Annotated in this window: 53 protein-coding genes (1 of these 53 running past the window's edge); 49 read left to right on the top strand and 4 right to left on the bottom strand. The window is 62.6% G+C overall.

Translation table 11 applies throughout. The features are described from left to right. The 13 genes from aroB to recN form a co-directional block, all read left to right on the top strand. Nucleotides 1–451 carry the 3' portion of a 3-dehydroquinate synthase gene (aroB, locus tag KGZ40_08990; protein ID MBS3957641.1) on the top strand. 668 nt of this gene lie to the left of the window's left edge, so only the last 451 of its 1119 coding nucleotides appear in the window; its start codon lies off the left edge, out of view; its stop codon occupies nucleotides 449–451. Further along, complete coding sequence (gene aroQ / locus KGZ40_08985) at nucleotides 448–888, top strand: type II 3-dehydroquinate dehydratase (protein ID MBS3957640.1); 441 nt, start codon at nucleotides 448–450, stop codon at nucleotides 886–888. The genes aroB and aroQ overlap by 4 nt, the downstream gene beginning before the upstream one ends. Then, nucleotides 885–1976: an aminopeptidase P family protein gene (locus KGZ40_08980; protein MBS3957639.1), complete on the top strand. Its 1092-nt coding sequence runs from the start codon at nucleotides 885–887 to the stop codon at nucleotides 1974–1976. The genes aroQ and KGZ40_08980 overlap by 4 nt, the downstream gene beginning before the upstream one ends. A gap of 59 nt (nucleotides 1977–2035) precedes the next feature. Next, a complete protein-coding gene (gene efp / locus KGZ40_08975; GenBank protein MBS3957638.1) occupies nucleotides 2036–2563 on the top strand; it encodes an elongation factor P in 528 nt (175 codons plus the stop codon). A gap of 88 nt (nucleotides 2564–2651) precedes the next feature. Then, complete coding sequence (gene accB / locus KGZ40_08970) at nucleotides 2652–4511, top strand: acetyl-CoA carboxylase biotin carboxyl carrier protein (GenBank protein MBS3957637.1); 1860 nt, start codon at nucleotides 2652–2654, stop codon at nucleotides 4509–4511. Nucleotides 4512–4516: 5 nt separating this feature from the next. Next, nucleotides 4517–5896 (top strand): acetyl-CoA carboxylase biotin carboxylase subunit, encoded by a 1380-nt coding sequence (accC, locus tag KGZ40_08965; GenBank protein ID MBS3957636.1) that lies wholly within the window; start codon nucleotides 4517–4519, stop codon nucleotides 5894–5896. After that, nucleotides 5893–6234 (top strand): Asp23/Gls24 family envelope stress response protein, encoded by a 342-nt coding sequence (locus tag KGZ40_08960; GenBank protein ID MBS3957635.1) that lies wholly within the window; start codon nucleotides 5893–5895, stop codon nucleotides 6232–6234. The genes accC and KGZ40_08960 overlap by 4 nt, the downstream gene beginning before the upstream one ends. 32 nt (nucleotides 6235–6266) lie before the next feature. Beyond that, a complete protein-coding gene (nusB, locus tag KGZ40_08955; GenBank protein MBS3957634.1) occupies nucleotides 6267–6704 on the top strand; it encodes a transcription antitermination factor NusB in 438 nt (145 codons plus the stop codon). Next, a complete protein-coding gene (gene xseB / locus KGZ40_08950; protein ID MBS3957633.1) occupies nucleotides 6697–6900 on the top strand; it encodes an exodeoxyribonuclease VII small subunit in 204 nt (67 codons plus the stop codon). The genes nusB and xseB overlap by 8 nt, the downstream gene beginning before the upstream one ends. Continuing rightward, nucleotides 6827–8881, top strand: a complete 2055-nt coding sequence (dxs, locus tag KGZ40_08945; protein ID MBS3957632.1) for a 1-deoxy-D-xylulose-5-phosphate synthase — start codon at nucleotides 6827–6829, stop codon at nucleotides 8879–8881. Before xseB ends, dxs begins: the two co-directional genes overlap by 74 nt. Then, entirely contained in the window at nucleotides 8847–9641 is a 795-nt protein-coding gene (locus KGZ40_08940; protein MBS3957631.1) for a TlyA family RNA methyltransferase, read from the top strand. Before dxs ends, KGZ40_08940 begins: the two co-directional genes overlap by 35 nt. A gap of 3 nt (nucleotides 9642–9644) precedes the next feature. Then, nucleotides 9645–10496 (top strand): NAD(+)/NADH kinase, encoded by an 852-nt coding sequence (locus KGZ40_08935; GenBank protein MBS3957630.1) that lies wholly within the window; start codon nucleotides 9645–9647, stop codon nucleotides 10494–10496. A 17-nt stretch (nucleotides 10497–10513) separates the two neighbouring features. Then, nucleotides 10514–12133 carry a DNA repair protein RecN gene (gene recN, locus KGZ40_08930; protein ID MBS3957629.1) on the top strand — a complete coding sequence of 540 codons (1620 nt, stop codon included), beginning with the start codon at nucleotides 10514–10516 and terminating at the stop codon, nucleotides 12131–12133. Nucleotides 12134–12139: 6 nt separating this feature from the next. Here recN and murJ read toward each other — a convergent pair whose 3' ends face one another. Then, nucleotides 12140–13693 (bottom strand): murein biosynthesis integral membrane protein MurJ, encoded by a 1554-nt coding sequence (gene murJ / locus KGZ40_08925; GenBank protein ID MBS3957628.1) that lies wholly within the window; start codon nucleotides 13691–13693, stop codon nucleotides 12140–12142. A gap of 267 nt (nucleotides 13694–13960) precedes the next feature. Between murJ and KGZ40_08920 the strand changes: the two genes are divergently transcribed. The 8 genes from KGZ40_08920 (at nucleotide 13961) to KGZ40_08885 (ending at nucleotide 23829) form a co-directional block, all read left to right on the top strand. Beyond that, entirely contained in the window at nucleotides 13961–15574 is a 1614-nt protein-coding gene (locus tag KGZ40_08920) for a CTP synthase (GenBank protein MBS3957627.1), read from the top strand. 2 nt (nucleotides 15575–15576) lie between these two features. Beyond that, on the top strand, nucleotides 15577–16698 hold the full coding sequence (locus KGZ40_08915; protein ID MBS3957626.1) for a M20/M25/M40 family metallo-hydrolase: 1122 nt from the start codon (nucleotides 15577–15579) through the stop codon (nucleotides 16696–16698). A gap of 128 nt (nucleotides 16699–16826) precedes the next feature. Further along, entirely contained in the window at nucleotides 16827–17954 is a 1128-nt protein-coding gene (gene ald, locus KGZ40_08910; GenBank protein ID MBS3957625.1) for an alanine dehydrogenase, read from the top strand. A gap of 27 nt (nucleotides 17955–17981) precedes the next feature. Beyond that, complete coding sequence (gene xerD, locus KGZ40_08905; GenBank protein MBS3957624.1) at nucleotides 17982–18902, top strand: site-specific tyrosine recombinase XerD; 921 nt, start codon at nucleotides 17982–17984, stop codon at nucleotides 18900–18902. Between the two features lie 142 nt (nucleotides 18903–19044). Continuing rightward, on the top strand, nucleotides 19045–20127 hold the full coding sequence (locus tag KGZ40_08900; protein ID MBS3957623.1) for a BMP family ABC transporter substrate-binding protein: 1083 nt from the start codon (nucleotides 19045–19047) through the stop codon (nucleotides 20125–20127). Nucleotides 20128–20236: 109 nt separating this feature from the next. Next, nucleotides 20237–21793 (top strand): ABC transporter ATP-binding protein, encoded by a 1557-nt coding sequence (locus KGZ40_08895; protein MBS3957622.1) that lies wholly within the window; start codon nucleotides 20237–20239, stop codon nucleotides 21791–21793. After that, complete coding sequence (locus KGZ40_08890; protein MBS3957621.1) at nucleotides 21786–22886, top strand: ABC transporter permease; 1101 nt, start codon at nucleotides 21786–21788, stop codon at nucleotides 22884–22886. Before KGZ40_08895 ends, KGZ40_08890 begins: the two co-directional genes overlap by 8 nt. Continuing rightward, on the top strand, nucleotides 22876–23829 hold the full coding sequence (locus KGZ40_08885) for an ABC transporter permease (GenBank protein ID MBS3957620.1): 954 nt from the start codon (nucleotides 22876–22878) through the stop codon (nucleotides 23827–23829). The genes KGZ40_08890 and KGZ40_08885 overlap by 11 nt, the downstream gene beginning before the upstream one ends. Nucleotides 23830–23979: 150 nt before the next feature. Here KGZ40_08885 and KGZ40_08880 read toward each other — a convergent pair whose 3' ends face one another. Then, nucleotides 23980–24243 carry a hypothetical protein gene (locus KGZ40_08880; protein ID MBS3957619.1) on the bottom strand — a complete coding sequence of 88 codons (264 nt, stop codon included), beginning with the start codon at nucleotides 24241–24243 and terminating at the stop codon, nucleotides 23980–23982. Beyond that, nucleotides 24240–25289 (bottom strand): DUF4349 domain-containing protein, encoded by a 1050-nt coding sequence (locus tag KGZ40_08875; GenBank protein ID MBS3957618.1) that lies wholly within the window; start codon nucleotides 25287–25289, stop codon nucleotides 24240–24242. The genes KGZ40_08880 and KGZ40_08875 overlap by 4 nt, the downstream gene beginning before the upstream one ends. Nucleotides 25290–25893: 604 nt before the next feature. Between KGZ40_08875 and mraZ the strand changes: the two genes are divergently transcribed. The 14 genes from mraZ to ftsZ all read left to right on the top strand — a co-directional run bounded on the left by mraZ (nucleotide 25894) and on the right by ftsZ (nucleotide 41782). Next, nucleotides 25894–26328: a division/cell wall cluster transcriptional repressor MraZ gene (gene mraZ / locus KGZ40_08870; GenBank protein ID MBS3957617.1), complete on the top strand. Its 435-nt coding sequence runs from the start codon at nucleotides 25894–25896 to the stop codon at nucleotides 26326–26328. A gap of 10 nt (nucleotides 26329–26338) precedes the next feature. Next, entirely contained in the window at nucleotides 26339–27283 is a 945-nt protein-coding gene (gene rsmH / locus KGZ40_08865) for a 16S rRNA (cytosine(1402)-N(4))-methyltransferase RsmH (protein ID MBS3957616.1), read from the top strand. A 202-nt stretch (nucleotides 27284–27485) separates the two neighbouring features. After that, nucleotides 27486–27884, top strand: coding sequence for a hypothetical protein (locus KGZ40_08860; protein ID MBS3957615.1), 399 nt, complete (start codon nucleotides 27486–27488; stop codon nucleotides 27882–27884). A gap of 31 nt (nucleotides 27885–27915) precedes the next feature. Continuing rightward, complete coding sequence (locus KGZ40_08855; protein MBS3957614.1) at nucleotides 27916–29655, top strand: penicillin-binding protein 2; 1740 nt, start codon at nucleotides 27916–27918, stop codon at nucleotides 29653–29655. Beyond that, the gene (locus KGZ40_08850) at nucleotides 29645–31162 is read left to right on the top strand and encodes a UDP-N-acetylmuramoyl-L-alanyl-D-glutamate--2,6-diaminopimelate ligase (protein ID MBS3957613.1); all 1518 of its coding nucleotides are present in this window, start codon (nucleotides 29645–29647) and stop codon (nucleotides 31160–31162) included. The genes KGZ40_08855 and KGZ40_08850 overlap by 11 nt, the downstream gene beginning before the upstream one ends. Then, nucleotides 31156–32568: a UDP-N-acetylmuramoyl-tripeptide--D-alanyl-D-alanine ligase gene (locus tag KGZ40_08845; protein MBS3957612.1), complete on the top strand. Its 1413-nt coding sequence runs from the start codon at nucleotides 31156–31158 to the stop codon at nucleotides 32566–32568. The genes KGZ40_08850 and KGZ40_08845 overlap by 7 nt, the downstream gene beginning before the upstream one ends. 31 nt (nucleotides 32569–32599) lie before the next feature. Beyond that, complete coding sequence (mraY, locus tag KGZ40_08840; GenBank protein MBS3957611.1) at nucleotides 32600–33604, top strand: phospho-N-acetylmuramoyl-pentapeptide-transferase; 1005 nt, start codon at nucleotides 32600–32602, stop codon at nucleotides 33602–33604. A 1-nt stretch (nucleotide 33605) separates the two neighbouring features. Continuing rightward, on the top strand, nucleotides 33606–34994 hold the full coding sequence (murD, locus tag KGZ40_08835) for a UDP-N-acetylmuramoyl-L-alanine--D-glutamate ligase (GenBank protein ID MBS3957610.1): 1389 nt from the start codon (nucleotides 33606–33608) through the stop codon (nucleotides 34992–34994). A 1-nt stretch (nucleotide 34995) separates the two neighbouring features. Continuing rightward, nucleotides 34996–36234, top strand: a complete 1239-nt coding sequence (gene ftsW / locus KGZ40_08830) for a putative lipid II flippase FtsW (protein ID MBS3957609.1) — start codon at nucleotides 34996–34998, stop codon at nucleotides 36232–36234. Continuing rightward, on the top strand, nucleotides 36146–37267 hold the full coding sequence (gene murG, locus KGZ40_08825) for an undecaprenyldiphospho-muramoylpentapeptide beta-N-acetylglucosaminyltransferase (GenBank protein ID MBS3957608.1): 1122 nt from the start codon (nucleotides 36146–36148) through the stop codon (nucleotides 37265–37267). Before ftsW ends, murG begins: the two co-directional genes overlap by 89 nt. 1 nt (nucleotide 37268) lies before the next feature. Beyond that, nucleotides 37269–38654, top strand: coding sequence for a UDP-N-acetylmuramate--L-alanine ligase (locus KGZ40_08820; protein MBS3957607.1), 1386 nt, complete (start codon nucleotides 37269–37271; stop codon nucleotides 38652–38654). After that, a complete protein-coding gene (gene murB, locus KGZ40_08815; protein ID MBS3957606.1) occupies nucleotides 38651–39568 on the top strand; it encodes a UDP-N-acetylmuramate dehydrogenase in 918 nt (305 codons plus the stop codon). Before KGZ40_08820 ends, murB begins: the two co-directional genes overlap by 4 nt. 166 nt (nucleotides 39569–39734) lie before the next feature. Continuing rightward, entirely contained in the window at nucleotides 39735–40466 is a 732-nt protein-coding gene (locus KGZ40_08810) for an FtsQ-type POTRA domain-containing protein (GenBank protein MBS3957605.1), read from the top strand. A 239-nt stretch (nucleotides 40467–40705) separates the two neighbouring features. Beyond that, nucleotides 40706–41782 carry a cell division protein FtsZ gene (gene ftsZ, locus KGZ40_08805; protein MBS3957604.1) on the top strand — a complete coding sequence of 359 codons (1077 nt, stop codon included), beginning with the start codon at nucleotides 40706–40708 and terminating at the stop codon, nucleotides 41780–41782. Nucleotides 41783–41927: 145 nt separating this feature from the next. Here the strand turns inward: ftsZ and KGZ40_08800 are convergent, their stop codons facing one another. Further along, on the bottom strand, nucleotides 41928–42431 hold the full coding sequence (locus KGZ40_08800) for a hypothetical protein (GenBank protein ID MBS3957603.1): 504 nt from the start codon (nucleotides 42429–42431) through the stop codon (nucleotides 41928–41930). Nucleotides 42432–42573: 142 nt separating this feature from the next. Between KGZ40_08800 and KGZ40_08795 the strand changes: the two genes are divergently transcribed. The 14 genes from KGZ40_08795 to KGZ40_08730 all read left to right on the top strand — a co-directional run. After that, nucleotides 42574–43416, top strand: a complete 843-nt coding sequence (locus KGZ40_08795) for a laccase domain-containing protein (protein ID MBS3957602.1) — start codon at nucleotides 42574–42576, stop codon at nucleotides 43414–43416. 169 nt (nucleotides 43417–43585) lie between these two features. Continuing rightward, nucleotides 43586–44254, top strand: coding sequence for a phosphate signaling complex protein PhoU (phoU, locus tag KGZ40_08790; protein ID MBS3957601.1), 669 nt, complete (start codon nucleotides 43586–43588; stop codon nucleotides 44252–44254). Nucleotides 44255–44257: 3 nt separating this feature from the next. Then, complete coding sequence (locus tag KGZ40_08785) at nucleotides 44258–44935, top strand: YggS family pyridoxal phosphate-dependent enzyme (GenBank protein MBS3957600.1); 678 nt, start codon at nucleotides 44258–44260, stop codon at nucleotides 44933–44935. Between the two features lie 64 nt (nucleotides 44936–44999). After that, the gene (locus tag KGZ40_08780) at nucleotides 45000–45551 is read left to right on the top strand and encodes a cell division protein SepF (GenBank protein MBS3957599.1); all 552 of its coding nucleotides are present in this window, start codon (nucleotides 45000–45002) and stop codon (nucleotides 45549–45551) included. A gap of 59 nt (nucleotides 45552–45610) precedes the next feature. Further along, nucleotides 45611–46378 (top strand): pyrroline-5-carboxylate reductase, encoded by a 768-nt coding sequence (gene proC / locus KGZ40_08775; protein MBS3957598.1) that lies wholly within the window; start codon nucleotides 45611–45613, stop codon nucleotides 46376–46378. Then, nucleotides 46375–46647, top strand: a complete 273-nt coding sequence (locus KGZ40_08770) for a YggT family protein (GenBank protein MBS3957597.1) — start codon at nucleotides 46375–46377, stop codon at nucleotides 46645–46647. Before proC ends, KGZ40_08770 begins: the two co-directional genes overlap by 4 nt. Nucleotides 46648–46662: 15 nt before the next feature. Then, nucleotides 46663–47481 carry a DivIVA domain-containing protein gene (locus tag KGZ40_08765; GenBank protein ID MBS3957596.1) on the top strand — a complete coding sequence of 273 codons (819 nt, stop codon included), beginning with the start codon at nucleotides 46663–46665 and terminating at the stop codon, nucleotides 47479–47481. A gap of 52 nt (nucleotides 47482–47533) precedes the next feature. Further along, a complete protein-coding gene (ileS, locus tag KGZ40_08760) occupies nucleotides 47534–50323 on the top strand; it encodes an isoleucine--tRNA ligase (protein MBS3957595.1) in 2790 nt (929 codons plus the stop codon). Between the two features lie 160 nt (nucleotides 50324–50483). Further along, a complete protein-coding gene (locus KGZ40_08755; GenBank protein MBS3957594.1) occupies nucleotides 50484–50849 on the top strand; it encodes a TraR/DksA C4-type zinc finger protein in 366 nt (121 codons plus the stop codon). Beyond that, nucleotides 50822–51406: a signal peptidase II gene (gene lspA / locus KGZ40_08750; GenBank protein MBS3957593.1), complete on the top strand. Its 585-nt coding sequence runs from the start codon at nucleotides 50822–50824 to the stop codon at nucleotides 51404–51406. The genes KGZ40_08755 and lspA overlap by 28 nt, the downstream gene beginning before the upstream one ends. Continuing rightward, the gene (locus KGZ40_08745; protein MBS3957592.1) at nucleotides 51403–52425 is read left to right on the top strand and encodes an RluA family pseudouridine synthase; all 1023 of its coding nucleotides are present in this window, start codon (nucleotides 51403–51405) and stop codon (nucleotides 52423–52425) included. The genes lspA and KGZ40_08745 overlap by 4 nt, the downstream gene beginning before the upstream one ends. A gap of 45 nt (nucleotides 52426–52470) precedes the next feature. Beyond that, on the top strand, nucleotides 52471–54765 hold the full coding sequence (locus KGZ40_08740; GenBank protein ID MBS3957591.1) for a PAS domain S-box protein: 2295 nt from the start codon (nucleotides 52471–52473) through the stop codon (nucleotides 54763–54765). A gap of 87 nt (nucleotides 54766–54852) precedes the next feature. Continuing rightward, nucleotides 54853–55218 carry a response regulator gene (locus KGZ40_08735; GenBank protein ID MBS3957590.1) on the top strand — a complete coding sequence of 122 codons (366 nt, stop codon included), beginning with the start codon at nucleotides 54853–54855 and terminating at the stop codon, nucleotides 55216–55218. Nucleotides 55219–55268: 50 nt separating this feature from the next. Continuing rightward, a partial coding sequence (locus KGZ40_08730) for a PAS domain S-box protein (protein MBS3957589.1) occupies nucleotides 55269–57671 on the top strand: 2403 nt, incomplete at its 3' end.

The following is a 57671-nucleotide window of genomic DNA, read 5'->3' as shown; positions in this document are numbered from 1 at the left end:
GAGAGGTGCCCTCGCGCTCAAAGTAGCGGTTGTCGAGGCCGATGAGCGGGAGTCGGGTGAGCGCGAGAGTCTGAACTATGGGCACACGCTCGGGCACGCGATTGAGCGGGTGGCGGGTTACGGGGCGGTACCTCACGGCGCGGCTGTGGCGGAGGGCATGCGGTTTGCCGCTTATCTCGCCGAGGAGGCCGTCGGCGCGTCTTTCGAGACGGGCGCGCTTCAGGAGCGACTTCTCGGCGCGCTCGGCATCAAGCGTCCGCACTACCCGCGTGACGCGGTCGCGCTGGTCGATGCGATGCGCTCCGACAAGAAGGCGCGTGGTGGCAGTGTCCGCTACGTGTTCGTGCCCGAACCGGGAGGCCATGTCGTCATCCCGGTTGATGAGACACTTCTTGTGCGTACGCTTACCCGGTGGTTGGAGAATCCCGAAGAAAGGGGCGCAGATCGGTGAAGATACTTGTCTTGAACGGTCCTAACCTCAACATGCTCGGCACGCGGGAGACTGATGTGTACGGAAGTGCGACGCTTGATGATATCGAGACACTTGTGGTCTCCCGCGCGTCAGCCGCCGACGTGGACGTGACGTTCTTCCAGTCGAACCACGAGGGTGAGCTCATCGACGAGATACACAACTCGGTCGGCGAGGTTGACGTGATCGTGATCAACCCGGGCGCGCTAACGCACTACTCGTACGCGCTGCGTGACGCGATCGCGTCGGTTGCCGTGCCAGTGATCGAGGTGCACCTGAGCAACGTCGCCGCGCGCGAAGAATTTCGCGCCCGCAGTGTCATCACCTCCGTGTGCACGGGTCAGATCTCCGGTTTTGGACCGATCTCATACGTGCTCGGCATCGAAGCGGCGATCTCTCTTGCGGAGGGCGGCCGGTGACGGTTGGAGCAAGAGTCGTGGCGTTGCGCGAGCGGCTTGTCCAGGTACCTCTCGATGCGATGTTCGTCACCACCGTCGCTAACGTTCGCTACGCCACCGGCTTTGCCGACGTGTTCGATGACGAGGCGGCGGTTGCGGCGCTGGTCACGCACGACGAGGCCGTGCTCTTCACCGACAGCCGCTACGTGGAGGCGGTCCGTAGCGCCGCCGATGGGACACCGTGGGAGGTCGTACTCGCTACGGGCCCGCTTTTCGAGCCGGCGCTCGAGCGGATTGCGGCGTCTGGCACGAAGGCCCTTGCGCTGGAGTCTGGGCTCCCATACCGGCGTTATCGCATGATCGCCGAGCGTTTCGAAGGTCGCCTCGAAGTGCTTGACGATGTGATCGAGCAGCTCCGCGAGGTCAAAGATGCTGAAGAGACGGCCCGGATTGAGGCGGCGTGCGCGCTCGGCGATCGTGCGTTCGACTACGTACTCGGTGTGTTGGCGCCTGGGCTTCGCGAGATCGATGTCGCGCTCGAACTGGAGGTCTTCATGCGCCGCAACGGTTCTGAGGGCCTCGCCTTCCCGAGTATCGTCGCATCTGGTCCGCACTCCTCGATGCCGCACGCTGGCGTTACGCACCGCGTGCTCGAGCAGGGAGACGTGCTCACGATGGACTTTGGAGCGCGAATCGGCGGGTACTGTTCTGACATGACGCGAACGGTGGTTCTCGGCACGGCAACCGAGGAGGTTCGTCGCGTCCACGCTGCGGTTCTCGAGGCACAACGCACTGGCGTCGCGGGTGTTGCGGCGGGCAAGACAGGGATCGAGATCGACGCGGCCGCTCGCGATGCCTTAGCGCGCGTTGGTCTGGCGGAACACTTTGGCCACGGACTTGGTCATGGGGTGGGACTCGCCGTCCATGAGCTGCCGAGCGTGTCCCAGCGAGGTGAGCGCGTTGTCAAGGCGGGAAGCGTCATCACTATTGAACCGGGCGTCTACTTGCAGGGACGCTTCGGTGTTAGAATCGAGGACTGTATCGTTGTGGAAGACGGGGGGTGCCGGGTGCTCACACGCTCACCCGCGGAGCTCATAGAGCTCAACTAGGCACCCTGGGCAGGAAGGTAACTCACGTGGCAGTTTCAACCAACAACCTCAAGAACGGCATGTGCGTCATGCACGATGGCAAGATGTGGATCATCGTCGAGTTCCAGCACGTCAAGCCGGGCAAAGGCGGGGCGTTTGTGCGCACCAAGCTCAAGGAACTCAAGACAGGCCGTGTCGTGGATGTGACCTTCCGTGCTGGCGAGAAGCTCGAAGACGTCCGCGTGGAAACAAAGCGCATGCAGTATCTGTACAACGATGGCGCCGCGTTCCACTTCATGGACCAAGACACCTACGAGCAGGTGGAGCTCGGCGGCGATTTTGTTGGCGCTGGCGCACAGTGGCTCAAGGAGAACGATGAGGTGCAGATTGTGACCGCCGGTGGCGAGATGATCGGCGTCGAGCCGCCGATGTTCGTAGAGCTTCAGGTCACCGGGACCGATCCAGGCTTCAAGGGAGATACCGTTCAAGGGGGCACCAAGCCCGCTACTCTCGAGACAGGCGCGGTCGTGCAGGTCCCGATGTTTGTTGAGCCCGGCGACGTGCTCAAGATCGATACCCGCGACGGCCGGTATATCACCCGCGTCTAGTCCTAGGTATACTATCGTGATCACGACCGGTTCCGGTTCATGCGGGACCGATTCCTCTTGCCCGCCGCAACTCGGAGGGAATGACGGTATGCGACCAGTCCACATCATGGATACCACGCTACGTGACGCGCACCAGTCGCTGTGGGCGACACGGATGCGCATGGCCGACATGCTGCCGATTCTCCCCAAGATGGACTCGGTCGGGTACTGGTCGCTTGAGGTGTGGGGCGGCGCGACCTTCGACGCGGCACTGCGCTTTCTCGACGAAAACCCGTGGGAACGCCTTCGCGCCATCAAGAAGCACTGTCCTAGGACGCCCCTTGAGATGCTGTTGCGCGGTCAGAGTCTCGTTGGTTACCGGTTGTACTCGGACGAGATCGTTAACAGATTTGTCCATGCCAGCAAGCGTAACGGGATCGACGTCTTCAGGGTATTTGACGCGCTGAACGACATCCGCAATGTCGAAGTGGCCGGAGCGGCCGTCAAAGAGTGTGGAGGCGTGTTCGAAGGCGCGATCAGCTACACGGTCTCACCGGTGCACACGCTCGACTCCTACATCGAGTACGCGCTTGAGCTCAAAGCCATCGGCGCCGACACGATCGCGATCAAGGATATGGCTGGGATGCTGACGCCGTTTCGCACTGAGAAGATGGTGCGTGCGCTCAAGGAAGAGGTCGGCCTTCCGGTGCACCTGCACTGTCACTACATTGGCGGCATGGCTCCGATGAACTACCTCAAAGCGGTGGAGGCGGGTGCGGACATTATCGACACCGCCGTCGTCGCGTTGGCGTTTGGCAACAGTCAGCCAGCTGTCGAGATGATTGTGGCCGCGCTCAAAGAGAGCCCGTACGATACCGGAATCGATCTCGACTTGCTCTTCGAGATCGCCGAGTACTGGGAGAACGTGCGGATAAAAAACAAGTTCAAGCGCGGTGTGACCTCACTCATGCACATGGAGGTTTTCAGCCACCAGGTTCCCGGCGGCATGCTTTCCAACCTTGTGAGCCAACTTGAGCAGCAGAAAGCGGCGGACCGCCTTACCGACGTGCTGAAAGAGATACCCAAGGTCAGGGCCGAGGTCGGTTTTCCGCCGCTTGTCACCCCGCTCTCGCAGATCGTTGGCACTCAGGCCGTCATCAACGTGCTCACCGGCAAGAGGTGGGCGGTCGTGCCCCAGGAGATGAAGGACTACATCCGCGGACTGTACGGTAAGGCGCCGGGTCAGATGGATGCGGAGATCGTTGCGAAAGTGCTCGGTAAGGAAGAGCCGCTGGGGCCGGATGTTAGGCCCGGCTCTTTTGCCACTACCACGTACGCAGAGGTCGAGGCGGAGATTGGTGATCTCGCGCGCAGCGAGGAAGACGTGCTCATGTACGCCCTCTTCCCTAACGAGGCGCGTGCGTACCTCACGTCGCACCAGGAGGGTGTCGAGGGCGCGGTGTTCATGATGAGCCAGGAGTATGAAACCGTCAGGGAGGAAGATTCCGTGGACGTGAACCAGATCCGGGAACTGATCAAGATCGTCGAGGCGAGCGACATCAGCGAGGTCATCGTGGAGGAAGGCGGCGCGAAGATCGTAGTGCGTAAGGGCGGCGCGTCCGCGTACGTCGATTCACCCGCCCAAAGCCCGGCCTCCGCGACACCCGCGTCAACCCCGGGTTCCGGTGACACCGCACCCCGCGACACGAGCGAGCGGCCCGCTACATGGAGGCAGCTTGTAGCACCGATGGTCGGCACGTTCTATCGCTCCCCATCGCCCGCGACTGACCCGTTCGTCAACGTGGGGGACACCGTCGAGACGGGCCAGGTGGTGTGTATCCTCGAGGCGATGAAACTCATGAACGAGATCACCATCGAGGAGGACGGCATCGTCCGCGAGATCCCGGTAGCCGATGCGGATCCCGTAGAGTACGGCACGGTGCTCTGTTACTACGAACCCCTCAGCTGACGGAGATGTTCTCCAAGATCCTCATAGCCAACCGAGGCGAAGTCGCGCTGCGTGTCATCCGGGCGTGCAAGGAGATGGGTGTTGTGACGGTCGCGGTCTACTCGGAGGCCGACCGTGACTGTCTGCACGCCCGCATGGCCGATGAGTCGGTGTGTATCGGCCCGGCGCCTTCGGTATCCAGTTACCTCAACATGCCCAACATCATATCGGCCGCGCTGACCACGGGCGCTGAAGCGATTCACCCCGGATACGGCTTCCTCGCTGAAAACGCACGGTTCGCCCGTGCGGTTGCTGACAGCGGTCTTACGTTTATCGGTCCAGCGCCTGAATCCATAGAGAAAATGGGCGACAAGTCGGTCGCCCGCGAGACGATGGCGGCGGCTGGCGTACCGTGCGTGCCCGGTTCCGACGGCGCGGTGGACACGCCTGAAGAGGCCCTCGCGTTCTCCGAGAAGGTCGGCTTCCCTGTGCTTATCAAGGCGTCCGCGGGTGGCGGCGGCAAGGGCATGCGCGTCGCGGAGAACGCAGGAGAGCTCGAGAAGAACCTGATTGCCGCCAAGAACGAGGCTGCGGCGGCATTTGGGGATGACACCGTCTACATCGAGAAGTACCTGAAGCGGCCGCGGCACATCGAGATTCAGGTCCTCGCTGATACCCACGGCAACGCCGTCTACCTGTTCGAGCGCGACTGCTCGGTGCAAAGGCGCCACCAGAAGCTCATCGAAGAGGCGCCGAGCCCGGCTCTTAACCCGGAACTTCGTGAACGCATGGGTCAGGCCGCCCTCACGGCCGTGCGCGCTGTTGATTACGTAAACGCGGGCACGGTCGAGTTCCTCCTCGACACGGACGGCGAGTTCTACTTCATGGAGATGAATACGCGCGTGCAAGTCGAGCATCCGGTGACTGAGCAGATCACCGGCGTCGACATCATAAAAGAGCAGATACGCATCGCCGCTGGCGAGCCGATGAAACACGCCCGTCAGGATGACATCGTCATGCGCGGGCACGCCATCGAGTTTCGCATAAACGCAGAGGATCCCGAGCACGACTTCCGTCCCACCCCTGGCCTCGTAACCGTGTTCAACCCGCCTGGAGGTTTTGGTGTGCGCTTCGACAGCCACCTTTACTCGGGATATCGTGTTCCGCCGCACTACGACTCGCTGCTTGCGAAGCTGATAGTGTGGGGAGAGACGCGAGCCGAGGCGATAGCGCGTGCCCGTCGCGCACTCGATGAGTTCATCGTCGTCGGCATTCCCACGACGGTCCCCTTTCACCAGGCGGTCATCGAGACCGAGGCGTTTAGGAGCGGCGAGGTCTATACTGACTTTGTTGACACGCACATGTCCGATCTGATCTGTGCTGGAAGGGGCGAGAAGGGCCGATGAGTGAAGAGATCCGCCTACCGGGGCTCACGATCGCCCCTTCAGTACTCGACACGATCATCACCCTGGCGGTCAACCAGGTAGAAGGCGTCGCGTTCGCGTCGAGTGGGCAAGGCCTTGGCGGACTCGTGAATCGAGCGGCCGGCAAGGCCGTCGAGGTCTCCTCGGCAGAGGACGGCGCGGTCACTGTCAGTGTGCATATCACCGTGCGTTACGGCATGCCGATCCATACCGTGGCTCGCACCGTTCAGGAAGCGGTCGCCGACTCGATCCGCAGCCAGGTGGGAACCAAGGTTGACTCGGTCGATGTCTACGTGGACGGTATCGAGTTCCCCCAGTGATATCGATGGGATCCGACGGGCCGGCCGGCAGGATGCAGGAGCGGAGCAGGGGTCGGCGACAGGCGCTCCAGATTTTGTACCAGAGTGATGTCACCGGGTCCGAGGTCGCGGACATTTTCGATTCAGGTACGTACAGCCGCGAGGATGGTGAGCCGTCCGAGTTCTGCAAGGAGCTCGCACTGGGTACCGCAGAGCACCTTTCCGAGATCGACTCAGCGCTTGGAGCGACGTCGAAGCATTGGGTCGTGTCGCGGATGCCGTTTGTTGATCGCAACATCTTGCGTCTCGCGACGTATGAGATACTTTTCTGCGAGTCGATCCCGGCCTCGGTCTCGATCAACGAGGCTGTCGAGATGGCGAAAGTCTACGGCGGAGAGGACTCATCGCGCTTTGTGAACGGGGTTCTCGGCAAGATTGCCGAGCGCGCCGTTGATCCTGGTGAACAGAGAGTGGAGGATCTCGGTGGCTGACGAGCGGTATACGTTCGCGCAGGCGCGGACGCGTCTCGAGGAGATCGTCGTCCAGGTCCGCAAGAAGGACTGCTCGCTCGAGAAGAGCCTCGATCTGCTCGAGGAGGGCGTGCGGTTGGCTAATGTCTGTACGGAGCTCTCGGATCACACGGAGTGGCGTTCCGTCGCCGAGCCGCGCGAAGAGGAACCATCGTGACCTTGGAGATGACCGATCGTTGAGCGATCAGCGCATCCTGGAGACGATTTCGGCTCCGTGTGATCTTGCGGGCCTCTCGGCAGAGGAGCTTGCGGTACTTGCGCGTGAGATTCGCGAAACCCTTGTCTCGACTGTCGCCAAAACAGGGGGGCATCTCGCGCCCAATCTCGGTGTTGTTGAACTCACGATCGGCTTGCACCGTGCTCTGAAATGTCCCACGGATGCGATCGTGTGGGATGTCGGTCATCAGTCCTACGTCCACAAGCTGCTCACCGGCAGGTTGGAGCATTTCGAGACGTTGCGTCAGTACGGCGGGGTGTGCGGGTTTCCGAAACGAGCGGAAAGCGAGTTCGACTCGTTTGATACCGGCCACGCGTCAAACTCGCTCTCGGTCGCGTTGGGGATGGCCCTGGCGCGCGATGCGGCGGCCGTTGACGCGACGGTGTGCGCTGTCATCGGAGACGGTTCGATGACCGGGGGGATGGCGTTTGAGGCGCTCAACCACATCGGCCACTTGGGCACGCGTCTCGTCATCATTTTGAACGACAACGAGATGTCGATTGCGCAAAACGTGGGCGCTCTTGCGAGTTACCTTGCGCGCGTGCGCCTCGATCCTCGCTACAATCGCCTCCGTGACGACGTCGAATCCGCGCTGGCTCGCACCCGCATCGGAGCTGCGATGGTGGCTGCGGGCGAGGCGGCGAAAGAGTCGGTCAAGCAGTTGCTTGTTCCTGGGATGCTCTTCGAAGAGCTTGGTTTGAAGTACGTCGGACCCATCGACGGCCATGACATCGACGCGGTCGAGTCGGCCGTCCGGCGGGCGGTGAAGGTCGACGGACCGGTGATCATCCATGCTGTCACCCGCAAGGGCGCCGGTTACACGCACGCCGAGGACAAACCCGACACCTTCCACGGCATCAGCCCGTTTGTAGTCGAGACCGGCAAGGTCAACGGCTCTGCCGGTCCGATCTCCTACACTGAGGCCTTTAGCAGAGCGCTTGTTGCCGAGGGCGAGCGCGATGAGCGCGTGGTAGCGATCACTGCGGCGATGCCGTCAGGCACGGGTCTCGACGCGTTTGCCGCGCGTTTCCCGGAACGCTTCTTCGATGTTGGCATTGCGGAGCAGCACGCGGTAGGTCTTGCGGCCGGGCTCGCGGTTGGCGGGCGTTTGCCGGTTGTGGCGATCTACTCGACGTTCATGCAGCGCGCCTACGACCAGCTGATCATGGACGTAGCGCTTCAAGACCTGCACGTCGTTTTCTGTCTTGATCGCGCGGGACTTGTTGGAGAGGACGGGCCGACCCACCATGGCGTGTTCGACCTGACGTACCTGCGGTCCGTGCCCAACCTGCTCGTACTGGCGCCTGCAGATGAGGCGGAGCTCGTCTGCATGTTGCGAACCGCGCTTGCGGCGCGCGGCCCGGTCGCCATCCGCTATCCTCGTGGCACCGGAACAGGTGTGCCGCTTCCCAGCGAACCCGAGGTGTTCGAGGTCGGACGAGCCCAGGTGCGCAGGCGCGGCAGCGATGTCGCCCTGCTTGCGATCGGACGGATGACGGGCGCGGCCGAGGCCGCCGCTGATCTGCTCGCGACTGATGGTGTGGCGGCAACCGTAGTCAACTTGCGCTGGGCCAAGCCGATCGATCTTGAGACGGTGAGCGACGTTGCGGCAACGCATCCGTTGCTCGTGACGATCGAGGAGAACACAGGAGTTGGCGGAGTGGGGTCGGCGGTGCTTGAGGGACTTTCAGATCTCGCGATTGACGTTCCTGTCATGCGTCTGGCGGTACCGGATTGTTTTGTAACTCACGGCGCGATGGGCACGCTTCTCGCCGAGGTAGGCTTGACCCCCGAGGGGATACGCGCAGCGGTTCTTGGGAGGCTTGCGGATGGACGGCTCGGGGAGTCAGCGCTCACAGCGCATACGCGAGATGAGGCAGTGACCCATGGCACGACGCCGAGTAGACACGCTCCTCGCTGAGCGAGGCATTTTTGCCTCGCGCGAGCGCGCCCGCGCGGCTGTGATGGCCGGTGAGGTTCGGGTCGATGGCCAGTTGGTGACCAAGGCCGGCGAGCGGGTCGATCCTGACGCGCCAATCGAGGTCACGAGCGCTCCCCGGTTTGTTTCTCGGGGAGGGGAGAAGCTTGTTGGCGCCCTCGAAGTTTTTGGGATCGATGTGACCGGTGTGCGTGCGGTGGATGTCGGGGCGTCGACGGGCGGATTCACCGACTGTTTGCTTCAGCGTGGCGCCTCCACGGTCGCCGCTGTTGACGTGGGGTACGGTCAGCTCGCGTGGTCGCTTCGCACTGACAGCCGCGTGACGGTGTTTGAGCGCACAAACATCCGAAGCGTCGATGCGGCCGCTATCGGCGCGCCGTTCGACCTCGCGGTGGTCGATGTGTCGTTTATCGGGCTTCCCAAGGTGATGCCGCATGTGGTTGGGTTGCTCGGCGATCGTGGTCAACTGCTCGCGCTGGTCAAACCTCAGTTCGATGCCGGTAAGGGCCGAGTGGGAAAAAGGGGTGTGGTACGCGATCCGTCGATTCACGCAGAGGTGCTCGAAGCGGCGACACAGGCGGCTAGGAGAGAGGGGCTCGTGGTGCGCGGATTGACGTGGTCGCCCCTGAAGGGCCCGAACGGTAACATTGAGTTCTGGTTGTGGGCCGGACGCGACGGAGAGCCTGCAACCGCCGACATCGCGGCCATCGTTTCAAGCGCGCATCATGAGTTGGGAGTGTGACCGATGCGGGTACTCGTGGTTCCAAACATTGCTAACACAGCCGCAGTCAACGCCGCGCGTGAGCTTGCGGCGTGGCTCACGCGCTCCGGTGCGGTTCCGCTTCTGGTCACAGACGATGCCGTTGCGTGTGATCTGGGGGCGCACGGTGTTGAGCGCTCAGACGTCGGGGCGCCGTCACTCGTCGTCGCGCTCGGCGGCGACGGAACCATTCTGAAAGCGGTTCACCTTCTCGGCACGATGGAGGTGCCGGTTCTCGGCGTGAACCTCGGCAGGCTTGGGTTCCTTGCCGGTGCGCGCGCCGAGATGCTGATGGAATCGGTAGAGGCCGCGCTTGCGGGCGAGGGGCGAATCGAGAGGCGGGGAACACTCGAAGCGACGGTACGCGTGGATGGCCGGGAAGCGGGCACGTACCGTGCGCTGAATGAGGTGTTCTTGGGTCGAGGCTCCGACCTTCGCGTAATAGACGTTGGGATCGCGGTGAACGGATCTCAGATGGCCCGCGTGCGCTGTGACGGAGTCGTGGTCGCCACGTCCACCGGCTCCACCGCGTACGCACTCTCCGCTGGCGGGCCGATCGTCTCTCCTGAGGTCGCGTGCGCCGTTGTCGTCCCGGTGGCGCCGCACACGGTGCGCAGCCGTCCGCTCGTGGTGAGCGCTAGCGACCACGTCGAGCTCGTTCTCTACGATACGGCCACCCGAGAGGCGCGTGTGGCGATCGACGGCGTACTCATGCCGTGCGACAGTGACATCGGCGCGGTCTCGATAGTGCGAGGCGCGCATGACGTGTTGATAGTGAAGCTCGACGGCCGCGACTTCTTTGGTGTCGTTGCCGCGGAGTTCCTCGGGGGTCCGTGATGCTCGAGGAAGTGCACGTGGCCGGTTTAGCGTCTATCGACGAAGCATGGATCGAGTTCTCTCCCGGGATGACGGTTCTTACCGGTGAGACTGGTGCGGGTAAGACCGCGCTCCTCGGCGCGCTCAAGTTGCTTGTGGGAGAGCGTGCGGACTCGGGTATGGTTCGCGAGGGCGCGGCGGAAGCCCTTGTCGAGGGACGTTTCGTGGTGGATGGCCGCGAGATCGTGGCACGCAGGCGCGTGGCTGCTGATGGGCGCTCGCGGTGCGTCATAGACGGGCAGATGGCCACTGTTGGCGCACTCGCCGAATCACTCGGACACCACGTGGACTTGCATGGACAACACGAGCACCAGTCGCTTCTGCGCGTCGCGCGACACGCCGGATACCTCGATCGCGCCGCGGGCCCGGACACACTGCGGACCCGCGACGAGTACCGGGAGGCGCGAGAGGCCTATCTTGCCGCGGTCAGGGAGTACGAGACCCTCGAGGCACAGGTCGCCGAGACGCTCAAGGCCGCGAGCTACCTGAGATTCGTGGCCGATGAGATCGACGCGGTCGATCCGGCGGACGGTGAAGACGACGAGCTCGCAGCCCGGCTGCCCGGACTCATGCACGCCGATCGCCTCTCGGCGGCGTGCGCGACAGCCCGCGAGGCGCTACGGGGGGAGGAGGGCGCGTCTGACTCGCTTTCCGCTGCGTACGCGGCGCTCCAGCGCGTGTCGGGTCTCGATCCCGCCCTCGACACGCACACCGATAGGCTCGGAGCGCTGATCGCCGAGTGTGACGATCTCGGCCTCGAGCTCATGAGGTACGCAGATGGCATCGAGCATGACCCTGCTGTGCTCGACGCGGTGCAGTCCCGCCGAGCAGCGCTAGCGGGCCTGATGAAGAAGTACGGCCCCACTCTCGTTGAGGTACGAGCGGCACGCGACGATGCTCTTACACGGCTCGCGATGCTCGATGAGGGAGAAGGTGGGCTAGCCCAATCCCGGGAGCGTGTGTCACAGACACGCGAGGGGCTGGAGGCTGCGGCCATGGCGCTCGCCGCGGCTCGCGCGGCTCACGTACCGGTGTTCACCGAGAAGCTTGCGGCTTCTGTCGCCGAGCTCAACATGGCCGGTGCGAGATTCGCTGTTGGCATGGAGGACAGACCGTTCGAGTCGTGGGGTCCGGACGGCCCGCAACGGATCGAGTTCCTGTTCGCGCCTGCCCGCGGGGACACACCCCGGCCGCTCGCCAGGATCGCGTCAGGCGGCGAACTCTCACGGGTCATGCTCGCGCTCAAAGGGGTGCTCGGCGACGCTGATGACGTGCCCGTCCTCGTGTTCGATGAGGTCGACGCGGGTATCGGCGGCGCCACAGCGCTTGCCGTGGGATCGCGGCTCGCTCGTCTTGCCGCGAATCATCAGGTGCTCGTCGTGACTCACCTGGCCCAGGTGGCCGCGTTCGCCGACCATCACCTCGTCGTCCGGAAAGAGGAGTCGGACGACCGTACGGTCACGCGCGTCGAGCCGGTCACGGGGGATGCGCGCATCGCTGAGATCGCCCGGATGCTCTCGGGTGAAGACGGCAAGACGTCTCGCGCTCACGCCGAAGAGCTTCTCGGCCAGGCGCGGGAAGTGCGAGGGGTGGCGTAAACGCGGTCAGCTGCCGCGAGTGACGAGCTTGCGTACGAGGCGCACGCCGGTCGCTACCTCATGGACGCGCATGAGCCACGCGAGCGTGTAAGTGACGCCGAGTCCGGCCACACCGGCGCTGATGACAGCGAGCGCCGCTACAATGGGGCGGCTGTCCGGGTTGCCGATCGCGCTTGCCAGTAGGTATGCGCACGCAGCGCCGAGGATCGCGGCGATGGTGACGCGCGCGATGTGCCAGACCGTGGATCGCATCTCGAGCCCGCCGACCCTCGAGCGCAAGATGAACAGCAACACGGCGAGACTTATGGCGAAGAAGATGCCGTCGGCGATGGGAATCCCTATCAGACCGAGACCGGCCCAACCCGTGACACCGCCGGCGAGGACCGCGTACAGGCCGATTTGAACGCCCGTGAGCACAAGGTTGGTGATCGCGGGTGTGCGGGTGTCCTTTAGCGAGTAGAACGTTTTGAGAACGAACATGAATCCGGCAAAGAAGAACAAGCCGGCTGCCCACCACACGAGCACCTCGGCTACGACAGGGATGTCTGCCGAGGTAAAGCGTCCTGCCCTGTAGAGCGTGATGAGGGGCCCTGAGAGCGCAATGAGCATTGCGGCCATCGGGATGATGATGAGCGCTGTCGTGCGCATGCCGGCACGGAACCGCTCGCGGAACCGCTCCCACTCCTCGCGTCCCGCGCTCTCGGAGAGTTCGGTAAATATGGCGGTGGCGAGCGCGACGGCGAAGATCCCGTATGGCAACTGGTAGAACATCCACGCGTACATCAGCGTCGCCGGTCCCGCCGGCGATACCTCAAACGCGAACGCGTGGCGAAACGAGACCGCGACGACGTTGGTGATCACGTAGACGATGGCCGGAAGCGCCATCTTGCCTATCGCGCGCATTCCGGGGTGCGAGAAGTCGATCGTTGCCGTGTAGCGCACCCCCGCTTTGATGAGGCTTGGCAGTTGCACCCCAAACTGCACGAACACGCCGAGGGTCGTACCGATGGCGAGCGCAACGAACGCGAGATCCGGGTCGCGCGGGTAGAGCGGGACGTACACGCCGAGCAATGTCACGATCACGACCACGTTGTTGAACACGGGACCGAGCGCTGGCCACAAGAAGAGGCGTTGCGCGTTGAGGAGCCCCTGGATGACCGCTCCCGCTCCGTATGCGAGCACTTGGATCGCGAAGAAGCGGAAAAACGCGGTCGCAAGCGCTGCTTCCTCAGGTGCGACCCGGAATGTTTGAGTGCGGACGACTTCTGCCGCGAACATCGTTCCAAGGATGGACACGGCGGCGAGCGCGAGGACCGTGAGGTTAAAGAGTGAGGAAGCAAACCGCCACGCGTCTTCCCGGCCGGCTTTGGTCATGCGCTCGAGGAAGACGGGAATGAACAGTGACGAAATCACGCCTCCCGCGACGAGTTCGTAGAGCATGTTGGGGATGTTGTTGGCCACGCTGTACGACGCCGCGAGCGCTGTCACGCCGAGCGCGTACGCGATCGCCCACGTGCGAATGAAGCCTGTCACTCGCGAAAGCGCGGTCGAGGCGGACATGATGGCGGTCGAACGGGCTACACTGGGTGTCGCGATCGCTGGCTCCTCGGATGCGCCGCGTGGCCGCGACGGCTGGCGAGAGTCTCTCCGGGCGCTATTGTAGCCGTTCGGAGCGTGCAGGACGCGTTTTGTGAAGCGGTATTCTCCCACGTCGCAACGGATCACCGTAAACGGCTGCGATCCGGTGTCCCGCTTGGGTCCTCACACGGTTAGAATGGCTGAGGGACATCATCGAGAACCGAGGCGGACGGAGGCTGACACGCTCACATGGCCAAGCACATCTTCGTGACCGGTGGAGTCGTGAGCTCGCTTGGCAAGGGCATCACAGCCGCGTCACTCGGCAGACTGCTCAAGTCCCGCGGTCTCAAGGTCACCATCCAGAAGCTCGACCCGTACTTGAATGTCGATCCCGGCACGATGAGCCCGTTCCAGCACGGTGAGGTCTTTGTCACCGACGACGGCGGCGAGACTGACCTCGATTTGGGCCACTACGAGCGATTCATCGACGAGTCGCTCGCACGCGAGTGCAACGTCACCGCTGGCTCGGTCTACCAGACCATCGTTACCAAGGAGCGCCGCGGCGATTTTCTCGGCGGGACGGTACAGGTGATCCCACACGTCACCAACGAGATCAAAGGCCGCATCATGCGCCTCGCCGAGCAGACCGCTCCCGATGTGATCATCACCGAGGTGGGCGGCACGGTGGGCGACATCGAGTCGCTTCCGTTCCTCGAGGCGATCCGTCAACTGCGCAAGGATGTCGGCTCACGCAACGTTTGCTACATCCACGTGACTCTTGTGCCCTACATCGACGCGAGCTCGGAGCTCAAGACCAAGCCGACTCAGCATTCCGTAAAGGAGCTGCGCTCACTTGGCATCCAGCCGGATTTCATCGTCTGCCGCTCAGACCGCCCGATCGACGCTGGCATTCGCCGCAAGATCGCGCTCTTCTGTGACGTGGAGCCTAAAGCGGTGGTGAGCGCGCAGGACGCGCGCTCGATCTACGAGGTCCCCTTGCGCCTGCGCGAGCAGCAGCTCGATGAGATGGTGATAGACCGCCTCGGCCTTGCCTGTGGTGAGCCGGACATGGCCGAGTGGGACCGGTTTGTTGCCTACTCGGCGTCGCTTGCCGACAGTGTAGAGATCGCGCTCGTGGGCAAGTACGTACAGCTGCCCGACGCGTACCTCTCGGTCACAGAAGCTCTCGACCATGCGGGCATCTACCATAACCATAAGGTAAACGTGCACTGGGTTGATGCGGAGAGCCTCACGCCTGAGGAGGTCGAACAGGTTCTCTCGGCGATGGACGGTATCCTTGTGCCGGGAGGGTTTGGAATCCGCGGAATTGAAGGCAAGGTGCGGGCGGCGCGATACGCGCGGGAAAACGAGGTTCCATACTTTGGGATCTGTCTTGGGATGCAGGTGGCGGTTGTCGAGTTCGCGCGCCACGTCGCGGGTCTAGACGGCGCGAACTCCGCCGAGTTCGACCCTGTCACTGAGCATCCAGTGATCGATCTTATGCACGACCAGCACGATGTGAATGACCTTGGCGGCACGATGCGTCTCGGCGCGTATCCATGCAAGGTCGCTTCCGGAACAAAGGGATACTTCGCGTACGGCGAGGAGGTCATCTACGAGCGTCACCGGCACCGCTACGAGGTGAACAACGCGTACCGTGACCGGTTGACCGGCGCGGGGCTTGTCATCAGCGGCGTGAGCCCGGACGGTCGCCTCGTCGAGATGGTGGAGCTGCCGGGTCATCCATGGTTCGTCGGCAATCAGGGTCATCCCGAGTTCAAGAGCCGCCCCACTCGCCCGGCACCGCTGTTCCGCGAGTTCATCGGCGCGGCGGTGGCGCGCAAGCACGCGGCGGACGGGTAGCGATGTCTGCCGAGCGGCTGCTCGAGACATTCCTCGCGCTCGCGCGCATCGACAGCCCGTCGTTTGCCGAGGGCGCACTTGCCCGGCACTGCGCGTTGGTGCTGAGTGAGATTGGTTTCACCGTTCGCGTCGACGATTCGGCGCGCGTAACCGGTTCTGACACGGGCAACATCGTTGCGACGCTTCCCGCGGTCGATGCGTCCGCGTCCACCCTGGTCCTCTCGGCGCACCTCGATTGCGTCCAGCCGTGCGAAGGTGTGGAACCGGTGGTGCGAGACGGCGTGATCCGCTCGGCGGGTGAGACGGTGCTCGGCGCGGACGACAAGGCGGGGATCGCGGCGATCATCGAAGGCGTCACACGGGCGATGGAACGCGGAGTCGCGCACGGTGAGATTCGTGTTGTGCTCACGGTCGCCGAGGAGGCAGGGCTTTCCGGAGCCAAGGCGCTCGATCTTGACGCGGTGAGGGGCGATCTATGCCTTGTGCTCGACGCGGACGGGCCGCCGGGAGGTATCGTTGTGGGAGCCCCCACGCACCACACCTTCGTCGCGAAGTTCTCGGGTGTCGCGGCACATGCGGGCGTGGCGCCCGAGAAGGGCGTTTCGGCGCTCCTGATGGCGGCTGAGGCGGTGCGCGCGATGCCACTCGGAAGGCTAGACCTGCAGACGACGGCCAACGCGGGAACGTTGAGGAGCGGTTCAGCCACCAACGTGGTACCCGCGACGGCAGAGCTCACGGGGGAGTGCCGCTCGCTCGATGACGTCCGAGTCGAAGAGGTCCGCCAAGCGATGGACACCGCGATGCGCGAAGCCGCAGCGCGGCACGGGGGACGTGTCGAGATCGCGTGGGAGCGTCAGTACGGTGCGTTTGCCGTTCCCGCTGATGCGCCGGTACTCGCTGTCGTACGCGACGCGTGCGGGGATATCGGAGTCGAGCCGCGGCTCTTCACCACCGGCGGTGGGAGCGACGCGAGCGTGTTTGCGGCTTCGGGCGCGCCGACGCTGGTGCTTTCATGCGGAATGCATGACGTGCACTCCGCCTCAGAGTCGATCGCACTCGCCGACATGGAGGCACTCGCGGCCCTCGTCGAAGCGGTTATCTCGCGACTCGCACGGCCGCGATAGAATCGGTCACTCCGCCGGGTGTCTTCGTATGCATGACGTGAGCTACACTATGCGAAGAGCACCGCACATCTTGCCGGAGCGGCAGGATGTGGAAAGTCACATTACCGTTCACTGAAAGGACGCGACTTGTGATCATCGGCATCCCCGCAGAGATCAAGAACAATGAGTTTCGCGTGGGCATGACGCCCGGAGGCGTCGCTGAGTTCGTGGCACACGGGCACGACGTGCTTGTCCAGTCGGGCGCGGGCATGGGTTCTTCCTTCACCGACGAGCAGTACGCCGCAGCCGGCGCCAAGATCGTCGCCACACCGGATGAGGTCTTCGCTGGTGCAGACATGATCATCAAGGTCAAGGAGCCCCAGGCTCTCGAGATCGAGAAGTTGCGTCCGGGTCAGATCCTGTACACGTTCTTGCATCTAGCGCCCGATCTTCCCCAGACGGAGGGCCTCGTCGCCTCTGGCGCGGTTTGCATCGCGTACGAGACCGTAGAGCTGCCCAGCCATCAGCTCCCGCTACTCGCTCCGATGTCGGAAGTCGCCGGACGTATGGCCGCCCAGGTTGGCGCCGCGTATCTGCAGAAGCCCAACGGCGGCCGCGGCGTGCTCATGGGCGGAGTCCCGGGCGTGCCCCCAGCGAAGGTGGTCGTTCTCGGCGGCGGCGTGGTGGGAACCAACGCCGCGTACGTGGCGATGGGCATGGGGGCGGATGTGACGATCATGGACGTGAACCTCGATCGCCTTCGTTACCTCGATGAAATCTGGGCAAACCGCATCAGGACGCTGTATTCGAGCAAGCACAACGTCGAAAAGATCGTGACCGAAGCCGACCTCGTGATAGGCGCTGTGCTGCTTCCAGGAGCCAAGACGCCGTTCCTGGTGACTCGTGACATGTTGCCGAGCATGAAGCCCGGCGCGGTGCTTGTGGACGTCTCGGTCGATCAGGGCGGCTGCATCGAGACGACGAGGCCAACAACGCACGCGGACCCCACCTACGTTGTTGACGGCGTGCTTCACTACGGCGTTGCCAACATGCCCGGCGCCGTTCCGCACACCTCCACCCTCGCGCTCACAAATGCCACGCTTCGCTATGGGCTCGCCATCGCCGACAAGGGTTGGAGACGAGCGGTTGCCGACGATCCCGCGCTCGCAAAGGGCGTGAACGTGCTTGACGGCCAGATCACGTATCGGCCCGTGGCCGAGGCTCACGGAATGGATTTCACCCCCCTAGAGGAGATCATCGGTCATCTCGACGCCTAGTATGCTCGCCTGTGTATCATCGTGAATATGCGACCCGCCACAGGACACCCATCGATCGAGGAGTTCCTCGCTCATCTGGCGCTCGAGCGAGGTTCGCCCGCGAACACGACCAGCTCGTATCGGCGCGATCTTTGCCGCTATCAGCGGATTCTTGCCGCTCGCGGGGTCGACGATCCGTCGTGCGCCACGCGTGATGACATCGCCGCGTTCATCATCGCCGAGCAGACCCGGGGGCTTGCGCCTGCGAGTGTCGAAAGGTCGGTCGCCGCGGTGAAGAGTTTCCATCGCTTTCTTGTTCGGGACGGCCTTGCGGACGCCCAGCCGGCAGCGACGGTCCCGCTCCCGAAGGTTCCCCTGAAGCTTCCCGGATACCTGTCAATCGAGGAGATCGAACGTTTGCTCAGCCAGCCGTTTCCGGCATCACCTGCGGGCGCGAGGGACCGCGCTTTGCTTGAGGTCTTGTACGGATGCGGAGTGAGGGTAAGCGAGTGCGTGGGACTCGACCTTGGTGACCTCGACCAAGAGCGCGGCGTCGTCCGTGTGCGCGGGAAAGGGGGCAAGGAGCGAATCGTGCCCCTTGCCGGTGAGGCGTCTCGCGCCCTGTCGGCGTATCTCGTTTCCGGCAGGCCGCATCTCAGGACGAAGAAGACCTCGCTTCGCATAGATCCTGCCGCCGTGTTTCTCAGTGTCCGAGGCACTCGTCTCACCCGTCAGGCACTCTTTCGTATCGTGAAACGTTACGGAAATCAGGCCGGGTTCGACATTCATCCTCATACACTCCGTCATTCGTTCGCGACTCACCTGCTCGAGGGTGGCGCGGACCTGCGCGCGTTGCAGGAGATGCTTGGCCATGCGGACATCTCGACGACTCAGGTTTATACTCATGTGGACATCACACATCTGAGGGAGGAGTATCTGTCCACTCATCCACGAGCGCGGCTGCGGTGATAAACCGCCGCCACTCGTAGACATGTCGAACACGCAATCTGGAAAGGGGACCAATCGGGAACAATCTGCTCAGTGTGCACGGCGTCACGGATGTGTAGAATGTATACCGGTAGGCATGTTGTGTATGAAGGAGGAGATGCATGTGAACTCACGTCTCAGGAAGGCTCTCGCGTTGATGCTCGTGTTCGCTCTTGCCACAGTCATGACCGTAGGCTGTGGACCCGCTGAGCCCGCCGAGCCAGGCAACGGCGAGGCTGAGGCACCGTCGGTCGACTTCAAGGCCGCGATGGTCACTGACGTCGGCGGACTCGGTGACAAGACCTTCAACGACGGGACATTTGCAGGACTCGAGCGCGCACGCGATGAGCTCGGGGTAGAGGTCCGTGCGCTCGAGTCAAATGAGATCGCTGACTACGAGCCCAACATCGACGAGCTGGCGACGGCTGGGTACAATGTCATCTTCACGGTCGGGTTTCTTATGACCGAGACTACAGCCAAGAAGGCTCCCGAGTATCCGGATATCACGTTTGGCGGCATCGATCAGTTCTTCGAGGCGCCGGGAGATAACTTTGCCGGTCTTCTCTTCAAGGAGCAAGAAGCCGCGTATCTAGCGGGCGTTGTGGCGGGCCTTGCGACGCTTGACAGGGAGCTCGATCCTCGCATCAACGACCAGAACACTATTGCGTTTATTGGCGGAATGGATATTCCGCCGGTCGAGCGATTTGAGGTTGGGTTCATAGCGGGCGCCAGGTCGGTCAACCCGGATGTCGAAGTGATCACCTTGTACGCGGGGTCGTTTGACGACAGCGCCAAGGGCAAGGAACTCGCGCTTTCCGCCATTGGGCAGGGCGCCGATGTGGTCTTTGCCGCGGCTGGCTTGACTGGACTCGGCTCGATCACGGCCGCACAGGAGGCCGGAGCGCTGTTCATCGGCGTTGACGTCGATCAGTACGAGACGGTTCCTGACTCCGGCGACGTCATGCTGACGTCGGCCATCAAGCGCCTCGATGTCGCGGTATTCGAGACGGTTAAGGCTGCCCTCGAGGGCACGTTCGTTGGCGGCGAGAACCGGACCTTTGGGCTTGCCGAGGATGGTGTCGGCCTCGCTCCGTTCCACGAGTTTGAAGACAACATCTCGCAAGACATTCTTGATGCTGTCGAGGCAGCGCGTACGGCCGTGATCGACGGAACGGTCACGGTACCGGCCACCAGGGCTGAACTGTAGGGCAGCTGCATCGTGACAATGCAATGCTAGTATGGATCGAGGGGGCGGCCGGTGACGAACCGGCCGCCCCTCTTTCGGCTGTTCACACATTTCGCGCGATGGAGGAGTGATGGCGTCACCGTTGCTCGAGGTACGCGGCTTGACAAAGCGTTTTCCCGGCGTGCTTGCATGCGATCGTGTCTCACTCTCCTTGAGCCCCGGGGAGATTGTCGCGTTGCTCGGCGAGAACGGAGCGGGCAAGAGCACGCTCGTAAACATGGTCTACGGGCTGCTGACACCAGACGAGGGATCGATTCACGTCGACGGCTCCGAGGTGCACATCCGTTCACCCCGGCACGCCATCGAGCTCGGCATAGGGATGGTCCACCAGCACTTCATGCTCCTCAACCCGTTTACAGTGACCGAGAACATTGTGCTCGGAAATGAGCCGACCCGCGCGGGCGTGATCGACTTTAAGGCCGCGCGCGATTCAGTCCGGGAACTCTCCCGGCGCTACGGGCTCACGATCGATCCTGACTCCGTCGTTCGTGACCTGCCCGTAGGGTTGCAGCAGCGGGCTGAGATTCTGAAGGCGTTGCACCGGAAAGCCCGTGTCTTGATCCTCGACGAGCCCACCGCCGTGTTGACGCCGCAGGAAGTGCGGGAGCTGTTTGTTGTGGTGCGATCCCTCGTGGCTGACGGGTTGTCCGTCGTCTTCATCACGCACAAACTCGAAGAGGTCATGTCGGTCGCGGACCGAGTGGTTGTCATGAGGGACGGCGCGGTAGTCGGGGAGACCCGAACCCTTGAGACGGACACCGCCGGGCTCGCGCGAATGATGGTTGGCCGGGACGTCGTGTTCCGAGTAGAGAAGCATCCGTCGAAGTGCGGTGAGACCGTGCTCGATGTGAGGGACTTGACCGTGCTCGATGAACGTAAGCTCGAAGCCGTCAAGGGTGTTTCATTCCAGGTCTGCGCAGGTGAGATAGTCGCTGTCGCGGGGGTGAGCGGTAACGGCCAAGCTGAGCTTGCCGAGGCGATCACTGGGTTACGCAAAGTGGCGAGTGGCACAATCGCGCTTAAGGGACACGACATCACGCATGGGACCGCACGGGAGGCGATAGAAGCTGGCGTTTCGCATGTGCCAGAAGACCGTCATCGCAGAGGGCTCGTGCTAGAGTTTGACCTTATGGAGAACATGATTCTCGGTGATCACCGGTCTGCACCATACTCGAAACGTGGCGTGATCGATCATGCGGCGGTCAGAGATATGAGCACGAAACGTATCGCCGCCTACGACGTGCGGACACCCAGCGAGCGGGTGCGAGCTTCGGCGCTTTCGGGCGGCAATCAGCAGAAGGTGGTGCTGGCACGGGAGCTCGGCCGCGATCCGGAGTTGCTGGTGGCGGCACAGCCCACGCGCGGTCTCGACGTCGGCGCGATCGAGTTTGTCCACTCACAGATCCTTGCCGAGCGTGATCGCGGGAAGGCGGTGCTTCTGATCAGCCTCGAACTCGAGGAGGTCCAGACACTAGCTGACCGGATACTTTTGATGTTCGAAGGCAGAATCGTCAAGGAGTACCTCGCCGGAGAGGCGAGCGACGAAGAGCTGGGCTATCACATGACAGGCGGCGGTGGCGGAAAGCTCGCCATGGAGCCGGGAGAGGCGGTGGGAGCCGATGCCTGAGTCTGCGGTCGAGGTTTCCGAAAACCCGCTCGCTCGTATGTTGCGCGAGCTGGCGGTGCCGGTAGTCTCGGTGATGCTCGCGCTTGGCATCGGATCGCTTGTCATGCTGGTTGCCGGCTACGACCCGCTCGCTGCGTTCGCGGCGATGTTCAAAGGGGCGTTTGGCGGGGGACGGCAGATCGGCGAGACGCTGTTGCGAGCCACTCCGCTGATGTTTACCGGTCTCGCTGTCGCGTATGGGTTTCGAGCGGGACTGTTCAACATCGGCGCCGAGGGGCAACTGTTCCTGGGGGGCCTTTCCGCCGCGTGGCTTGGTCTGGTGCTCGCCGGTCTTCCGCAACCGTTCAACATCATCATGATGCTCGTCGCCGGTGCGGCGATCGGCGCCGCGTGGGCGTTTGTCCCGGCGTTGCTCAAGGCGAAGGTCGGGGCGCACGAGGTGATCACGACGATGATGTTCACCTATATCGGCAAGTACATCGTGTCGTGGCTCGTGACGGGTCCGTTGCGCGCTCCTGGCCAGATCCCCCAGACGGTCCAGCTTCCGGCCGAGTCGACTCTGCCGCGGATGCACGAGGTGTTCGGTTTCCTTGCGGTCTCTCGCGTCCACTTTGGGTTCGTGGTAGCGGTGGTTCTTGCGCTGTTCATCTGGTGGGTGCTCAAGTACACGACCCTCGGTTACGAATCACGTGCGGTCGGATACAACCCGTGGGCGTCCGAGACGGGCGGAATCTCGGTGTCCGCCACCACCATCAAGGCGTTGTGCATCTCAGGCGCGCTTGCTGGTCTTGCTGGTGTCACGGAGGTGATGGGAGTTCATCACCGGCTCTTCGATCAGTTCTCGGCAGGATTCGGTTTCACCGGTATCGCTGTCGCGCTGCTCGCGAAGAACAACCCGATCGGAGTCATTGTGGCCGCGATCCTTTTTGGAGCGCTTTCCGCCGGGTCGGGCACGATGCAGCTGGAGGCGGAGGTGCCGGCGAAGGTCATCTTCATCATCCAGGCGCTCATCATATTCTTGGTCGCCGCCGAGCAGCTCGCACGGTGGATTATCGGCCGGACGCGGAGAGTGAGGGTCGAACATGCTGGCTGACATCATCTCGCCGGACCTGTTCGCGTCAGCGATCCGCATGGCCACTCCGATCGCGCTGGCGGCAATCGGCGGCACGATCTGTGAGCGCGCCGGTGTAGTCAACATCGCGCTCGAGGGCATGATGCTGTTCGGGGCGTTCATGGGAGTCATCGGGGCGATGTTCACGGGGAGCGCGTGGATCGGTGTCCTGACGGCGGTGGTCGCCGGCGCAGCGCTCGCTCTCGTCCACGCGTTCGCGTCAATCACGCTGCGAACAGACCAAGTGGTGTCCGGCACCGCCATTAACATCCTTGCCTTGGGGCTCACCGGGTTTCTCATGGAGGTCATTTTTGGTCATCCCGGAACCACCGACCCGGTCACCCGGCTCGGACCGGTGTTCGATTTCTCCGGACCGCAAGAGGGAATGTTCGCGACGGCGTGGCGCTGGTTCGATGTAGCTGTTATGAGTTACACGCCGCTCGTGTACGTTGCGATCCTCCTTGCCATCGCAAGCCACTGGGCGCTCTTTAACACGAGGTGGGGACTGCGGCTGCGCGCCCTCGGCGAACATCCGAGAGCGGCTGATACTGTGGGCATTAACGTCATTCGCGGCCGCTACAGTGCGGTTATCGCGAGTGGAGCGCTCGCTGGCATGGCCGGAGCGAATCTGACCCTCGAGCAGACCGGATCGTTTACCGAGGGCATGACCAACGCGCGCGGCTTCATCGCGCTTGCCGCGAACATCTTTGGCAGGTGGACTCCTGGTGGCTCCTATGGCGCATCACTGCTGTTTGGCTTCGCGGACGCGCTCCAGATCAAGATGCAGCTCTTGCGAGAGATCATCAAGGTCCCCTCACAGTTCTTCCTCATGATCCCGTACGTGCTCACGGTCGTAGTGCTTGCGGGCGTGGTGGGCCGCGCGGTCGCGCCGGCCGCGATCGGGAAGCCGTACGAGAAGGGGTAGGGTGCCGTGACGCAAGCGCGCTTATTGGGCCGCCGAGTCTTCTGGGCGTCCACATGGGGCATTGGCGTCGCGATCGGTGTCGCGGCCGGCGGGTGGCTCACGTTAGTCGGTGGACAGGGTGCGCCCGGGACGGAATCCCTCGACCTCGGGTTAGACCTCGTCGTGCTGCCGCTCGGCACCGGTTTCGCTGTGGCGGTCCTCCACTTTCTCGGAGGGCTCGTGGTCAGTGGCGTTGCGCGTGCGCGAGCGCGCAAGCGCGACCGCGGCGATGACAAAGGCGAGCAGGCCGTAGGCGAGTAGATCCTCGGGCACGTCGGGCGAGAAGTCGCCGCGGATGAGTGAGCGAACCACGTAGGCGGCGGCGGGAAGAGCCACCGCCGCCCACAGCGGCAATCTGATTCTCGGACGGATCACCGGGTCTCGTCCGTGCCATCGGCGGACGTGGCCTCAGTGGGCGTGGCCGCGTCGTCGATCCCGATACGGTTCTCACGGCTGTTCCGCCGGGTGCGTCTGCGCCAGAATCCCCGCGCGATCAGCCACGCAAGAAGGGCGATCACGATAAGCGGGAGGGTGCTTAGCGTCACGTAGATGAGCCCGTTGATTGTGCTGACGAGTCCGCGAATGCCTGCGCGCACGGCGTCCACGAGGCCCCAGTCCTCACCCGCAGGCGCGATGACGGCTTGCCGTCCGGTAAGCTCTACGGTGACTGTTGCCATCGCTGCTTGGCGCTCCAGGTATGCGACCCGAGCCTCGTACGACTCGATCTCGCCGCGGACTCGGCCGAGCTCACGCTCGACTTCGAGAAGGTCTTCAATTTTCTCACCCCGGTCGAACAGGTCACGCAACCGTGCTTCTTGCGACCTCAAGTTCTCGAGTCGGGCTTTGAGGTCTATGTGCTCCTGGGTGACATCGCTCTCGTCTTCCGCTTGCCTCAGCACGGTTCCGATCGCCGAGACTGTCTCGATGAAGCGCTCGAGGTTGTCGGGGGGCACTCGGGCTGTCACGTATCCCATGAGCGGGACGCCGTCCGCAAACGTGCCCGAGGCATCGTATCGGTACACGGGTACGTCGTCGCTCGAAAGTTGCACCGCAGTGACCATCCCGCCAGCGTCATCTACCGCGTCCCGCACGCCTTGCACCGCGGGTTCGACCTCATCGACTTGCAACCGCAGACCGAGTGTCCTGATTACCATGCGTTCATCTGGCGGCACGGTTGAAGCGTCGACCCCCGCTCCGTCTGACGGGGGAACCGGAGCGATCTCAGGTACGGCACGCATCGAGTCGGAGCTTTGGACGGCCATGTCACCCTCGCCGTACCCCAACCCCTGATTTATCGGGGCATCCGCGCTCTCCGTCGTCACGGTTCCGCATGCCGTGAGCGCCAGTGCAAACGCCACGACGGCTACGACGAGGATCGCTTGGGGGACGATGCGCCCGATTCGTTGCCTGATTCCAGACATCGCGTGCCTCCTGTCATGGTTAAAGTGTCGAGAACGCACAAACGCCCTCGAATCCAACGCGTGGGGAGGGCGTTCGCGAATCTCACGGAACGGAGGAGCTATTCTTTGATCTTATCCTCCATTTTCTTCATCTGAATCGCGGCGTAGGCACCGAGTGCGACTCCAATCACTACGACGACGAAGAATGCAAGAGCGAAAGTATTAAAAACAGAGGCAGAGATATTGGCGCCCATCAGGGGTGTCACCTCCGAATCACCAAAATGGTCACTACTGATTCTACCCGCTCACCAGTCTCCTCGCAATCGGACGGGGCGGTCTTCAGTCGTGGTTCGCGTATCCAGTTGTCAGCGAGCGCGTGCTCCTCTCGCTTACTCAGACGCTCTTGACTCTCCCGGGGTTCACGCGAGCGAGCCTTACGGGGGAGTTCAGTTTGAACCCGCGACGGAACCGCAGTGTTAATCCGAGGGGAATAGTGGGATGAAATCCCATATAGGTGTTGCAAAGTGGGATCAAGTGGCATAGAGTGTGACATGCAGCTGACCAACCACGCGAGGCGGAGTGTTTCGCCAGACGTCGTGACAAGGCGGGGGAGGGGGTACGGACGATGTTCCTCGGCGATCACCAGCACACGCTGGACGCCAAAGGCCGCGTCTCGTTGCCCGCCAAATTCCGTGGAGAGATGACGGGCAGGATCGTCATCGCTAAGGGTTTCGAAGGCTGTCTCTACGTCTATCCGGCAGACACGTACGCCGGCTTCGTACGGCGACTAATGGGCACGGATGACTTTAACCCCAAGTTCCGCAAGGTTCGCCGCTTTTTCACGTCCGGTGCGGTAGAGACCGAGTCGGACAAGGCAGGCAGGATTACTTTGCCGCCTGGGCTTCGCGAGTATGCGGGACTCACAAAAGACGTTGCGATCACCGGCAATGGTGACAGGATCGAGATCTGGGACTTGGAGAAGTGGGCCGAGTACAACGGTGACACGGCTGACTCGATAGAACACGACGCCGAAGAGATGTTATCTCTCGGCTTCTTGTAGGGCTTTGACAATGGAATACCGGCACACCCCAGTTTTGCCGGCCGAGGTCACGACGCACCTTTCGTCGCACCCCGGTTCGATCATCGTTGACTGTACCTTAGGCGGGGCAGGACACGCGAAACGGATCGCAGATTCGATCGCCCCCACCGGGACACTGGTGGGAATCGACCAAGACGACGCAGCCCTAGACGCAGCAGCAGCCACACTCCGCCTCGGCCGGCAAGCCACTTCGATCATACTGAAGAAGGGAAACTTCGGCGATCTCGACACCCTCCTCATCGAGGCGGGGATCGCGTATGCCGACGGATTCCTCTTCGACCTCGGGGTCTCATCACCTCAGCTCGACGAAGCCCGGCGAGGGTTCTCGTATCACGCAGAAGCGCTTCTCGACATGAGGATGGACCCTTCTGGAGGCGGCCCAAGCGCCGCGGACGTGGTGAACACGTACTCCGAAACCGACCTCACGAGAGTGATCCGTGAGTACGGCGAAGAGCGGTGGGCCTCGCGCATCGCAGCATTCATCGTAGCCGCGCGAGGCCGCCGGCCGCTCCTCACGACGACTGATCTAGTCGAGGTCGTGAAGGCCGCAGTACCTGCTTCCGCAAGGCGGACCGGTCCGCATCCCGCTCGCCGAACCTTCCAGGCGCTCAGAATCGAGGTCAACCGCGAGCTGGATGTACTCGATCGAGCTCTTCGCGCCGCCGTACGCTGGTTGTCTCCAGGCGGCCGGATCGTGGTCATCAGCTACCACTCGCTGGAGGATCGGCTCGTCAAGAACCTCTTTAAGGAGCTGGCATCGGGGTGTGGGTGTCCTCCTGGTTTGCCCGTGTGCTCATGCGGCCAGACCCCGGTACTCCGCATCATCACGAAGCGTCCGGTCGTACCCACGGCCGATGAGATCGAGCGCAATCCGCGCTCCCGAAGCGCCAAGCTTCGGGCCGCTGAGCGCGTGTAACCGCAACGCGTGGCTAGGCGCGGAGGCGGAAGGGAGGTGCGAAGTGGCGGTTCCAGCTCGACGCGACGACAGTCATACATGGCCTATCGCGCCTGCCCTGAGATTAATTAGGGGAGAAGGTCGGCGCCGTCGTGGTCCGGTTTCCCGGACCGCAGCGCGTTCAGACGCTTCATGTCGGCGCAACTTCGCAGCGGCGTGTGTTGTGCTGGCGATACTAGCGCTGGTGGGCATGGGCCGAGTCGCCCTCACCGTCCAGGCCGCGGAAGCTGCGGTGGCAGCCAACTCTCTGGCGCAGGATATCGAGGCGGAGCGCATCGCGATGGAACAACTCGAAGAGTACAGGAGCGCTCTCGTCGCGCCCCCAAGAATCAAGACGCTCGCCGAGAGTTCCATGGGGATGGGTGCCGCGCAAGAGGTGTCCTACATCGAGTTATCCGGAGGCGGCGAAGCCGAGTCCGTTAGTGCGGTTAGGCCGCAGGGCGAGCAACTCAGCGATCGCGCACAGACGTTCGTTCACACGCTTTCGGCCATCATCCAGATGACAGCGGGCGAGGCGAGGGTTCTTCTCGCCGGCGACGCAGCACTCGCCTCGTCGCGATGATTGGCCTGGTCGATGGGGCGGGAGCGTGCCGATGAAGACGCGCATTCGCACGAGCAGACGAAACGAGCGGCACGGCCTGATGCTCGCGGCGCTGGCGGTGCTTCTGATCGCAGTTACTGTTCGAGTGCTCTATCTGCAGGTCTACGCCGCACCCGCGTTCGCCGAGCGTGCGGAGGCGCAACGGACGCGTGAGCTTGAGATCGCACCCCGGCGCGGCGCGATCCTGGACCGCTCAGGAAATCCGCTCGCGCTTTCGATTGAAGCGCGAACAGTGTACGCGACACCGCGTCTCGTAACGGATACTACCGCCACCGCGCAGGCCCTCGCAGGGGTTCTCGGCGGGGACATCGACGGGTACGCCGAGAAGCTTAGGCGCGACAGCGGTTTTGTGTATATCGCCCGGAAACTCGAGATGGAAAAGGCCGCAGCGGTAGAAGCGCTCGACCTCGACGGAATCGGGTTGATCAAGGATTCGCGACGGCTCTACCCGTGTGGAGACCTGGCCTCTCAGCTTCTCGGATTTGTCGGGATTGATGATCAAGGACTGGCGGGGCTTGAGCTGCACTACGACAGCGTGCTGTCTGGAGAAGCGGGGTATGTGCTTGCGGAACGTGACCCTTCCGGACGAATACTGCCCGGTGGTGTCATACATGAAGAGAAACCGGTCGACGGTCACGACATCGTGATCAGCATCGACAAGGACATTCAGTTCGCTGCTCAGTACCATCTTCAGGCGGCGGTTGATAAGTGGCAGGCGAAGTCGGCGTCGATCGTGGTGATGGATCCCAGGAGCGGCGAAGTTCTCGCGATCGCGTCCGCCCCCGGCTTCGATCCAAACGATTTTGCCCAATCAGAGGAGTCAGCACGCCGCAATCGCGCGATCACCGACGTGTATGAGCCCGGTTCGACCCTCAAGTCAATAACGTCCGCGGCAGTCGTGGACGCTGGCATTCACGAACCAGATGATACGCTCGAGTTGCCTCCCACGATCAAAGTCGGTGGACGCACGATCAAGGAGTCTGAGCCGCGACAGACCGTGACCTGGAGTCTTACCGAGATCCTCGCGCAGTCGTCGAATGTCGGTACCGTGTTGCTCGGTCAGGCTCTTGGTCCGGAACGCCTATGGGAGTATCTCGACAGGTTTGGCCTGACGGAACGCACAGGCATTGACTTTCCCGGTGAAGCGCTCGGACATGTGCCGCCCGTGAACGAATGGTCGGGGTCTTCGATAGGAAACATCCCCTTTGGGCAGGGCGTATCGATGACCACATTGCAGCTCGCCAGGGCGCTTTCTGCGATTGCTAACGGGGGGGAGATGGTTTCGCCTCACTTCCTGCTCGATGTGCCAGGCAGAAGCGACATGGAGTTCGAGTGGCCTGTGCGGCAGGTGATCTCGGCGAAAGCGGCGGCGGCCACTACCCGGATGCTGGAAGCGGCGGTGAGTGACGGTACTGGCGCTTCCGCCGCGGTTCCGGGCCACCAGGTCGCTGGTAAGACCGGCACCGCCCAGAAGCCGAGAACCGACGGGCGCGGCTACGCGGAAGGGGCCTACATCGCGTCGTTCTCCGGGTTCCTGCCAGCGCATGATCCGCAGTTACTTATCGTGGTCATGGTTGACGAACCTCGTGGAGCGATCTACGGGGGGGCTGTTGCCGCACCGGTGTTCCGGGAGGTCGCTTCGTTTGCCGTCGCGCACTTGAAGATCCCGCCGGCCGTTCCTGCCTCCCAGGTCGCAACGGACACGGTGTTGCCGGATACCGATGAGGAGTGAAGGCGGACCGGGGCGTGATAGAATCTACCGTCCGATTCCCCCTGGAGCAGATGTGACTGGACGCGACATCATAGAGTTGCTCGGCGGTGAAGTCATGTCGGCTGGTTGCCGCGATCTTCACGTCACTGGCATCGCGTACCGTTCAACTAAGGTGCAACAAGGTGACGCGTTCTTCTGTATTCCGGGCTTTTCCACCGATGGTCACTATCATGCCGCCGAGGCGGCACGGCGTGGAGCGGTCGTGCTCGTAGTGGAGCGGACGCTCGACGATGTTGACGAGAGCGCGCAGGTCGTGGTCGCAGACACGCGTGCCGCCCTCGCCCGTGCGGCCGCCGCATTTCACGGGCATCCCAGCAGATCACTTAAGGTCGTAGGTATCACCGGAACCAACGGCAAGACCACGACCACGTATCTGGTTGACGCGATCATGCGTGCGGCGGGCGCGGTGACAGGTCTCGTCGGGACCGTCGAGACGCGCATCGGCAGCCAGCGGTTCGACGCCGGGAGAACCACACCTGAATCGGCCGACCTCCAGGCGCTCCTCGCGCGTATGAGAGCAGAAGGAGTCGACAGCGTGGCTATGGAGGTCTCTTCACACGCGATCGATCTTCACCGTGTTGACGCCGTGCGCTTTTCCGTCGCCGCCTTCACAAACTTGACTCAGGATCACCTCGACTACCACCACACCGTGGAGGAGTACTTCTCGGTCAAGCGACGCCTCTTCACCGATCTTGATGTTGAGATGCGCGTAGTCAACATCGACGATGTATACGGGGCCGGCATGGCTTTCGAGCTCGATGGCGTCGTGAGTGTCGGCAGGATCGCTGAGGCTGACATACGAGCGGCCGATGAAGTCCTCTACGCTGACAGGGCGGAGTTCACGCTCCATACCCCGGCCGGATCCGCGCGAGTGGAGTTGCCTCTGGCCGCCGAGTACAACGTGAGCAACGCGCTAGTGGCGGCGGGTTGCGCGCACGCGCTCGGAGTGCCACTTGAACACATAGTCGCGGGACTATCCGGCGCCCCGCAGGTTCCGGGGCGCCTCGAGCGTATCGACGCCGGTCAGCCGTTCAGTGTCTTCGTCGATTACGCACATACCCCGGACAGTCTCGAAAAGGCGCTTGTGGCGGTTCACGATGTCACACCGGGGAGAGTCCTCGTTGTTTTTGGCTGTGGCGGCGATCGCGATCCGGACAAGCGGCCGCTCATGGGTGCAGCGGCGGGACATGTAGCCGACATGACGATCGTGACGAGCGACAATCCCCGTTCCGAGGATCCGGTAGGCATCATCTTGCAGATTGAAGACGGGATCAAGCCGACCGGAGCGGCCTACGAGGTGGTAATTGATCGGCGCTCCGCGATAGCCCGGGCGTTTGAGCAAGCCGGTCCAGGAGATGCGGTGCTGATCGCGGGCAAGGGGCACGAGGGTTACCAGATATTCGCCGATCGGACGGTTCGATTCGATGATCGCGAGGTCGCGCGCGAGGAGCTTGAGCGGCTGTGCTGACCCTTCCCGTCGACAAGCTGGTGTCCATCGTGGGCGGTGAGCTTCTCGCTGGCTCTCCCGATGCGATGGTCAACGGGGTCGCGATCGATTCGAGAGAGGTCGAGCCCGGTGGAGCGTTCTTTGCTCTGCCAGGCGGCCGCACCGACGGGCATGAGCACTTCGGGGAGGCGGTCGAAGCTGGCGCTCGCGCGCTGATCGTGACACGGCCGGACGCCGATCTTGCTGAGTTGATGGAGGCGGCTCGAAGGCGCGGGGTCGCCGTAGTCAGGGTGCCCGACACGCTTGCGGCGATCCAGCGGCTCGCGACGTTTCATCGAAGCAGACTATTTTGCCCGGTCATCGGCGTGACCGGCTCGACGGGAAAGACCACGACCAAAGAGTACCTCGTATCGGTGTTGGGGACGTGCCGCAAGGTTGTCGCAACGGCTGGCAACCGCAACAACGAGCTTGGCGTGCCCCTCACCGTGTTGGAAGCGGGCGCGGATACCGATGTGCTCGTGGTCGAGATGGCGATGCGCGGGACGGGAGAGATCGCGGAGCTTGCGCGTATAGCGTCACCCACGATGGGCATCGTGACCAACATCGGCGTGAGCCACATCGAGCTTCTCGGCTCTCAGGAGGCTATTGCGTCGGCTAAAGGTGAACTCATCGAGGCAATCCCAGCTGACGGCACGGTTTTCCTCAACGGCGATGACGCGTTTTCGAGTCGCCTCGCCACGAAATCATCGGCCCCCGTCGTTCGCTACGGGTTGTCGGAGGCGTGCGAAGTTCGTGCGGAAGAGATAACGGTCGACGCGGCGAGCCTCGCTCATTTCTCGCTCGTGCTTCCTCAAGTCCGCGTCTCGGTGCAGCTTAGCGTTCCCGGGAGGCACAACGTCTACAATGCGCTCGCCGCCGCCGCGGTCGCCGACGCCCTTGGCTTCGATCCGTTCGATATAGCGGCGGGTCTCTCGGTGATGACCGGTGCCGACATGCGAATGCAGGCGTTCGTCACGGCGAGCGGCATCCATGTGATCAACGACGCATACAACGCCAATCCAGCATCGATGCGGGCGGCGGTCGACACTCTCGCCGAAATGCGCGCGGAGGGACGCACGGTAGCGGTGCTGGGAGACATGGCCGAGCTCGGCTCACTCACTGAACTCGCGCATTTCCAGCTTGGCGAACACGTCGCGCGCGCCGGAATCGGTGTGTTGGTGACTGTCGGTGAGCGAGCTCGCCGTGTCGCCGAGGGCGCACGCGCCGTTGGCATGGATTCGTCGCTGGTGCGTCCCTGCGTGACCGCCGAGGAAGCGAGCGAAGTGCTCGATGACACGTTGGAACCAGGAGATATCGTGCTCGTCAAAGCGTCGCGTGTGATGCGGCTTGAGCGAGTCGTGGAAGGGATCGTGGAGCCGCGTGTTTGATTTCGCGGAGTATCCGTCATATCAGGTCTTCATGGCCGTGGTGCTCGCACTCGTTGCGACGGGGGCTCTCTTCCCATTTTGGATCCGGCTGCTGAAGTTTCGCGGGATCGGTCAGCAGGTGCGGGCCGATGGACCCCAAGGCCACCTCGTCAAGCAGGGTACCCCTACCATGGGTGGCGTGCTGATTCTTCTGGTGGTCGCTGGCGTCTACGTGTTTCTCGGCGATTTTGGGCGCTTGAGTTTGCTCGCGGTCGCCGCCATGGCGGCGTGCGGGTTACTCGGGTTTATCGATGACTGGGCGAAGGTCGTGCACGAACGTTCACTGGGTCTCACTCCGCGCTTGAAGATCGCGGGACAGGCGTTTGTCGCGCTCAGTTTTGGGTTGCTCGCGGTCAACTGGGGCGGGGTGAGTACCGTCGTCGACTTGCCTCTTACGGGCGTGAGTCTCGATCTCGGGTCCGTAAGCTCCCTCGTGGCCGTCGGTGACGCCGGATTGGTGGTGCCGTGGCTCTATCTCGGGCTCGTGTTCTTCATGATCGCCGGGTTCTCAAACGCGGTGAACTTGACGGATGGGCTTGATGGGCTTGCGGCCGGTACGGTCACGATCGTTATGCTCGCGTACGCCGGTATAGCGTTTCGCCAGGACCGCCTTGAGGTGGCGCTTCTCGCTGCCGCGATCGCGGGAGCGTGCATGGGCTTTTTGTGGTACAACGCCTATCCTGCCGACATCTTCATGGGAGATACCGGTTCGCTTGGTCTCGGGGCGGCGATTGCCGCGTTTGGCATCATTACGAAGACCGAGCTTCTGCTCGTGCTGATCGGCGGGATATATCTAGCCGAGACGCTCTCGGTCATCCTCCAGGTAGCTTCGTTCAAGCTGACCGGCAGACGCATCTTTTTGATGGCGCCGCTTCACCATCACTTTGAGATGAAGGGATGGTCCGAGACAAAGGTCATGCTCAGGTTCTGGATCGTCACCGGCATCCTCGCGGGTGCGGGATTCGCGCTTTACTTTGTTGGATCGGTGAGGGGTTGACGTGCTGAAAGAGGGCATGGACATCCTCGTGGTGGGACTCGGGACCTCAGGCGAAGCGTGCGCTCGATACCTGCTCGACACTGGAAGTGCCGGGTGCTCTGTCCGGGTGACCGTGGTAGACGGTTCCGAAACCGAGGCGCTCCAAGCCACAGCGGCAGATATCCGGAGCCTTGGCGCGACCGTGCTCTTGGGCGTCTCGGACATAGCCGCCGAGTATGACCTGGCCTTGATGAGTCCGGGGATCCCGCCCGCATCCCCGCTGTTTCGTGCCGCGCATCGTGCTTCGGTTGAAACCATCTCTGAGATCGAGTTCGCGTATCGCCGGTCGAGCGCGCCCTGGATCGCGGTGACGGGAACCAACGGCAAGACGACGGTGACGAGTCTCATCGGCCAACTCCTTCTTGGCGGAGGGGTGGCTGTGCGAGTTGCTGGCAACATTGGGATGCCCGCGATCAGCGCCGTGGCCGAGACGGGACCCGCAGGCGCGATCGTGGCCGAGGTCTCGTCGTTCCAGCTCGCCCTTACGAGCCAGTTCCATCCTCGTGTCGCTGTGCTGTTGAACATCACGCCCGACCACCTCGACTGGCACGGCGATATGGCCACCTACACCGCGGACAAGGCGCGAGTGTTTGCCAACCTCACCCAAGATGACACGGCCGTCGTCGACGTTGACGACCCTGGTGCGGCGCCTTTCGCCGACGTGATTGAGAGCCGGGGCGCGCGCGTTGTTCGCACGAGTGTGAAGAGCGTCCCCGAGGGCGGAGTCGGCGTTGGCGCCGGCGGCTACATCACCGCGATGGTTCGCGGGGTCGCTCACCGCGTTGTCCACCGGGACGCGCTGCGCATCCGGGGCGCACACAATCTCGCCAACGCTTGCGCGGCTACCGCGGCGGCTCTCGCGTTTGGGGTTTCGGTAGAAGACGTGCGCAATGGACTTGAGAGCTTCGAGCCGCTCGCGCACCGGCTCGAGCCTGTCGGCATCGTTGAGGGCGTTGAATACTTCAACGACTCGAAAGCAACCAATCCTGGAGCGGCGATCAAGGCGCTGGAATCGTTTAGTGACCGAAGGACCACCGTGCTCCTTGGCGGTCGAAACAAAGGCGCGTCATTCGATGAGCTCGCGTGGGCGGTAGGCGGCCGGCGGGCGCGGGCGGTTGTGTTCGGTGAGGCGGCAGACGAGATCGCCGCTGCGCTCGTGAAGGCGGGGGTCGATTACGAGGCGGCGACTGACCTTCGCAGTGCTGTGGGCATCGCGCATCGGATGGCTAGCGAGGGGGATGTCGTTGTGCTCTCTCCGGCCTGCGCTTCTTTCGATGAGTTCGCCTCATATGCGGATCGCGGCTCCCGGTTCAAAGAGATGATTGCGTCGCTCGGCCGGGAGGTTGGCTGAGATGGCACCACGAACCGGCTACGCGGGCGGCCTTCGCGCCCGTTACACGCTTCTGTTCGCTACTTTCTTCTTGTTGTGTGGAGGAGTGCTGATGGTCTACTCGGCGTCGTCAGCCTCGGATGTCGTGAGGCTTCAAGACGGCGCCCACCACCTCAAGCGTCACCTCGCCGCTATTGCCCTCGGTTTCACATTCATGGCCGCGGCGATGGCTGTGGATTATCGCCGGATGCGCTGGAGTGGGCCAGCTTTGTGGATCATATCGTTAACTGGTCTCGTCATCGTTTTGGTGAACGGAGTGGGCAAGTGGGGAGCGACACGCTGGATTGACCTAGGGCCGTTTACCATACAGCCGTCTGAGCTCGCGAAGATTGGGTGCGTGCTTGTAGCCGCGATACTCGTGCAACAGTATCGGCAAAAAACCCTGACTGCCAGCCAGTTCTGGTTGCGTATCGTGACCATCGCCGGGGCGCCGTCTGCGCTGATCATGTTCCAGCCCGACCTTGGAACAGCCATCTCGATTTGCGCTGCGGTCTACTTCGTGTTGCTGATAAGCGGCGCTAGCGGCAAGGTGTTGAGCGGTGTCGCCGTTGGAGGTCTGGTCGCGATCGCGGGGCTCATCGCGATTGCGCCGTACCGATTGGCGCGATTCACGGCGTTCCTCGATCCGTGGGCCGATCCTCAAGGGGCAGGCTACCAGAGCATTCAGGCCATGTACGCGTTTGGATCCGGTGGTATCACAGGAGTGGGCCTCGGAATGTCACGGCAGAAGTTCTTCTATCTGCCAGCCGCGCACACGGACTTCATCTTCGCTATCATCGGAGAGGAACTCGGCCTTGCCGGAACCCTCTCAGTGGTGCTCGCGTTTGCCGCGATCGCTTACGCCGGAGTGCGCATCGCGCTCGGCTGCAAGGACCAGTACGGTCGCCTCATTGCCGGAGGGTTGACCGGCATGATCGTGCTGCAGGCCGTGATGAACATGGCGGCGGTGACCGGACTGATGCCCGTCAAGGGAATCACGTTGCCTCTCGTGAGTTTTGGCGGATCGTCGCTGGTGCTCACCATGTTGTGTATCGGGCTGATCATGTCCGTGTCCACCTATGGTGCCCGCGCTGAGGCGCGCGTGAACCATACGAGCAAGGAGAAGAGTACGCGTGCGAATCGTGCTGAGCGGCGGGGGAACCGCCGGTCACATCTATCCGGCATTGACGGTGGCCGAGCGGTTGCGTGCCGACGGACATGAGGTGCACTTCGTCGGAGCACCCGGTGGCCCCGAGGCCGGTCTTGCGCGTGAGGCGGGCTTGGCGTTCCATGCCCTTCCTGCTCGCGGGTTCGATCGCTCCCGTCCAGCATCGTTGGTGGGCGCGGCTGGCGTTCTCGCAGTGTCGACGATCCGGGCGATCGCGCTACTGGGGCGGCTTCGTCCTGGCGCGGTAGCGGGTTTTGGCGGCTATGTCTCGCTTCCGGTCGGCCTTGCCGCTTCCGTGCGCCGCATCCCTCTCATCTTGCATGAACAAAACTCGGTTCCCGGCGTGGCAAACCGGGTGCTTGCCCGGTTTGCGTGCGCAATTGGAGTGACGTACGCCGAGACTGGCGCAAGACTTGGCCGATCTCGACGCACTGAGGTGACTGGTAACCCGGTCAGGGACGCGATAGTCTCGGCGGACAGGATCGAGGCCCGCCGCCAGATGGATCTTTCCGATGACGATGTCTTGCTTCTTGCGTTTGGCGGGAGCCGTGGCGCGCGCCACCTCAACGAAACACTCGTCGCACTTGCTCCACGAATCTGCGCTCGGCCCTGGGTACGGGTCGTGCATGTCGCCGGCGCGGCGGAGTATGAGAGTGTGCGCTCAGCGGCAGACGCGGATACTCTTACCGCAGCTGAGCGTGAGCGCTACCATGTCGTGTCCTACCTCGATGACATGGGACAGGTTCTCGCCGCCGCTGACGTCGTGGTAGCCCGTGCCGGCGCGACCTCGATCGCCGAGATCACCGCAGTTGGGCGGGCGGCCGTGTTGGTGCCGTATCCGTACGCGACCGGCGATCACCAGACCAAGAATGCCGAGGACGTCGCCAAGGCAGGCGGCGCCATTGTCATCGCGGATTCGGATCTCGACGCTCCTGTGTTCGAGGCGGCGCTTTTGTCCCTGCTCGACGATGCGGAGGCTCGCGAGAGCATGGCCCGCGCGTCACGAGGACTCGGACGTGTAGATGCCGCAGACCGCTTTGCCGCCCTTGTGCGCGAGTGCGCAAGCCCAGCACGAACGGGAGCCTGATGTGAAACGTATGGTTTACGCGCACTTCATAGGAGTCGGCGGCGCCGGGATGAGTGGCCTTGCGCGAGTCCTTCATGATCGCGGCAACCGTGTGAGCGGTTCTGATCTTAAGGAGTCGCGGTATACACGGGCGCTGGTTGAGTCCGGCATCCCGGTGAGCATCGGTCACCATGCCGACAATCTTGGAGACCCAGAAGTCGTAGTGGTTTCCTCGGCGATACCTGAGTCGAATCCAGAGCTTGCCGCGGCCCGCACGCGCGGTCTCGACATCTGGCCGAGAGCACGGATGCTTGCGCACCTCGCTGGCGAGCGCACGACGATCGCGGTTGCCGGCACGCACGGTAAGACGACGACGAGTTCGATGGTTGCGACGATGCTATCGGGGCTGGGACTCGACCCGACTTTTCTCGTCGGTGGCGAGGTGTGCGCATACGGCACTAATGCGGCGTGCGGTACAGGCCGGCACTACGTCGTAGAAGCTGACGAGTCCGACGGCTCATTCATCTATCTCGACCCGTTCATCTCGCTCCTCACCAACGTTGAAGCCGATCATCTCGATCACTACGGGACCTTGGCGGCTGTGGAAGAGACGTTTCAGCAATTCGTCGCCAAGACGGCGGCGGCCGGGTGCGTGGTCGTGTGCGGGGATGACCCTCGTGCTATGGATATTGCGCGTCGCTCAGGTGTTCAGATGGTGACGTACGGTCGAGGTCACGAGTGCGATGTGAGGTGTGATTCGCTTGAGGCGGCCGGTCGCGGGTATCGCTTCTCGTTCACGTTGCCCACTGGCGTACGGGTACATGCGTCTATCGCTGTTCCCGGCGAGCACAACGTGATAAACGCGACGGGCGCGCTCGCTGTGGCACACGTACTTGGCGTTGATGTGCAAGCCGCCGCGGATGCGCTCGCGGAGTTTCGAGGTGTGAAGCGAAGGTTTGACGAGGTCGGTTTGGTCGGGGGAGTGACTGTGGTTGACGACTACGCACACCACCCGACGGAGGTTCGCGCCACGCTCGCCGCGGCGCGATCGCTGGGCTATCGGCGGGTTTGGGCGGTCTTCCAGCCGCATCGATACTCCCGGACCGCCGCGCTCGGGGAGGAGTTTGGCTGTGCGTTTGATGACGCCGACGCGGTCGTGATGATGGATGTGTACAGTGCGGGAGAGACGCCGATACCGGGCGTCACCGGTAAGACGATAGTCGACGCGATACTCGATCAGGACAATCGGCCGAGAGTGGCATACTTCCCTCATCGGCGAGAGGTCGTTCCGTACGTGAGCGGTAGAGCGCGCGCCGGCGATCTGGTGTTGACGCTCGGCGCGGGTGACGTGACGGCGCTCGGACCGCAGATCGTCGAGGCGCTCGGCGTAGAGAGGGGAAGCGGGTGAGCGTGCGTCGCGCCAGCGATCGTCTCTCGACGGCTGTGACGGGCATTGTCCGCAGGGATGAGCCGCTCGCTCGGCGTACGACGTACCGAATCGGCGGACCCGCGGCGCTATACATCGAGTGCGACACCCTTTCCTCAATAGGCAAGGCCCTCGATATCCTTAGCGAGGAGGGGATCGAGTGGACGGTTCTGGGCAGAGGCAGTAACGTGCTCGCTTCAGATGAAGGCTATGACGGAGCGGTCATAGTCCTTGGTCGCGAGTTCAAGCGGCATCGTGTGGAGGGCGATCGAATCAGGACCGGATCGGGGGTCGTGCTCGCGGCGATCGTCAGAGACGCATATTCGCGGGGGCTTGGCGGGCTCGAGTTCGCGGCGGGAATCCCTGGGACTGTGGGAGGCGCGCTTGCGATGAACGCAGGCTCTCGCGACGCGTGGATCGGCTCGCTCGTTGACACGGTCACGTTGTGGGTTCCCGGAGTCGGTTTGCGCTCGTTTCATCACCGCGAGATCGAGTGGGGGTACCGATCGACGGATCTGGTGTCGCGAGGCGTAGTCGTCGAGTCCGAACTTCGTCTTCATGAAGCTGACCGCGAAACCGTCAGAAGGGTTACTGACGCGTGCCTGACGGCAAGGAGAGCGACTCAGCCCGTCGGAACTGCTAACGCGGGGAGTGTGTTTAAGAATCCTCAGGGAGACTCTGCCGGTCGACTGATTGAGGCGTGTGGGTTCAAAGGCAGGTACAGAGGCGGGGCGCAGGTCTCGGAAATCCACGCCAACTTCATCATCAACACCGGAGACGCCCGGGCCGCCGACGTGCTCGGTCTCATCAGCGAGATCCGGGAGGCGGTGAGTCAGACATATGGCATCGAACTCGAAGCGGAGATCAGGTTCCTCGGGAGACGGACGGAAGCGTAAGCGCGTCGTAATCACGCAGGAGAGAGTTCGCGACGGCGGGTCGCGTGCTCAGGGGAACGCTCATAAGAAGCATCGACCTGAACATGAGGTCGAGGATCGAGGCAAAAAGTCGAAACCCAGTACACGCAGGCGTGATCCAAAGAGAGCGGCGCGGGAGCAGCGACTTGTGCGTCAACGGCGAACGGCCCTGATTCGCGCTCTCGGTGGTGTGCTGCTGCTGGGGGCGGTAGCTTTTGGCGCGGTAACGATCTACCGGTCAGATGCTCTACCGGTCAACCGCGTGCTCGTCGATGGAATCGTGAACCTCAGTGAAGATGAGGTTCACGCTGCGGCCGGAGTGCCCGAAGACGCTACACTGCTCCGTCTTCCCGTGAACGAAATCGAGGATCGCCTGCTTGAGAACCCGTGGATCGAGCGGGTGGAAATCTCTCGTTCGTTTCCCGACGCGGTGAGGATCACCATTACTGAGCGCACCCCGGTCGCATACGTCGATACGGGTGAAGCTGTGCTATGGCTTGTCGACGCGTCGGGTTTCGTGATCTCCTCCGGCGTTCCCGACCCGGAAGATGCGCGGGTTGTGATCCGTGATCTAGATGGAGTCGAGCCTGTCGCAGGAGAGACGCTGGCTGACCCAGTGGCCGTCAACGTGCTTACCATTCTTTCGGGGTTGTCATCAGAACTGCGCGGCATGGTGCGTGCGATATCGGCGCCTTCGGTGGACAGGACCGCGCTCATCACCGTAGATGATGTCGAGGTCTTGGTCGGTTCCGCTGACGATCTCGACCTGAAGGACACCGTTGCGAGGCGTATACTCCTTGAGCAGCAGGGAGCTGCTGTCTACATCGATGTTCGCACCCCCGAGCGCCCCACGTGGCGCGGTCTCGAGACTCCCCGGTAGGCGATCTTCGCGCTATGGCCGCCGCTCCTCGCACAGCGTATCGTCAGCGCGAAACGGCTTAGGTTAGCGGAGTGAGGCAAGCAGTGAGTCAGGCGCCTGGGGCCACAGTTGAGATCAACTTGAAATCAACACTTGCACATACCATAACGTTTATGCGAAGATTGAGCGTTATCGCTGGACAATTACCGTAAAGTATAGGTTGAGAGTAAAGACGGCACTATCGACCCGGGAGGGGAGACATGCTCGAGACTGGCGCGAACTACCTCGCTGTCATCAAGGTCGTCGGCGTCGGCGGCGGCGGAACTAACGCCGTGAACCGTATGGTTGAAGCCGGTGTCAAGGGCGTCGAGTTCATCGCGGTGAACACGGACGCCCAAGCGCTCCTGATGTCTGACGCTGACTACAAGGTTCACATTGGAGTGGGCCTGACCAAGGGTCTGGGTGCTGGTGCGGATCCTGATGTCGGGCTGCAAGCCGCCGATGAGAACCGCGCTGAGATCAAGGAAGCTTTGCAGGGCGCGGACATGGTCTTCATCACGGCGGGTGAGGGCGGCGGTACCGGTACCGGCGGAGCGCCTATCATCGCTCAGATCGCCAAAGACGAGATAGGCGCGCTCACCGTCGGTGTCGTGACACGTCCGTTCGCTTTTGAAGGCCGCAAGCGTGCCCTGCAGGCGGAGGAAGGCATCAAGCGCCTGCGCGAGGTCGTCGACACACTCATCGTCATCCCCAACGACCGTCTTCTTCAGGTCGCCGAGAAAAAGACGTCGATCCTCGACGCGTTCCGGGTGGCCGACGACATCCTGCGCCAAGGCACCCAGGGCATCACTGACCTCATCACAGTGCCTGGTCTCATCAACCTTGACTTTGCCGATGTGCGCACCATCATGGCCGACGCTGGTTCAGCGCTCATGGGGATCGGTCTTGCCGCTGGCGACAACCGCGCCCACGATGCGGCGAAGGCGGCGATCTCCAGTCCGCTCCTGGAATCCAGCATCGAAGGCGCGCACGGCATTCTTCTGTCGATTGCAGGCGGTTCAGACCTTGGCTTGTTCGAGGTCAACGAGGCCGCGGAGGTGGTTGCCGCTGCGGGACATCCTGACGCCAACATCATCTTTGGCGCGGTTATTGACGACTCGATGATGGATCAGATCCGGGTGACGGTCATTGCGACAGGTTTTGAGGGACGCCGCCGCAAGCAAGAATCCATGGAGTTCGAAGGCGCGTTGGACGATAGGCCCTCGCTTCCCACCTTCGAACCGCTCGCCGAAGAAGAGCTCGACATTCCCGCATTTCTGAAGAAGCGTTCGTTTTAGGTTTCTGTCCGGCTCAGTTCCCGGTTTGACCCCGGGAGTCACGGCGGTGAGACCCCGTGGCTTCCGGGGTCTTACGTGTCCGGCGAAATCAAAGGAGACCCGTCTGCGTTTCGGCGGGCCTCCCTTTCGACGGTGCGGATTGCTCTTACGCCGAGTCCTTGGGTGGCGGCTCGGGCGGAGCGGGTGGAGCGGGTGGAACAGGCGGCTCGGGTGGTGCAGGTGGCGCGGGCGGTGCAGGTGGTGCAGGTGGCGCGGCTGGAGTATAAGCCTGGGGGTGCGGTCCACCGACCGGAGGCGCCAGGGAACCGCGCTTGATCTTGCGATATACCGTGAAGAAGTAGACCGCGGCTACTATCCAGCCAAAGCCGACGAGAAAGCCGATCCCGAGCAAGACCACCCAAAGAGTCTTGCTGCTACCTGTTGATCCAGGGTACTCGTACTCGTTCCGCGAAAGCGCGTCGATGAACATCCATACGTTAAAAGCGAACAGTGTGAGACCGATGAGCAGCATGCTGCCCCAGCACAACAGGAACAACCCGCCGAACATCGGTCCGAACGGGTCGTCGTAGTAGTCCTGTGCGAGGGCCGGGGAGGCGGCTAGGGTGCCTGCGAAGACGACCACAGCCGCGGTGATAGACGACCGCTTCATTGTTCACCCCCTCCCAGAGCAGTCGAAATGATCCGAGTCATGGGGCGGCTCGGCTACAATGAGTGTGCCCTAAACTGGTCGCATCTACCATTTCTTTCCGAGGATTCCGCGCTCACCCCGACTTCACCGAGGAGGTTTGACTGTGACGCCTCATGACGGCACACGCCTTGCGCCCTCGCTTGAGCGGATCGAACGAGACGGCCTGGTCTTGTACACGGATGTGGCGTTGCGGGAGTCGGACGGTATCGTTGTCGCGTTTAGCGAGCGAACAGGAGGGGTGAGCAAACCGCCATACGCCTCCCTCAATCTCGCGGCACACGTAGGCGACGATCCGCTTGCGGTCGACGCTAACAGGGTGCGCCTGCTAGACGCGCTTGGGTGCGCGGGGTTTGCGGATCGTGTGGTGACCGCCCAGCAGGTGCACGGCTCCGTCATCGCCCACGCCCAGCCGAGCGACGCGGGAACCGGTGCGCGCGCGTCAGCGGGCACGCCGCCCTTCTCGGCGACGGATGCGATCATCACGCACGTCCCGGATACGCCGCTTCTCATGATGTACGCCGATTGTGTGCCGGTGATCTTGGTCGCGCGCAAGCGCGTGCCTATGGTCGCGGTCGTGCACGCGGGGTGGAAGGGGACACTGGAGCTCTTGTCCGGCCGGACGGCCGTTTTGCTCGCGGCAAAAGCCGGGTGTGAGACGTCCGATCTTCTCGCCTACATCGGCCCGCACATTGGAGGATGTTGCTACGAGGTTGATGAACCGCTGCGGGCACGCTTCCGAGCGTGTTTCGTGTCAGAGATCGGACATGGCACGAGGCTCGACTTGGGAGCCGCAGTCAATGAGAGTCTCACGGCGGCCGGTGTCGAGGATTCGTGTATCTCAGGAGTTGGCGTGTGTACGCAACATCATCCGGCCCGGTTTTTTTCGTACCGGGCCGCGGAAACGACGGGGCGACATGGGGCGCTCGCGATATTGAATCAAGGGTGATCGTCGAAGGAGTTGCGTAGCAGCAGCGCGTACGAATGGCCGCGGATATGGTTAAACCTTCGTGAACCCGGTGTTTCGTGAGTCATTTGGCGCTGCTTGAGCGCTATACTGGGTCAGATTCGGCAGTAAAGTGACCAATCCGATAACCGTGAGGAGTTGACTCGTCGCGATGCGTGAGCAGTTCAGGCAGGAACTGAAAGATCTCAAGATCGAGGTGTTGTCCATCGGACGTGCCGTGACCGCTCGCACGCGCGACTCGGTGAGCTCACTCGTGACGGGTGATGTGGATCTTGCGCAGTCCGTTGTTGATGGTGATGAGGAGATCGATCGTCGCACCCAGTCTGTGGAGGAACGTGCTCTCGAAGTCATAGCCACCCAGTTTCCGGTAGCTCGCGACTTGCGGCTATTGCACTCACTCACCTATATCGCTCTTCACCTTGAGCGAATGGCCGATCTTGCTGTCAACATTGCGAGAGCCGCCAAGCGGACCGCAGGGCGCAGAGGCCCCCAGACTCTGTACGACCTCATCCAGGCGCAGGGAAATCTTGTCTACCGGGTGCTCGAGGCGACGTGCGAGGCGCTCGAGACGAACGACCTCGAACTCGCACGCAAGCTGCAAGATCTCGACGAGCCCATCGATCACCTCTACAAGCAGTTCTTCCGCGAACTCGCCCGTCTGCACGACGAGGAGGATATTGAGTGGGCGTCTTCGATGGTGCTCGCGAGCCGGTATCTTGAGCGCATCGCTGACAATGCCGTCGATATCGGCGAGCGGATCGCCTATCTCATCACGGGCGATTTCGACGCGCTTCAACCCATCGACGAAGAGACCGACTGATCCATGGGTTTCGTTGCGGCTCGATACGAGGCTGTTCGCAGACACATCGCGGACGCCGCGGACGCGAGTGGACGTGATCCGAGCGGAATCACCATTGTTGCGGTTACCAAGACCGTAGGCGTGCAAGAGATCCGTGAGGCGGTCTCCGCGGGAGTGGCCGATTTTGGCGAGAACCGTGTGCAGGAGTTTCTCGGCAAGCGAGGACTCTTTCCGGACGTGCGCTGGCACTTCATCGGAACACTTCAGACGAACAAGGTCAAAGACATCGTCGGGCGTGCGTCGCTCATCCACTCGGTCGATTCGTACCGGTTGCTCGAGACGATAGACCGGCGCGCGGCTGAAGCGGGGGTGGTCCAGCCGGTGTTGCTGCAAGTCAACGTCTCAGGCGAGGATTCAAAGCACGGGTTTGACCCTTGCGACGTGCATGAGGCGCTCGCCGAGGCTTCCCGCATGGACTTCATCGAGGTGCGCGGGTTGATGACGATGGCGCCGCTCGGCCGGGCCGAGGACGTTCGCTGGGTCTTTCGCGAACTGCGCGAACTGCGCGATTCTCTACACGCGACGCGGCTCGATGGGGTAGAGTTAGATGAGCTTTCGATGGGCATGTCGGGCGACTTCCGTGTGGCGGTGGAAGAGGGCGCGACAATTGTGCGCGTCGGGAGTGCGATCTTCGGCCGATAGCTGAGTCGCACGCACCCGTTGCGGTGCGCTGTCATGCACGTTTCGGCAGGCAAGGAGATGCGACGTGGGCCTGTGGCAACGCATCAAGGTACGCCTCGGTCTCGAGGACGACTGGGACGAGGAGTACGACGACGAGAACGATGACTACGATGGCGAAACCGACGAGCCGCGGCGCTCGGACGCATCCTACGGACGGGACGGTTACAGCTCCCCGTACGCGACGCCCGCTTCCACGTCGGTCAAGCGACTCTCGCGCGAGCCGGACATCGGCCGTGCACGTGACGCAACACCGCTGCGAAGCGTTCCTGCTGGAGGCGAGGTCTCGGCGATGAGGCCTCAGCTCAAGATGGCGATTGTGGAGCCGAAGAGCTTCACTGAAGCGCAGGCAATCGCAGATAAGTTCAAGTCAGGCACGCCTGTGATAATGAACATGTCGGCGACCAAGCCCGATCTGGCAAAGCGCGTACTCGATTTTGCGAGCGGACTCACGTACGGACTCGACGGAGGATTGCAGAAGGTCTCCGACAAGGTCTTCATGCTCACGCCAGCCAACGTCGATGTCTCCGCCGAGGACAGGCGCCGGTTGCGCGACACTGGCCTGTTCACGATGGAGTGACCCAGGTGGCCAAGAGCACCGACACCAGCATCCCTCTCATCGTGGTTGGCGGCGGACGGATGGGCGAGGCGATCGTTGCCGGTTTCATCGGCGCGGGGTTTTACGTCCCCGCTGAGGTGATGGTGGTTGAGCCGGACGCGGCGCGCCGAGAGATCCTGGAGTCCACCCTCGGCGTTGTGTGTATGGCCGAGGCGAACACCACGCTTTCCCGGGCGCAGCTCATCATCTTGGCGGTCAAGCCTCAGGTCATCGGTGAGGTTGTTGCCGGGCTCGCCTCGCACATCACTGATGCGCTTGTCGTGTCGATCGCCGCGGGTGTTTCCTGCGCGCGCCTTGAGATGTTGCTGCCACCCGGAACGGCCGTGGTCCGGGTCATGCCCAACACCCCCGCGATCGTGGGCAAGGGCATGAGCGTTGTGAGCGGCGGTTCCAGCGCACGCCCTGAGCAAGTCGGCTTGGTGTGTGAGGTCTTCTCGTCGCTTGGTGACGCCGTCGTGCTCGATGAGCGCCATCAAGACGCGGCCACCGCGCTTTCTGGTTCGGGACCGGCGTACGTGGCGCTCTTCATCGACGCGCTCGCGAGGGCAGGCATACATCACGGATTGCCCGCTAAAGTCGCCAGACGGCTCGCGCTAAAGACTGTCGCCGGCACCGCCGCGCTCATCGAAACGACCGGACAACAACCTGAACAGGTGATAGACGGGGTGGCTAGTCCGGGCGGCACCACCATTGCAGGCATCGAGGCGCTCGAATCGGGCGGGGTACGGAGCGCGGTCTTAGCCGCCGTCACCGCCGCGGTCGTGCGCGCAAAGGAGCTGGGCACGTGAATCTCGCGTCCATTGTTAGCAGCGTTCTTGATTTCTACTCACTGCTGATCTTCATCTACGTCATCATGTCGTGGTTTCCGATCCGCGATGGCGTGTTCGCCGACATCTACCGCGTGATCGGTTCGCTCGCCGAGCCCTACATTGGGATATTTCGCAGGATCGTCCCGGCTGCGGGTCCGATCGACTTCTCACCACTCATAGCGCTCGTCGTCTTGCGCTATCTGATCCAGCCTGTGCTTGTCCGGCTCGTGCAAACGCTCGGCCTGTAGGAAGGGGCGCCCCAGATGAAGCTCACACCGCTTGATATCCATCACAAGGAGTTCCGGCACTCCCTCCGCGGTTACAGTGAGGAGGAGGTGGACGGCTTTCTCGATCAAGTCGCCGATGAGTTCGAGCGCCTCTTCAAAGAGAACATCGACATGAGCGAGAGACTCGAGGCAGCGACTGAGAAGGTCAAGACCTACCAGGAGATGGAGCGCACTCTCCATAACACGATGCTCGCGGCTCAGCGTTCCGCCGAGGACATCGTGGGCAAAGCGCGCGAGGAGGCCGATGCGATCCTGAAGGACGCGGAGGTCAAGGCCAAGGAGATAATCCACAACGCACTCACGAGCAAGCAGAGTGTCGCCGGTGAACTCGTGCGAATCAAACAGGCCGAGGAGGAGTTCCGGAGCCGATTCACAGCCATGCTCGAGGCCCACTTGAGGGGCGTGACCGAGATCACGCTCCCAGAAGACATCAGCGTGCTCGCGGGTGTGACCGAGGCGGGGGTAATCTCGGCGGTAGAGGTCGTTTCAGACTCCGCTACGGCGGCGTTCGACGGACGAGGCGCAGTGATGCCGGAGCCGTTGCCATCGGCAGCGCCCGAGATGGGGAAGCGCGAACGTCCTGGCGCTACCATGGCCATGCCGGCCGCGGCCGCGGCCGCCGTTGCCGCAGAAGCCGCGACGCCCGGTTTCGTGAGCGGCGTCATGCTTGGGGAGACTAAGAGCCCCGACTTGCCACCCGATCTCGAACTTGCCGAGCCGCGCGAGTATCCTATGGTGTCGTTCGATTCGCTCGGCGAGCGGGAAGATGACCTCGACATCGAGGAGATCGACTAGGCGAGGCGCCACCGCTCCGTGCGGACTATTTCTGAACACTACGAGGAGTGAAGTGGATTACAAGCAGACGATGAATCTGCCGGTGACCGGTTTTCCGATGCGGGCGAACCTTGCTCAAAGGGAGCCGGAGTGGATCGCATTTTGGGACGAGATCGATCTTCACGGCCGAGCAGTCGCGGCCAACCGGGACGGCGAGCCATTTATCCTCCATGACGGTCCCCCGTACGCTAACGGTCACATCCATATGGGGACGGCGTTTAACAAGGTGTTCAAAGACCTCATCGTGAAGTACAAGACGATGCGCGGATACTACTCGCCGTACGTTCCCGGCTGGGATTGCCACGGCCAGCCCATAGAGCACCAGGTCGAGAAGAATCTTGGCCCCGAGAAGATGGCGAAGATCTCCCAGGCCAAGCTCCGCGAGCTCTGTCGCGACTACGCGATGAAGTTTGTGGGCGTACAGGCCGAGGAGTTCCGCCGTCTTGGTGTGGTGGGCGATTTCGAGAACCCGTACCTCACGCTCAACCCCACCTACGAGGCCGGCAACGTGCGTATCTTCAAGGAGATGTACAACCGTGGCATGATCTACAAGGGCTCCAAGCCCATCCACTGGTGCATCCGCTGCCACACTGCGCTTGCCGAGGCGGAGATCGAGTACGCCGACGTGACCTCGAACTCCATCTACGTCGCGTTCCGCATGACCTCGGCCACGCCTTGGGACGCGGAGGGCGACGTGAGCGCGCTCATCTGGACGACGACCCCGTGGACGCTTCCCGCAAACGTCGCGGTCACGCTCGCCGAGGGTGCCGACTACGTGGGTGTCAAGCGCGAGGGGCGCGTCTACGTGCTTGCCGAGGAGCTCGTCGAGGCCGTCGCGCTGGTGGCTGGCTGGGTTGAGGGCTCGTGGGAGGTCGTCGGGCCGCGTGTGAAGGGCTCGGAGCTTGCTGGCGCGACGTACGCGCAGCCCATCCACGACGGTGTCGAGGGCGTCATCATCACCGGCGAGCACGTCGACCTGTCGACGGGCACCGGCGCCGTGCACACCGCGCCTGGTCACGGCGACGAGGACTACCTCATGGGCGTGCGCCACGGGCTTCCGATGCCGATGCCCGTCGACGACGACGGCGTGTTCGACCCGGGCGGCGGGCCGTTCGAGGGCATGAGCGTGCACGACGCCAACCCGCGCATCATCGAGTGGCTCACCGGGCGCGGTGCCTTGCTCGCCGCGACCAGGGTCCAGCACAGCTATCCGCACTGCTGGCGCTGCAAGCAGCCGGTCATCTTCCGCGCGACCGAGCAGTGGTTCGTGAGCATGGACAGCGCCGCTGAGGGCGTCCGTCCACTCCGCGAGGGCGCGATGGAGGCGATCGGGCAGGTCGAGTGGATTCCGGGCTGGTCGGTCAATCGCATCTCAGCGATGGTTTCCGACCGCCCCGACTGGTGCATCAGCCGCCAGCGTGCGTGGGGTGTGCCGATTCCCGTCTTCACCTGCGCCTCGTGCGGCGAGACGGTCGCGACCGAAGCGACATTCGACGCGGTCATCGCGCTCTTCGAGAACGAGGGCGCTGACGCGTGGTTCGTGAAGGACCCAGCCGAATACCTGCCCGAGAACACCGTCTGTGGACGCTGCGGCGGCACGAAGCTCGTGCCCGAAGACGACATCGTCGACGTGTGGTGGGAGAGCGGCGTGAGCCACACGAGCGTGCTCGACGTCCGCCCCGAACTCCACCGTCCAGCTGAACTTTACCTTGAGGGTTCCGATCAGCACAGGGGCTGGTTCCAATCAGCGTTGCTGACGAGCGTCGGGGCGTACGACGCACCTCCCTACGAGCGGGTGCTCACGCACGGGTTCATCGTCGACGGCGACGGCAGGAAAATGTCTAAGTCGCTTGGCAACGTGGTTTCTCCACTCGACGTGGTCGCGAAGTCCGGCGCCGACATCATCCGCCTCTGGGCCTCCTCCGCCGATTACGGTCAGGACATCTCGGTTTCTGAGGAGATCCTCGATCGAACGAGCGAGGCGTATCGCCGCATCCGGAACACGTTCAGGTTCCTCCTGTCTAACCTGTATGATTTCGAACCTGAGATGACGGTTGAGTGGGCGGATATGCCCGAGATCGACCGGTACGCGCTCGTCACGCTCTCAGATCTCGTTGCGAAGGTTACTGTCGCGTACGATTCTTGGAGGTTTCACCAGGTCTTCCATGCGGTCCACGGGTACTGTGTGACCGATCTTTCCTCTTTCTACCTTGACGTCATAAAGGACCGCCTCTACTCAGACGGTAGTGACTCACCTTCGCGCCGCAGCGCACAGACGGTTCTTGCGGCTGTGCTTGTAGACCTCGTGCGCCTCGTCGCGCCGATTCTCGCGTTTACCGCTGAGGAGGTCTGGCGTTTCACACCTGAGGCGCTTCGGGGCGAGTCGGTGAGCGTGCACCTCGCCGGCTGGCCGGTGCGTACGGTCCCCGCCGATGAGGCCGTTGGCTTGCGTAGCGCGTACGGAGTAGTGCTGGAGGTTCGCGACGCGGTTACCAAGGCGCTTGAAGACGCGCGAAACGCGAAGGTTGTTGGCAAGAGCCAGGAAGCGTCAGTCGCGCTTTCTGTGGCGCCAACGTACGCCGAGGTGCTCCGCGGCCGCGGTGAGAGGTCCCTTGCCGATATGTTCATAGTCTCTGATGTCGAGATCATCGGAGCCGAGGAGGGCGCACCTATTCACGTGGTCATCACGCGTGCCGCGGGCCAGAAGTGTCCGAGGTGCTGGAATCACCGGGAGCTTGGCTCGGACGGTGTCTTTCCTGAGGTTTGCGCCCGGTGCGCCTCGGTGCTCGCCGCTATCGCATGACGCGCACTCTGGCCGCGATTCGTTTCGGGTGAGCTTTGTGCGAGGGACGGCCTGAACCCGGCGGCTCGGGCCTGAATGGTATACTCTGAAGCAGGACTGACGGGCGTCCGGTGCTCCGGGCGCCCTTGCGATAGGGATCTGAGAGCAAAGCGGTACAGTGATGGACGAGACGACACGGCATAGTTTACGCGAGCACCTCGAGTCCCAACTCGCTCGGCTGCAGACTCAAGTCGAGACGATCGAGCGAGAGGGACACGAGGCGCTCTCCGAAGCGAGCGGTGAGAACAACTACCGTGACCATATGGCCGACCAAGGCTCGGCCACGTTCGATCGCGAACTCGATTTGTCCCTTGAGGAAAACGTCCGCGACTCGCTTGCGGTGGTGCGTCACGCGCTTGCGCGCATGGACCAAGGCTCCTACGGCATGTGCGAACAGTGCGGTGTTGAGATACCGGGAGCACGTCTCGAAGCAATGCCCACCGCTACCTTGTGCATCATATGCAAATCCGCCGAGGAATCGCGCTAGAGGCCCGTCGGCCGGTCGCGCTCTTCGGAGCGGTGGCCGCAGCCGTCCTCGCCATCGATCAGCTGACCAAGTACGTGATCCGGGCCATTCTGGACCCGGCTCAGTCGATTCCGTTGATCGAAGGCGTGTTTCACCTCACGTACATCCGCAACACAGGAGCCGCGTTTGGCCTCATGCCGGGACAACGCTCACTGTTCATCACGACCACCGTGCTCGTTCTTGCCGCGATTGGTGTGTACTGCTGGCGTGCTCGGCCGTCCGGCTTGGTGCTCGTCTCGTCGCTTGCGCTCGTAACCGGTGGAGCGATAGGCAACCTGATCGATCGGGTCGTAGCCGGGAGGGTGACCGACTTCTTCGATTTCCGGAACTTCCCGGTGTTCAACATCGCCGATACCGCGCTGGTGACGGGAGCGGCAGGGCTGTTCGTGTGGGCGCTATTGGCTCCGATCGATGAGCGCGAGGACCATGCAGAGGGTGACCAGCCACAGGGCAGCCCAGATCACCCCGGTGACGGCCTCGTGGAAGAAACTGGGACATCCGGGGAGCCGGACCGATGAGTTTCAACCGTGGCGAGCTCGTGGTAGGGGCTGATGCCGCGGGGAAGCGTATCGACGTTTACCTGAGCGAGACCGGAAACGCGCATTCGCGCTCGGCGGCGGCCCGTCTCGTTGAAGACGGTCACGTTCTTGTCGACGGGACAGCGGTCCGCAAGAGTCACATTCTTGAGGTGGGCGAGCGAGTCGCCGTGAACGTTCCGCTATCCGAGGAGTGCGACCTCATTCCGGAAGACATCCCGCTTGACATCCGCTACGAGGACGAGCACATGATCGTTCTCTCCAAGCAGGCGGGGTTGGTCGTTCATCCGGCGTACGGCAACTGGACCGGCACACTCGTGCACGCGCTTCTCGCGCACTGCGGAGGAGGGTTGGGCACCCTGCAAGGTGATGACAGACCAGGAATCGTGCATCGGCTCGATAAGGACACGACCGGACTCATGATGGTCGCCAAGAGCGACGCCGTTCAGGCCGCGCTTTCCGAGTTGATCAAGGTACGCGCGATCGATCGCCGGTATCTGGCGCTCGTTCACGGATACATCGCACCCGACAGCGGATTGATCGACGCTCCGCTCGGACGGGATTCAAAGGACCGGATGCGGATGGCGGTGGTCGAGTCTCCCGGCTCTCGGCAGGCAGTGACCACGTTTAGGGTACTTGAACGATTCATGGCCGCTCGTGACGACGACGGGTACACCTTAGTCGAGTGCAAGCTGTACACGGGTCGCACGCATCAGATCCGTGTTCACATGGCCTACACGCATCATCCGGTGGTCGGAGACCAGCTCTACGGACGCAGAAAGCCTCGTGCGGACAAGGGTCTTAGCAGGCAGTTCTTGCACGCGTACCGCCTCTCCCTCGATCACCCTGTCACAGGTGAGAGTCTCGAGTTTCTCGACCCGTTGCCTGCCGATCTCGCCGCGGTGCTCGCAGCCATCAAGCCGGATTCGATGGGAGTGACTGACGCCGGAGAGGAGACGTTTCGGGCGCTCTCGTCGAAAAACCCGGGTAGTATGGGGTAGAAGAGGTGTGCCGCGGTTGCGGAAGGGTGATGCGAAGGTGGCGTCGTGCGCTCGCTGAGAAGGGCTGCCCTCTTGGTCGCCGGAGGCTACGCGGTCGTGGCCACGGTGTGGATCATTGCTTCGGACCGGGCGGCCCTCCTGCTGTTCGGCGCTGATCGTCTCCCGCAGCTTCAGACGGTTAAGGGACTTGCGTACGTAGCGGTGACTTCGGCAGTGCTCTACCTGATCGTCAGGGGGCTTCTCGGCAGGGCGGCATCAGCGTTAGTGCGCGAGAGGGTTCTGAGCGAACGGCTCGACCGGATTCACGCGCTGCTCAGAGAGACCGCCACGTTACTTATCAGCGTAGAGGACGATCGGGAACTCCTCGAGTTGGTGTGTGAGCGCGCTGTGACGGTAGGTGGCTTCACGGGCGCGTGGGTAGGGGCTCTCGAGTCACACGGCGCTGTCGGAGTTGTGGCGGCGTACCGCGCTGAGGCGATCGCGCATCTTGAATCGACCGATCAGGATGCGTGTGGCGAGATGCGATGCCCGGTGTGGCAGGTGCTCACCGGTTCGGAGCTCATCGTCGAAAACGACGTGCAGGCGCACACGGCCGGATCGAGATGGAAAGCTCTCAGCGAGGCGGGAGTACGCTCTCTCGTGGCGATCCCTGTCTCGAGGAATGACACCGAGGTACTTGCGCTGTGTGTGTTTTCGGCCGAGTCGAACGCGTTTGGACCAGCGGAGACGGTTGCGCTCGAGCGCCTCGGCACCGATCTGGCGACCGGGCTTGAGCGTCTTGCTGCTGCACAGCAGAGGGCCGAGATGACGGCGCGGCTCGAAGAGAGTGAGCGGCGTTATCGAGACCTGTTTATCTCGGCGCCACGTCCGATGTGGGTGTACGACCTCGAGACCCTAAGGTTCCTCGCTGTCAACGATGCGGCCATCGCGCAGTACGGCTACAGCAGGGACGAGTTTCTCGCAAAGGCGATCACCGATATTCGGCCTCCGGATGACATCGACCGGTTCTTGGCGAACGTCGCGCAGGTAGGCGAGGGGTTCGAAAGGGCTGGCATGTGGAGACATGTGACCTCTGACGGAAGAGTCATCGACGTTGAGATCACGTCTCATGTGATTGAGTGGGAGTGGCGCCGGGCGGAACTCGTGGTCGCAGACGATGTCACGGCGGTGCTTGAGTCGACGCGCGCGCTTGAACGCGCGCGCGCTCGTCTGGCTACGATCATCGAGACCTCACCCGTGCCGATCGTCGTGAGTGATGCCGACGGCGCCATCACGGTGTGGAATCCGGCGGCTGAGACAGTGTTTGGATGGAGCGCTGAAGAGGTGCTCGGCAAACCGAATCCAATCGTGCCGCGCGAGGAGTGGAGCGAGCATGTTGGCGGATTGGGGGCACCTGACTGGGCGGCCGCGCCTGCGCAGTTCCAGGCTAGCCGGATGACGAAGGGTGGCCAATCGCGCGAGGTCGTCGTGCACACCGCGGCGCTCGACACCGTGCCGGGAGCTCCGAAGGAGCGCGTTGCGGTTATCGTTGACATCACTGAGCGCGTTAAGGTCGAGGCTGAACTCGCGCTTCATCGGCAGCATCTTGAGGAGCTTGTCGAGGAGCGCACCCGGGAACTGCTTCTGGCGAACGAAGAACTGCAACGGGCGACACAGGTGAAGAGCCAGTTCCTCGCGAGCATGAGTCACGAGCTTCGGACACCGCTCAATTCGATCATCGGGTTTTCCGGTGTGCTGTTGCAAGGACTCGCCGGCGCGCTCGAGCCGGAACAGGAGAGCCAGATCCGCATGATCAACCGGTCCGGCAACCATCTGCTCGCGCTCATTAACGACGTGCTCGACCTCTCGAGGATTGAATCTGGCCAGGTTCACCTTGAGGCCGCTTCCTTCGATTTGTGTGAGGTGGTCCGCTTCGTGGTCGAGACGCTGAGGTCAGATGCCGAAGGTAAGGGTCTTGAGCTGCACGCCGACTGTCCCGATGTCGGTGTCGCCGGGTTCGCCGATAAACTCAAAACCCAGCAGATTCTCTTCAACCTCGTGGGAAATGGCGTCAAGTTCACGGATGAGGGATCAGTGAAGGTTAAGGTAGTTGCTGGCTCAGAAACAGTCGATGTGCACGTGACGGACACGGGTCCAGGCATACTTCCGCACGAGCATGAACTTGTGTTCGAGGAGTTTCAGCAGTCGTCGGGTGTGTCGCAGACGACACCAAGCGGGACCGGTCTCGGGCTGACGATATCACGCAGGCTGGCGCGACTCATGGGCGGGGATGTGAGCTTAACGAGCAACCACGGCTCGGGATCGGTCTTCACGTTCACCCTACCTAGGAACCGTGTGTAGCGGCCGCTTCCTGACAGACGGCAGGGTCCGGCTGGTCTTAGTGGTGTAGAGTGTTTCTGGGTATGCGCATTGCGAAGAGGAGGGCACATGGGCGCACGAATCCTCGTGACCGAAGACGACCCGCAAAACCTCTACTTGGTGAAGTTCTTGCTCGAATCGAGTGGGCACGAGGTGCTCGTCGCAACCGACGGTGAGGAGGCCGTGAGCGTTGCGCGGGCCGAGCAGCCCGATCTCGTTCTTATGGACATGCTTCTCCCGCGCATGGATGGCTATGAGGCGACACGCATCCTCAAATCGGATCCCGCTCCAGTGATGCCGATAGTCGCACTTACCGCATACTCGATGAAGGGCGACCGGGAGGCGATCTTGAGAGCGGGCTGTGACGGCTACATCTCCAAACCAATCGACCCTGAGGTGTTCGTCGGACAGGTCGAGGCGTATTTGCCCAAGTAGGTGAGTCGCATGAGCAAAGCGAGCCGTCCATTTCGACCGGGGAGCGCGGCATGCGTGTGCTGATCGTCGATGACGATGAAGCGAGCAGGTATCTCATCTCGGCGGTGCTCGTGTCGGCCGGTCATGAAGTCGATACGGCCGCTGACGGAATCGAGGCGCTGGTCAAGGCTCGTTCGCACACCCCTGATGCGATGGTCAGTGACATTCTCATGCCGCGTATGGACGGTTACCAGTTGGTGCGGGAGTGGAAGAGCGATCGTGTGCTCTCAACGGTACCTGTCGTAATCTGCACCGCGTCGTACACCGATCCGGCGGACAAGAAGTTCGCTCTCGACTTAGGTGTTAACGGCTTCCTGCACAAGCCGGTCGAGGCGGCGGCGTTGCTCGAAACAGTGGAGGGCCTGGTCTCGGCGGACGGACATCTTTCGTTTCGTGCTCCGCGATTCGACGATGAGACCGAAGTGCTCAGAGAGTACAACGATCGGCTCGTCAATAAGCTCGAGGAGAAGGTCGTCGACCTCGAGCGGAGCAACGCCGCGTTTGAGAGCGCCATGGCTGCCTTGAACGAGGACATGGCGGTCAAGAGGCAACTCGTTGACGAGTTACGAGTTGAGGTGGCGGAGCGGCATCGGCGGGAAGAAGAACTTCGTGCGGAGCGGTCGTTCACGTCTCGGGTGATGGATACGGCCGATGTGTTCATCGTCGGGCTCGACCCGGAACTCCGTATCACGATGTTCAGTCCGGGGGCTGCTCGCAAGTCCGGCTACACATTCGAAAGCGTTATGGGCAGGCACTTTGTCGATACGTTTGTACCTGATGAGGAGCGTGCGCTAGCCACCCAGTACCTGGTGTCCATCAGGAATGGAGAGGGTCTTGCGGGACGGCTCGGACCCGTGCGGATTGCGGGCGGTGAGACGCGTACTTTCGAGTGGACGGCGACGACGACGTCGAACACAGGCGAGCACGCGGGGGGCGTCTTACTGTTTGGAATCGACGTTACCGAACGTGTGTTGGCGGCATCGGTTGATCGCGCCGTGGGGCGGATCGATCTTGCCGTACTGCTCGATCGCCCGCGCGGAGAGATCCTTGATGTGGCGTGCGAACGACTTGTGAGCGAGTTCGGGTTCGCACTTGCGTTTGTAGCTTTACGCTCGGATGACATCGCAGGCGACATCGAGGTTGTCAGCGTCGCGGGTCGGCTCAGGGGGGAGTTGACGCGTGCGGGCGCAGGGGTGTCGCCGTTTGATATCTGCCCCGTGAAAGACGCGATCGCGCATGACACGGTAGTGATCGTCAGTCCCGAGGAACTCGCGAGGCACGTGGTGCTCGACGAAGCGGGAGTGCGTGAGCTTGCGGCGTTTCCGCTGCGTGCTCACGGGATCACCCTGGGAGCCATCGGCGTGGCATCGTGCGAACGTCGCGCGTTCACAGTCCATCGCCAGAGTGCGCTGAGGCGTCTTGTCGACCGCGTGGCGGTGGGATTGCTCGTCGTCGAGGGTCGTGAGCAGGCGGCTATGCAGCTTGCGGCTCTGGAGTCAGCGGGCAACGCGATCGCGTTGGCAACGGTTGCCGGTCGTGTCGTGTGGGTAAACCCCGCCTTCACCGATCTTACCGGATACGCGGTGTTTGAGGCCGTCGGAGCTGACCTGTTTGCCGACGGGGGCGAAGGATACCGTGAACATCTCTACGCGGACGCTTGGAGGGTGGCCAAGGAAGGCAGAGCGTGGAGCGGAGAGATCACGAACCGGAGAAAAGACGGCACCACATACCTCGAGGAGGTGACGATCTCAGGGGTTCCTGATGATGATGGCGCGATTGGGCACGTGGTGATCGTGAAGCAGGACGTGAGCGAGCGACGCGAGCTTGAACAGAGCAAGTCCGATTTCGTTGCCGTGGTGTCCCACGAGCTTCGCACTCCGCTGACGAGCATCATCGGGTATGCCGACTTGCTCGATGTCGCGAACCGCAAGCACGATCTCCCTGAACACGTCGGCACGGCGATTGGTCACGTACGTGTCAACGCAGAGCGCATGCGAGGACTCGTCGAACAGCTTCTTGATGTGGTTCAGATACGAGCGGAACTGCTCGCGCTTGATGTCGAGAACGTTGACATCCGTGCGCTTATCGATGAGGCGCTGGCGGCGATGCCCGTCTCGGCGATCCACGAGGTGGTGGTTGACGTCGCCGACGACATGCCGATGGTCACCTGTGACCCTCGGCGGTTTCGCCGAGTGCTGGAAATCTTGCTCGACAACGCCGCGAAGTACTCGCCTGATGGCGGAGTGATTGGCGTGCGGGCTGAGCGTGGCGATTCGTCGGTGACCGTGACCGTGACCGACGAGGGAATCGGCATGCCTGCCGAGAGGATCCCCGGTCTATTCGAGACTTTCACACAGCTCGATATGTCGAGCACCCGCCGTTTTGGCGGGATGGGTCTCGGCTTGTTCCTCGCG

Source organism: Clostridiales bacterium (assembly GCA_018333995.1).
Taxonomy (GTDB): domain Bacteria; phylum Actinomycetota; class Coriobacteriia; order Anaerosomatales; family SLCP01; genus JAGXSG01.
The sequence above is the reverse complement of the archived record's forward strand: the minus strand, read 5'-3'. Positions and strand labels throughout refer to the sequence as shown.

What these genes read in the sequence shown, in the direction of transcription:
- efp (MBS3957638.1), top strand. Translation starts at nt 2,036, where the DNA reads ATGTGCGTCATGCACGATGGCAAGATGTGGATCATCGTCGAGTTCCAG.
- accB (MBS3957637.1), top strand. Translation starts at nt 2,652, where the DNA reads ATGCGACCAGTCCACATCATGGATACCACGCTACGTGACGCGCACCAG.
- accC (MBS3957636.1), top strand. Translation starts at nt 4,517, where the DNA reads ATGTTCTCCAAGATCCTCATAGCCAACCGAGGCGAAGTCGCGCTGCGT.
- KGZ40_08960 (MBS3957635.1), top strand. Translation starts at nt 5,893, where the DNA reads ATGAGTGAAGAGATCCGCCTACCGGGGCTCACGATCGCCCCTTCAGTA.
- nusB (MBS3957634.1), top strand. Translation starts at nt 6,267, where the DNA reads ATGCAGGAGCGGAGCAGGGGTCGGCGACAGGCGCTCCAGATTTTGTAC.
- dxs (MBS3957632.1), top strand. Translation starts at nt 6,827, where the DNA reads ATGTCTGTACGGAGCTCTCGGATCACACGGAGTGGCGTTCCGTCGCCG.
- KGZ40_08940 (MBS3957631.1), top strand. Translation starts at nt 8,847, where the DNA reads ATGGCACGACGCCGAGTAGACACGCTCCTCGCTGAGCGAGGCATTTTT.
- KGZ40_08935 (MBS3957630.1), top strand. Translation starts at nt 9,645, where the DNA reads ATGCGGGTACTCGTGGTTCCAAACATTGCTAACACAGCCGCAGTCAAC.
- murJ (MBS3957628.1), bottom strand. Translation starts at nt 13,693, where the DNA reads ATGTCCGCCTCGACCGCGCTTTCGCGAGTGACAGGCTTCATTCGCACG.
- KGZ40_08920 (MBS3957627.1), top strand. Translation starts at nt 13,961, where the DNA reads ATGGCCAAGCACATCTTCGTGACCGGTGGAGTCGTGAGCTCGCTTGGC.
- KGZ40_08915 (MBS3957626.1), top strand. Translation starts at nt 15,577, where the DNA reads ATGTCTGCCGAGCGGCTGCTCGAGACATTCCTCGCGCTCGCGCGCATC.
- xerD (MBS3957624.1), top strand. Translation starts at nt 17,982, where the DNA reads ATGCGACCCGCCACAGGACACCCATCGATCGAGGAGTTCCTCGCTCAT.
- KGZ40_08895 (MBS3957622.1), top strand. Translation starts at nt 20,237, where the DNA reads ATGGCGTCACCGTTGCTCGAGGTACGCGGCTTGACAAAGCGTTTTCCC.
- KGZ40_08890 (MBS3957621.1), top strand. Translation starts at nt 21,786, where the DNA reads ATGCCTGAGTCTGCGGTCGAGGTTTCCGAAAACCCGCTCGCTCGTATG.
- KGZ40_08885 (MBS3957620.1), top strand. Translation starts at nt 22,876, where the DNA reads ATGCTGGCTGACATCATCTCGCCGGACCTGTTCGCGTCAGCGATCCGC.
- KGZ40_08875 (MBS3957618.1), bottom strand. Translation starts at nt 25,289, where the DNA reads ATGTCTGGAATCAGGCAACGAATCGGGCGCATCGTCCCCCAAGCGATC.
- mraZ (MBS3957617.1), top strand. Translation starts at nt 25,894, where the DNA reads ATGTTCCTCGGCGATCACCAGCACACGCTGGACGCCAAAGGCCGCGTC.
- rsmH (MBS3957616.1), top strand. Translation starts at nt 26,339, where the DNA reads ATGGAATACCGGCACACCCCAGTTTTGCCGGCCGAGGTCACGACGCAC.
- KGZ40_08855 (MBS3957614.1), top strand. Translation starts at nt 27,916, where the DNA reads ATGAAGACGCGCATTCGCACGAGCAGACGAAACGAGCGGCACGGCCTG.
- KGZ40_08850 (MBS3957613.1), top strand. Translation starts at nt 29,645, where the DNA reads ATGAGGAGTGAAGGCGGACCGGGGCGTGATAGAATCTACCGTCCGATT.
- mraY (MBS3957611.1), top strand. Translation starts at nt 32,600, where the DNA reads ATGGCCGTGGTGCTCGCACTCGTTGCGACGGGGGCTCTCTTCCCATTT.
- ftsW (MBS3957609.1), top strand. Translation starts at nt 34,996, where the DNA reads ATGGCACCACGAACCGGCTACGCGGGCGGCCTTCGCGCCCGTTACACG.
- ftsZ (MBS3957604.1), top strand. Translation starts at nt 40,706, where the DNA reads ATGCTCGAGACTGGCGCGAACTACCTCGCTGTCATCAAGGTCGTCGGC.
- KGZ40_08800 (MBS3957603.1), bottom strand. Translation starts at nt 42,431, where the DNA reads ATGAAGCGGTCGTCTATCACCGCGGCTGTGGTCGTCTTCGCAGGCACC.
- phoU (MBS3957601.1), top strand. Translation starts at nt 43,586, where the DNA reads ATGCGTGAGCAGTTCAGGCAGGAACTGAAAGATCTCAAGATCGAGGTG.
- KGZ40_08785 (MBS3957600.1), top strand. Translation starts at nt 44,258, where the DNA reads ATGGGTTTCGTTGCGGCTCGATACGAGGCTGTTCGCAGACACATCGCG.
- proC (MBS3957598.1), top strand. Translation starts at nt 45,611, where the DNA reads ATGGGCGAGGCGATCGTTGCCGGTTTCATCGGCGCGGGGTTTTACGTC.
- KGZ40_08765 (MBS3957596.1), top strand. Translation starts at nt 46,663, where the DNA reads ATGAAGCTCACACCGCTTGATATCCATCACAAGGAGTTCCGGCACTCC.
- KGZ40_08755 (MBS3957594.1), top strand. Translation starts at nt 50,484, where the DNA reads ATGGACGAGACGACACGGCATAGTTTACGCGAGCACCTCGAGTCCCAA.
- lspA (MBS3957593.1), top strand. Translation starts at nt 50,822, where the DNA reads ATGCAAATCCGCCGAGGAATCGCGCTAGAGGCCCGTCGGCCGGTCGCG.
- KGZ40_08745 (MBS3957592.1), top strand. Translation starts at nt 51,403, where the DNA reads ATGAGTTTCAACCGTGGCGAGCTCGTGGTAGGGGCTGATGCCGCGGGG.
- KGZ40_08735 (MBS3957590.1), top strand. Translation starts at nt 54,853, where the DNA reads ATGGGCGCACGAATCCTCGTGACCGAAGACGACCCGCAAAACCTCTAC.